The sequence below is a fragment of the Kitasatospora sp. NPDC056076 genome (assembly GCF_042266305.1).
Lineage (GTDB): Bacteria > Actinomycetota > Actinomycetes > Streptomycetales > Streptomycetaceae > Kitasatospora.
In genome coordinates, this window is the sequence record NZ_JBHJWG010000010.1 from 113,121 (window position 1) to 170,389 (window position 57,269).

50 protein-coding genes (2 of these 50 cut by a window edge) are annotated in these 57,269 nt (G+C 74.1%); 33 read left to right on the forward strand and 17 right to left on the reverse strand.

Features of this window, described 5'->3' with window-relative positions; genetic code table 11:
• From ACFC1T_RS11150 to ACFC1T_RS11170, 5 genes are all read left to right on the forward strand, one after another.
• Window positions 1–1,267: the 3' portion of a lanthionine synthetase C family protein gene (locus ACFC1T_RS11150; protein WP_375886487.1), read on the forward strand. It extends 62 nt beyond the left edge of the window; only the last 1,267 of its 1,329 coding nucleotides appear in the window; its start codon lies off the left edge, out of view; its stop codon occupies window positions 1,265–1,267.
• 5 nt (window positions 1,268–1,272) lie between these two features.
• The gene (locus ACFC1T_RS11155; protein ID WP_375886490.1) at window positions 1,273–4,389 is read left to right on the forward strand and encodes a lantibiotic dehydratase; all 3,117 of its coding nucleotides are present in this window, start codon (window positions 1,273–1,275) and stop codon (window positions 4,387–4,389) included.
• Window positions 4,386–6,170 (forward strand): ABC transporter ATP-binding protein, encoded by a 1,785-nt coding sequence (locus ACFC1T_RS11160; protein WP_375886492.1) that lies wholly within the window; start codon window positions 4,386–4,388, stop codon window positions 6,168–6,170. The genes ACFC1T_RS11155 and ACFC1T_RS11160 overlap by 4 nt, the downstream gene beginning before the upstream one ends.
• Window positions 6,171–6,296: 126 nt before the next feature.
• Window positions 6,297–7,211, forward strand: a complete 915-nt coding sequence (locus ACFC1T_RS11165) for an LLM class flavin-dependent oxidoreductase (RefSeq protein WP_375886494.1) — start codon at window positions 6,297–6,299, stop codon at window positions 7,209–7,211.
• A gap of 88 nt (window positions 7,212–7,299) precedes the next feature.
• The gene (locus ACFC1T_RS11170; protein WP_375886496.1) at window positions 7,300–8,571 is read left to right on the forward strand and encodes an erythromycin esterase family protein; all 1,272 of its coding nucleotides are present in this window, start codon (window positions 7,300–7,302) and stop codon (window positions 8,569–8,571) included.
• A 39-nt stretch (window positions 8,572–8,610) separates the two neighbouring features.
• Here ACFC1T_RS11170 and ACFC1T_RS11175 read toward each other — a convergent pair whose 3' ends face one another.
• Complete coding sequence (locus ACFC1T_RS11175; protein WP_375886497.1) at window positions 8,611–9,114, reverse strand: hypothetical protein; 504 nt, start codon at window positions 9,112–9,114, stop codon at window positions 8,611–8,613.
• A gap of 258 nt (window positions 9,115–9,372) precedes the next feature.
• On the opposite strand from ACFC1T_RS11175, the gene ACFC1T_RS11180 reads away from it, so the two are divergent.
• A complete protein-coding gene (locus tag ACFC1T_RS11180) occupies window positions 9,373–10,689 on the forward strand; it encodes a sensor histidine kinase (protein ID WP_375886498.1) in 1,317 nt (438 codons plus the stop codon).
• Window positions 10,677–11,357, forward strand: coding sequence for a LuxR C-terminal-related transcriptional regulator (locus ACFC1T_RS11185; RefSeq protein ID WP_375886500.1), 681 nt, complete (start codon window positions 10,677–10,679; stop codon window positions 11,355–11,357). Before ACFC1T_RS11180 ends, ACFC1T_RS11185 begins: the two co-directional genes overlap by 13 nt.
• On the opposite strand, the gene ACFC1T_RS11190 is transcribed toward ACFC1T_RS11185, so the two are convergent.
• Entirely contained in the window at window positions 11,335–12,495 is a 1,161-nt protein-coding gene (locus ACFC1T_RS11190) for a glycosyltransferase family 4 protein (RefSeq protein ID WP_375886503.1), read from the reverse strand. The two genes, ACFC1T_RS11185 and ACFC1T_RS11190, sit on opposite strands and share 23 nt — an antisense overlap.
• Before the next feature lie 36 nt (window positions 12,496–12,531).
• A complete protein-coding gene (locus ACFC1T_RS11195) occupies window positions 12,532–13,812 on the reverse strand; it encodes a hypothetical protein (protein WP_375886505.1) in 1,281 nt (426 codons plus the stop codon).
• A gap of 307 nt (window positions 13,813–14,119) precedes the next feature.
• Here ACFC1T_RS11195 and ACFC1T_RS11200 point away from each other — a divergent pair, with 307 nt between their 5' ends.
• The 8 genes from ACFC1T_RS11200 to ACFC1T_RS11235 all read left to right on the forward strand — a co-directional run bounded on the left by ACFC1T_RS11200 (window position 14,120) and on the right by ACFC1T_RS11235 (window position 21,078).
• Window positions 14,120–14,389 (forward strand): hypothetical protein, encoded by a 270-nt coding sequence (locus ACFC1T_RS11200; RefSeq protein ID WP_375886507.1) that lies wholly within the window; start codon window positions 14,120–14,122, stop codon window positions 14,387–14,389.
• The gene (locus ACFC1T_RS11205; RefSeq protein WP_375886509.1) at window positions 14,370–14,888 is read left to right on the forward strand and encodes a DUF6879 family protein; all 519 of its coding nucleotides are present in this window, start codon (window positions 14,370–14,372) and stop codon (window positions 14,886–14,888) included. Before ACFC1T_RS11200 ends, ACFC1T_RS11205 begins: the two co-directional genes overlap by 20 nt.
• Before the next feature lie 14 nt (window positions 14,889–14,902).
• Window positions 14,903–15,751 carry a helix-turn-helix domain-containing protein gene (locus ACFC1T_RS11210; protein WP_375886512.1) on the forward strand — a complete coding sequence of 283 codons (849 nt, stop codon included), beginning with the start codon at window positions 14,903–14,905 and terminating at the stop codon, window positions 15,749–15,751.
• Between the two features lie 194 nt (window positions 15,752–15,945).
• Entirely contained in the window at window positions 15,946–16,089 is a 144-nt protein-coding gene (locus tag ACFC1T_RS11215; protein ID WP_375886513.1) for a hypothetical protein, read from the forward strand.
• Window positions 16,090–16,092: 3 nt separating this feature from the next.
• The gene (locus ACFC1T_RS11220; protein WP_375886515.1) at window positions 16,093–17,268 is read left to right on the forward strand and encodes a methyltransferase domain-containing protein; all 1,176 of its coding nucleotides are present in this window, start codon (window positions 16,093–16,095) and stop codon (window positions 17,266–17,268) included.
• A gap of 173 nt (window positions 17,269–17,441) precedes the next feature.
• Window positions 17,442–18,368 carry a Gfo/Idh/MocA family protein gene (locus ACFC1T_RS11225; protein ID WP_375886517.1) on the forward strand — a complete coding sequence of 309 codons (927 nt, stop codon included), beginning with the start codon at window positions 17,442–17,444 and terminating at the stop codon, window positions 18,366–18,368.
• Window positions 18,369–18,661: 293 nt separating this feature from the next.
• Window positions 18,662–20,497: an endonuclease/exonuclease/phosphatase family protein gene (locus tag ACFC1T_RS11230; RefSeq protein WP_375886635.1), complete on the forward strand. Its 1,836-nt coding sequence runs from the start codon at window positions 18,662–18,664 to the stop codon at window positions 20,495–20,497.
• 74 nt (window positions 20,498–20,571) lie between these two features.
• Window positions 20,572–21,078: a GNAT family N-acetyltransferase gene (locus tag ACFC1T_RS11235; protein WP_375886519.1), complete on the forward strand. Its 507-nt coding sequence runs from the start codon at window positions 20,572–20,574 to the stop codon at window positions 21,076–21,078.
• Between the two features lie 48 nt (window positions 21,079–21,126).
• Here the strand turns inward: ACFC1T_RS11235 and ACFC1T_RS11240 are convergent, their stop codons facing one another.
• The 6 genes from ACFC1T_RS11240 to ACFC1T_RS11265 all read right to left on the reverse strand — a co-directional run bounded on the left by ACFC1T_RS11240 (window position 21,127) and on the right by ACFC1T_RS11265 (window position 26,827).
• Window positions 21,127–23,487 carry an ATP-binding cassette domain-containing protein gene (locus ACFC1T_RS11240; RefSeq protein ID WP_375886521.1) on the reverse strand — a complete coding sequence of 787 codons (2,361 nt, stop codon included), beginning with the start codon at window positions 23,485–23,487 and terminating at the stop codon, window positions 21,127–21,129.
• Between the two features lie 74 nt (window positions 23,488–23,561).
• Entirely contained in the window at window positions 23,562–23,975 is a 414-nt protein-coding gene (locus ACFC1T_RS11245; protein WP_350503315.1) for a VOC family protein, read from the reverse strand.
• A 152-nt stretch (window positions 23,976–24,127) separates the two neighbouring features.
• Entirely contained in the window at window positions 24,128–24,871 is a 744-nt protein-coding gene (locus ACFC1T_RS11250; RefSeq protein WP_375886522.1) for a class I SAM-dependent methyltransferase, read from the reverse strand.
• Between the two features lie 88 nt (window positions 24,872–24,959).
• Entirely contained in the window at window positions 24,960–25,730 is a 771-nt protein-coding gene (locus tag ACFC1T_RS11255) for a class I SAM-dependent methyltransferase (protein ID WP_375886524.1), read from the reverse strand.
• On the reverse strand, window positions 25,723–26,226 hold the full coding sequence (locus tag ACFC1T_RS11260; RefSeq protein ID WP_375886526.1) for an N-acetyltransferase: 504 nt from the start codon (window positions 26,224–26,226) through the stop codon (window positions 25,723–25,725). The genes ACFC1T_RS11255 and ACFC1T_RS11260 overlap by 8 nt, the downstream gene beginning before the upstream one ends.
• A 94-nt stretch (window positions 26,227–26,320) precedes the next feature.
• On the reverse strand, window positions 26,321–26,827 hold the full coding sequence (locus ACFC1T_RS11265) for a nuclear transport factor 2 family protein (RefSeq protein WP_375886528.1): 507 nt from the start codon (window positions 26,825–26,827) through the stop codon (window positions 26,321–26,323).
• A 136-nt stretch (window positions 26,828–26,963) separates the two neighbouring features.
• On the opposite strand from ACFC1T_RS11265, the gene ACFC1T_RS11270 reads away from it, so the two are divergent.
• The 8 genes from ACFC1T_RS11270 (at window position 26,964) to ACFC1T_RS11305 (ending at window position 39,744) form a co-directional block, all read left to right on the forward strand.
• Window positions 26,964–27,860: a LysR family transcriptional regulator gene (locus ACFC1T_RS11270; protein ID WP_375886531.1), complete on the forward strand. Its 897-nt coding sequence runs from the start codon at window positions 26,964–26,966 to the stop codon at window positions 27,858–27,860.
• A 223-nt stretch (window positions 27,861–28,083) separates the two neighbouring features.
• On the forward strand, window positions 28,084–29,733 hold the full coding sequence (locus ACFC1T_RS11275) for an acyclic terpene utilization AtuA family protein (protein ID WP_375886638.1): 1,650 nt from the start codon (window positions 28,084–28,086) through the stop codon (window positions 29,731–29,733).
• On the forward strand, window positions 29,730–31,328 hold the full coding sequence (locus tag ACFC1T_RS11280; protein ID WP_375886534.1) for an acyl-CoA carboxylase subunit beta: 1,599 nt from the start codon (window positions 29,730–29,732) through the stop codon (window positions 31,326–31,328). Before ACFC1T_RS11275 ends, ACFC1T_RS11280 begins: the two co-directional genes overlap by 4 nt.
• Window positions 31,329–31,336: 8 nt before the next feature.
• On the forward strand, window positions 31,337–33,283 hold the full coding sequence (locus ACFC1T_RS11285; protein ID WP_375886537.1) for a biotin carboxylase N-terminal domain-containing protein: 1,947 nt from the start codon (window positions 31,337–31,339) through the stop codon (window positions 33,281–33,283).
• Window positions 33,284–33,338: 55 nt separating this feature from the next.
• Complete coding sequence (locus ACFC1T_RS11290) at window positions 33,339–34,511, forward strand: acyl-CoA dehydrogenase family protein (RefSeq protein WP_375886539.1); 1,173 nt, start codon at window positions 33,339–33,341, stop codon at window positions 34,509–34,511.
• Between the two features lie 229 nt (window positions 34,512–34,740).
• A complete protein-coding gene (locus ACFC1T_RS11295) occupies window positions 34,741–36,327 on the forward strand; it encodes a 4-coumarate--CoA ligase family protein (protein ID WP_375886542.1) in 1,587 nt (528 codons plus the stop codon).
• Between the two features lie 185 nt (window positions 36,328–36,512).
• Window positions 36,513–37,133, forward strand: a complete 621-nt coding sequence (locus ACFC1T_RS11300) for a TetR/AcrR family transcriptional regulator (protein WP_375886544.1) — start codon at window positions 36,513–36,515, stop codon at window positions 37,131–37,133.
• A 145-nt stretch (window positions 37,134–37,278) separates the two neighbouring features.
• The gene (locus ACFC1T_RS11305; protein ID WP_375886546.1) at window positions 37,279–39,744 is read left to right on the forward strand and encodes a SpoIIE family protein phosphatase; all 2,466 of its coding nucleotides are present in this window, start codon (window positions 37,279–37,281) and stop codon (window positions 39,742–39,744) included.
• Window positions 39,745–39,806: 62 nt separating this feature from the next.
• Here ACFC1T_RS11305 and ACFC1T_RS11310 read toward each other — a convergent pair whose 3' ends face one another.
• The 4 genes from ACFC1T_RS11310 to ACFC1T_RS11325 all read right to left on the reverse strand — a co-directional run bounded on the left by ACFC1T_RS11310 (window position 39,807) and on the right by ACFC1T_RS11325 (window position 43,454).
• Window positions 39,807–41,402: an MFS transporter gene (locus tag ACFC1T_RS11310; protein WP_375886548.1), complete on the reverse strand. Its 1,596-nt coding sequence runs from the start codon at window positions 41,400–41,402 to the stop codon at window positions 39,807–39,809.
• 73 nt (window positions 41,403–41,475) lie between these two features.
• Complete coding sequence (locus ACFC1T_RS11315; RefSeq protein ID WP_375886550.1) at window positions 41,476–42,117, reverse strand: TetR/AcrR family transcriptional regulator; 642 nt, start codon at window positions 42,115–42,117, stop codon at window positions 41,476–41,478.
• A gap of 159 nt (window positions 42,118–42,276) precedes the next feature.
• On the reverse strand, window positions 42,277–42,669 hold the full coding sequence (locus ACFC1T_RS11320) for a cell division protein SepF (RefSeq protein WP_375886552.1): 393 nt from the start codon (window positions 42,667–42,669) through the stop codon (window positions 42,277–42,279).
• Window positions 42,670–42,938: 269 nt separating this feature from the next.
• Window positions 42,939–43,454, reverse strand: coding sequence for a DinB family protein (locus ACFC1T_RS11325; protein WP_375886553.1), 516 nt, complete (start codon window positions 43,452–43,454; stop codon window positions 42,939–42,941).
• A gap of 253 nt (window positions 43,455–43,707) precedes the next feature.
• Between ACFC1T_RS11325 and ACFC1T_RS11330 the strand changes: the two genes are divergently transcribed.
• Entirely contained in the window at window positions 43,708–45,258 is a 1,551-nt protein-coding gene (locus tag ACFC1T_RS11330) for a TolB family protein (RefSeq protein ID WP_375886555.1), read from the forward strand.
• Between the two features lie 118 nt (window positions 45,259–45,376).
• Here the strand turns inward: ACFC1T_RS11330 and ACFC1T_RS11335 are convergent, their stop codons facing one another.
• The 4 genes from ACFC1T_RS11335 to ACFC1T_RS11350 all read right to left on the reverse strand — a co-directional run bounded on the left by ACFC1T_RS11335 (window position 45,377) and on the right by ACFC1T_RS11350 (window position 48,528).
• Window positions 45,377–45,628: a hypothetical protein gene (locus tag ACFC1T_RS11335; protein ID WP_375886557.1), complete on the reverse strand. Its 252-nt coding sequence runs from the start codon at window positions 45,626–45,628 to the stop codon at window positions 45,377–45,379.
• A 221-nt stretch (window positions 45,629–45,849) separates the two neighbouring features.
• Window positions 45,850–46,608 (reverse strand): TVP38/TMEM64 family protein, encoded by a 759-nt coding sequence (locus ACFC1T_RS11340; RefSeq protein WP_375886559.1) that lies wholly within the window; start codon window positions 46,606–46,608, stop codon window positions 45,850–45,852.
• Window positions 46,609–46,617: 9 nt separating this feature from the next.
• Window positions 46,618–47,181, reverse strand: coding sequence for a HEAT repeat domain-containing protein (locus ACFC1T_RS11345; RefSeq protein WP_375886562.1), 564 nt, complete (start codon window positions 47,179–47,181; stop codon window positions 46,618–46,620).
• A gap of 114 nt (window positions 47,182–47,295) precedes the next feature.
• Window positions 47,296–48,528, reverse strand: a complete 1,233-nt coding sequence (locus ACFC1T_RS11350; RefSeq protein WP_375886564.1) for an MFS transporter — start codon at window positions 48,526–48,528, stop codon at window positions 47,296–47,298.
• Between the two features lie 83 nt (window positions 48,529–48,611).
• On the opposite strand from ACFC1T_RS11350, the gene ACFC1T_RS11355 reads away from it, so the two are divergent.
• The 9 genes from ACFC1T_RS11355 to ACFC1T_RS11395 all read left to right on the forward strand — a co-directional run.
• On the forward strand, window positions 48,612–49,796 hold the full coding sequence (locus ACFC1T_RS11355) for an ROK family transcriptional regulator (protein ID WP_375886567.1): 1,185 nt from the start codon (window positions 48,612–48,614) through the stop codon (window positions 49,794–49,796).
• 161 nt (window positions 49,797–49,957) lie between these two features.
• Entirely contained in the window at window positions 49,958–50,374 is a 417-nt protein-coding gene (locus ACFC1T_RS11360; protein ID WP_375886570.1) for a molybdopterin-binding protein, read from the forward strand.
• A gap of 27 nt (window positions 50,375–50,401) precedes the next feature.
• Window positions 50,402–50,839: a hypothetical protein gene (locus ACFC1T_RS11365; RefSeq protein ID WP_375886571.1), complete on the forward strand. Its 438-nt coding sequence runs from the start codon at window positions 50,402–50,404 to the stop codon at window positions 50,837–50,839.
• On the forward strand, window positions 50,836–51,579 hold the full coding sequence (locus tag ACFC1T_RS11370) for a glycerophosphodiester phosphodiesterase (protein WP_375886572.1): 744 nt from the start codon (window positions 50,836–50,838) through the stop codon (window positions 51,577–51,579). Before ACFC1T_RS11365 ends, ACFC1T_RS11370 begins: the two co-directional genes overlap by 4 nt.
• On the forward strand, window positions 51,576–52,709 hold the full coding sequence (locus tag ACFC1T_RS11375) for a winged helix DNA-binding domain-containing protein (RefSeq protein WP_375886575.1): 1,134 nt from the start codon (window positions 51,576–51,578) through the stop codon (window positions 52,707–52,709). Before ACFC1T_RS11370 ends, ACFC1T_RS11375 begins: the two co-directional genes overlap by 4 nt.
• Before the next feature lie 179 nt (window positions 52,710–52,888).
• Complete coding sequence (locus ACFC1T_RS11380; RefSeq protein ID WP_375886578.1) at window positions 52,889–53,917, forward strand: AI-2E family transporter; 1,029 nt, start codon at window positions 52,889–52,891, stop codon at window positions 53,915–53,917.
• A 78-nt stretch (window positions 53,918–53,995) separates the two neighbouring features.
• Window positions 53,996–54,868, forward strand: a complete 873-nt coding sequence (locus tag ACFC1T_RS11385) for a virginiamycin B lyase (protein WP_375886580.1) — start codon at window positions 53,996–53,998, stop codon at window positions 54,866–54,868.
• A 362-nt stretch (window positions 54,869–55,230) separates the two neighbouring features.
• Window positions 55,231–56,880, forward strand: coding sequence for a cytochrome c oxidase subunit I (ctaD, locus tag ACFC1T_RS11390; protein ID WP_375886641.1), 1,650 nt, complete (start codon window positions 55,231–55,233; stop codon window positions 56,878–56,880).
• Window positions 56,881–57,008: 128 nt separating this feature from the next.
• A protein-coding gene (locus ACFC1T_RS11395) for a hypothetical protein (protein WP_375886582.1) crosses the window boundary here: on the forward strand, window positions 57,009–57,269 show its 5' end (the start). It continues 273 nt past the right edge of the window; only the first 261 of its 534 coding nucleotides appear in the window; the start codon lies at window positions 57,009–57,011; its stop codon lies off the right edge, out of view.

Here is a 57,269-nt window from a genome sequence, read left to right on the forward strand (position 1 = left end):
ACGGGTCCGCGACACGGTGCGCCTCGTGGTGTCCCGGACCGCGACGACCGAGCAGTGGACCGAACTCGCGCTCCGCGCCGCCGACCAGGCCGCCGTGCCGATGGGCTGGTACCCGCCGAGCCTGAGCCACGGCCAGGCCGGCCTCGCCCTGCTCCACCTGTACGCCGCCCGGGCCGGCCTCGGCGACCGCGAGCACGCCCACGGCCACATCCGCGAGGCGGTGCTCGCCACCCAGGTCGAACCGCTCTCCGGCCCCGGCCTGTTCGGCGGCACCGCCGGCCTGGCCCTGGCCCTGGCCGACTGCGCCGAGGACGAACCCCGGTTCCGGCCCAGCCTGCTGCGCCTGTACGACCAGCTCGCCGAGCAGGCGATCGCCACCCCGTGGCCGGAGGACGGGCAGCCGATCAGTGACACCGACTACGACCTGGTCAACGGCGCGGCCGGCGTGCTCACCTGCCTCAGCGCCCTGCCCGAGCCGGGCCCGCGGGTCCGGGAGGCCGCCGCCGTGCTGCTCGACCGGCTGATCCGGCAGGCCGGGCCGGCCGGAACCGCGCGGGGCTGGCTGCTCCGTCCCGAGGCCTACCCGCCGGTCGGCGACCAGCACCGGCAGTACCCGCACGGCTACCTCAACCTCGGCGTCTCCCACGGCGTGCCCGGGGTGGCCGTCGCCCTCGCCGCCGCCTGGGCCGCCGGCCACCGCCGCCCCGGCCAGCGCGAGGCCCTCACGGCGCTCACCGGCTGGCTGCTGGGCCACCGGCTGACCGACGACCAGGGCCCGCTGTGGGCCAACGGCGTCCCGGTCGACGAGTCCGGCGCCGAGCGGCCCGTCGCCCACTGCCACGACCAACTCGCCTGGTGCTACGGCACCGCCGGGATCGCCGCGGCCCTGCTCGCCGTCGCCGACTGCACCGGGGACGACGGGCTGCGCGCCAGTGCCGTCGAGGCCTTCGAGGCCGCGCTGCGCCGGGCCGCCGGCGCCGAGCCGCGCACCCCCACGCTCTGCCACGGCCTGGCCGGACTCGTCATGCTGGCCGAGGAGTTCGGCCCGCACAGCGCGGCGGCCGCGCAGGCGCTGCCCGGACTGCTGGAACGGCTGCTGGCGTACGCCGACCCCCGGCACCCGGTGGTGTTCGCCGACGAGGACCTGCCCGGCAACACCGTCGACGATCCGGGGCTGCTCTCCGGCGCCGCGGGCGTCGCCCTGGCGCTGCTGGCCGCCCTCGCGGACGAGCGGCCCGTCTGGTTCCGCGTCTTCCTGGGGCGGTGAGCCGGGTGTCCCGGTACGTCCCCGCCGACTTCTTCCTGCTGCGCGCGCCCGCGCTGCCGGTCGACGCCTACCACCGGATCACCGCCGACCCGGCCCGCACCCGGGCCGAACTGCTCGCCCTCGCCGAGGACCCGGAGGTCCGCCGGGCGCTGCTGGTGGCCAGCGAGGACCTGGTGGCCGCCCTGGAGCGGCCCGACCGGGCGGACGGGCGCCGCACCCGGCGCCTGCACTCCACGCTGCTGCGCTACCTCACCCGGATGTCCACCCGCCCCACCCCGTTCGGGGCGTTCGCCGGGGTCGCGATGGGTGAGTTCGGCGACCGCACGACCGCCCGGCTGGGCAGCCCGGCGGTCCGCGCCACCCGGGTCCGCAGCGACCTGGAGTGGCTGTTCGCGCTCGTCCACCGGCTGGAGGGCGACCAGGCCCTGCTGCCCCACCTCGACGTGGTCGCGAACTCCACCGCGCACCTCGCCGGGGACCGGATGGTGCTGCCCTTCACCGAGGTGCACGGCGAGGAGGACAAGCGGGCCGTCCGGATCCGGGCCACCGGTCCGGTCCGGCTCGCGCTGGGGACCGCGGCGGCGCCCGTCCCGTACCGGCGGCTGGTCGCGGAACTGGCCGAGGCCTTCCCGGAGGCCGGTGAGGACGCCGTCACCGGTCTGGTCCGCCAGTTGTGGGAGCTCGGCTTCCTCGGCAGCGACCTGCGCCCGCCGCAGACCGAGGCCCGGCCCGACGAGTACCTGCTGAAGAAGGTCGCCGGGCTGCCCGGGGCCGAGGACGTGGCCGAGGGCCTGCGCGCGGTCGTCGACCTGACCCGGACCGCCCACGACGTCGCGGGCCTGCGCGCGCTGGCCGCCGCCCAGACCGCGCTGGTCCCCGAACACCGCGGCCGCACCTACCAGTTGGACGCGGCCCTCGACCTGCGCACACCTACCCTGAACCGTGCCGTCGGCGAAGCCGCCGCCGACGCGGTCGACGTACTGCTGCGGCTGGCCGCCGCCTCCGGCACCGACCACCAGCACCTGGCGCGCTACCGCGAGGAGTTCGTCGAACGCTACGGCGCCGGCGCCCGGGTGCCCGTCCTGGAGGTGCTCGGCGCCGACACCGGCCTGGACGCGCCGCCGCTCTACACCCAGCCCGGCCGCGCCTTCGACCTGCCGCCCACCACCACCCCGCCGGACACCGCCCGGTTCGACGCCGCCCTGCTCGACCTCGCCCAGGAGGCCTGGTGGGAGCGGGCGTTCGAGGTCGAGCTGACCGACGCCAGACTGGACCGGCTCGCCCCGCCCGGCAAGCCCGGCACCGCACCCGTCCTGCCGGTGGTCGACGCCTACCTGAGCATCGAGGCCGCCGACCGGGAGGCGATCGACCGCGGCGAGTGGCGGGCCGTGCTGCGCTCCGACGGGATGGCCCAGGGCGGGCGCACCTTCGGCCGCTTCTTCGACCTGCTTGGGGACGGCGCCGTCGAGCGGCTGCGCGAGTACGCCCGGCGCGAGGAGGCGCTGTTCCCCGACGCCGTGCACGCCGAACTCGCCTTCCAGCCGACCTGGGGCCGCGCCGCCAACGTCGCCGTCCGGCCGCGGATCCGGCCGTACGAGATCCCGGTCAACAGCACCCCGTCGGTGCCGCCGGACCGGGTCGTCCCGCTCGACGACCTGCTGCTCGGCGCCACCGAGGGCCGGCTCTACCTGTGGTCCCGGCGGCTCGGCCGGGAGGTGGTCGTCGCCCAGCACCACATGCTCAGCCCGCTGGTCGCCCCCGACACGGCCCGGTTCCTGCTGGAGGTGTCCTACGACGGGTACGTGCTGCCGGTCGCCTTCGGCTGGGGGCGGCTCGCCCGGGCGCCGTTCCTCCCCCGGGTGGTCCGCGGCCGGGTCGTGCTCCGCCCCGCCCAGTGGCGGCTCACCGCGCCCGACCTCGCCGACCTCGCGGCCTGGCGGGCCCGCTGGAACGTCCCCCGGCACGTCTACCTGGTCGAGGACGACAACCGGCTGCTGCTCGACCTCGACCACCCGCAGACCCTGCCCGAACTGCGCGAGGCGCTCGGACCGGGCGCGGCGCTGACCTTCCAGGAGCTGCTGCCCGTCCACGACCGGCTCTGGCTGACGGACGGGCACGGGCGGCGCCACCACGAGGAGGTCGTCGTCCCGCTGATCGTCCGGGACGCCGCCTCGGCCGCCCGCCACCCGGCCGGCGGCCGGACCACCGCCCCGGTGCCGCGGCACCTGCCCGGCGGCGAGTGGTCGTTCCTCCAGGTCTACGCCGGCCCGGAGCGCCAGGACGAGATCCTCACCGGCCCGCTGCCCGACCTGCTCGCCGAGCTGCGCGCCGAGGGCCTGCTGGACCGCTGGTTCTACCTCCGCTACGCCGACCCCCACCCGCACCTGCGGCTGCGGGTGCGCAGCACCGACGCGCCGCGCACGCTGGCCCGGCTGCTCGCCTGGGGGCGTGACCTGGCGGGCCGGGGCCTCGCCCGGGACCTCGCGGTGGCCTCCTACGCGCCCGAGGTCGCCCGCTACGGCGGCGCCGACTGCTACGACGCCGTCGAGCGGCTCTTCGAGGCCAGCAGCGAGGCCTCGGTCGGGCTGCTCGCCGCCCGCCCCGACCTGCGGCCCGAGCCGCTGCTGGTCGCCGCCGTCGACCTGCTGTACGCCCAGTGGGGCGTCCCGCTGCCGGACCGCGCGGACCTCGCCCCCGGCGGCCGGGCCGACGACGAGGCCGTCCGCCGGTCCTTCCGCGCCGACCGCGACTACCTCTGCGAGCTGCTGCGGCCCTGGCCGCGCCGCCCGCACGAGGAGGGCGCCCGGCACCGGCTGCTGCTCGCCGAGGCCTTCGCCGCCCAGCGGCCCGCCGCCGGTGCGGCCGCGGCGGCGGTCCGCCGGGCCGCCGGGGCCGGGCGGCTGGTCGGCAGCGAGCGGCAGGTGCTCGCCAGCCTCGCGCACCTCCAGGTCAACCGGCTGCTGCCGATCGACCTGGCCCGCGAGGAGCGCGCCTACGGCCTGTGGCGGCACACCCTGCGCGCCGTCCGCGGCCGGCTCGCCGCCGAGGCCGCTGCCGAGCCCGCCGCCGAGCCCCCCGCCGGGAACGGCGGCCGCGGCACCGGACGGGAGGGCGGACGATGACCTGGCTGCGCGTCATCGCGCTGTTCTGGCGGCTCAGCCCCGGCAAGGTCACCGGCTACGCGCTCTGCACCGTGCTGAACGCCGCCGTCCCCGGCCTGCAGATCGCGCTCACCGCGCAGGTCGTGCAGAGCGTCGCGGACGCCGTCGGCGGCGTGGCCGGGGCCCGCGACGACGCCCTGCGGGCCGGCTACCAACTGCTCGCCCTCGCCGTGGCGGGCCACCTGCTCGGGGTCGCCGTCCAGTACCTGGACTCGCTGCTGCGCCTGGAGCTCACCACCAGCATCGGTGAGCAGGTGATGCGCAAGGGCATCACCCTGGACCTCCAGCAGTACGAGGACGCCGACGCGTACGACAAGCTCCAGCGGGCCTTCCAGGAGAGCAACGGCGGCCGCGTCTACCAGCTGTTCGCCGAGATGCTGGAGGCCGCCCGCGAACTGGTCACCCTGCTGTCCGTCAGCGCGGTGCTGTTCGCCTGGAGCCCCTGGGTGGCGCTGGTCATCCTGGCGGCCCCGGTCCCCTCGGTGATCGCCCACATGGCGTTCGGCCACAAGGTCTTCGAGATCGAGTACGCCCGTACGGCCGACCGTCGGCGGCTGTACTACTACCAGTACCTGACCACCACCGACCACTCCTTCAAGGAGGTCCGGCTCTTCCAGCTCGGCCCCTACCTGCTGGACCGCTACCGGGAGCTGGTCCACCGCTTCTTCCGGATCGACCGCGGCGTGGCCCGCCGCCAGTCCGTCACCGTCGGCGGCTTCGGTCTGCTGAGCGTGCTCGCCTCCTCCGGCGCCCTGCTGTGGGCGATCCGGGACGCCGCCGACGGCAGCCGGGTGGGCGAGCTGGCCGGCTACCTCCAGGCCATCGGCACGGTGCAGGTGGCCGCGCACGGACTGCTGCTCGGCGCCGCCGCCCTCTACAAGGACACCCTCTTCCTGGGCAACCTGTTCGGCTTCCTCGACCTCCCGGAACGCCGGATCGCCGGCGGCGACCGGCCCTTCCCGGCCACCCTGCGCGAGGGCATCGAGTTCCGTGACGTCAGCTTCCGCTACCCCGGCACCGACCGGCCCGTTCTGGACCGGCTGAGCTTCCGCATCCCGGCCGGCGCCTGCGTCGCCCTGGTGGGCCAGAACGGCGCCGGCAAGACCACCGTCGTCAAGCTGCTGACCCGGATGTACGAGCCGACCGGCGGCCAGATCCTGATCGACGGCGTCCCGATCGAGGAGTACGACATCGACGGGCTGCAACGGAACATGGGCGTGATCTTCCAGGACTTCATCCGCTACGAGATGAGCGTGCGGCACAACATCGGCTTCGGCCGGGTCGAGTCGCTGGACGACCTCGACCGGGTCCGGCAGGCCGCCGGGTCGGCCGGCGCGGCCCCCGTCGTGGACGCCCTGCCCGGCGGCTACGACACCATGCTCGGCCGGCACTTCGAGGAGGGCCACCAGCTCTCCGGCGGCCAGTGGCAGAAGATCGCACTGTCCCGGGCGTTCATGCGCCGGGCCCCGATCGTCGTCCTCGACGAACCGACCGCCGCGATCGACGCCGAGGCCGAGGCCGAGATCTTCGGACGGCTGCGCGAGATCGCGGGCGAGTCCACCTCCCTGGTCATCGCCCACCGGTTCTCCACCGTCCGGATCGCCGACCGGATCGTCGTCGTCGCGAACGGCCGGCTGGCGGAGGAGGGCACCCACGACGAACTGCTCCGGGCCGAGGGCGTCTACGCCCGGCTCTTCCGCCTCCAGGCGGCCGGCTACCTCGCCGACAGCGCCCCGCACTGACCGTCCCTGTACTGCCCGTCCCCGTACTGCCCGCGACGCACCGACTGCCGCCGTGCTGCCCGTCCCGGTTCCGACCGTCCCCGCACCGAAAGCCGACCCGTGCCCATCTCCGTCGTCCTCCCGGTCATGCCCAGCGACCCGGCCCAGCTCGTCCCGTACGCCGAACTCGTGCGGGAGGGCCGGGCGGCGCGGCTGTGGCAGGGCCAGTCACTGCGCCTGGAGACCCACCAGGCCTTCGCCTACCTGGCCGGGCTCGGCCACCGGGTGCCGGTGGGCACCGCCGTCGCGCTGATGCCCCTGCGGCACGAGCTCGACGCCGCCCTCCAGGCCCGCTCGCTGGCCCGGCTGACCGGCCACCGGACCGTCCTCGGCCTCGGGCCGGGCGCCGCTGACTTCGTGGCCGAACTGCGCGGCGCGCCCTACCCGCGCCCCGGCGAGGCGGCCGCCGGGTACCTGCGCACCGTCCGGGCGCTGCTCGCCGGGGCCGCCCGCGGCGGACTGCCGGACGAACTCGACCACCCCGGTGTGGAGCTGGGCCTCGGAGTGCTCCGCCCGGCGCTGGCCCGGGTGGCCGGGCGGGAGGCCGACGCGGCCATCACCTGGATGACCCCGCCCGGGTACCTGCGGGACGTCCTCACCCCGGCGCTGGCCCGGGGCGCGGCCGAGGCGGGCCGGCCGGTGCCCAGGCTGGTCACCGTCGTCCACGCGGCCCTGGACCGCCCGGGGCGCAACCCGTACCGGCTCGCCTACGACGCCGCCCACGCGCACCTGGCCTCGCCGCACTACACCGACATGCTCCGCCGGGCCGGGTTGCGGGTGCACCCGTCCAGCCCCTCGCTGGGCGCCCGGGCCCTGGTCGACTCCGGCACCTTCGTCCACGGCGACGCCGACGCGGTGGCGGCCGGCCTGGCCGCCTACGGCCGGGCCGGGGTCGACGAGGTGGTGGTCAACGTCGCGGGCGTGGCCGTCGCCGAAGGGGCCGAATCGGCGCTGGCGGACCTCCGGGAGATCCTCGACGCCGTTCGGCGGAACGATTGTTGACCAGGCGTCAGATCCTGGGCAACCGTGGTCGGACCCGCCCACTCGTTCGCGTAGGATCGGATGCCGGGGCGGCGCGGAAGGGGCGGACGTGGGCGATGACGTGACGGACTGGCTGGCGGCGAACGCCGTCCCGCTCGACAGTCTGGACGCCGGGGCCCCGGCCGGCGACCTGGCTCCGCTGCGCCGGGTGCTGGGGGAGGCCCGGGTCGTCGGGCTCGGCGAATCCACCCACGGGACGGCCGAGTTCTTCCGGCTCAAGCACCGGCTGCTCGAATTCCTGGTCCGCGAACTCGACTTCGGGGCCCTGGCCATGGAGGCCAGCGCGGCCTCCGCCGGGGCGGTGGACGCCTACGTCCGGTACGGCACCGGCGACCCGGTCACCGCCCTGGACCGGCTGGGCTTCTGGACCTGGAAGACCTACGAAGTGCTCGCCCTGGTCGAATGGTTGCGCGAGCACAACCGGGCGCTGCCCGAGGCCCGGCGGGTGCGCTTCGTCGGCGTCGATCCGCAGCGCAGCGCCGGATCGGCCGAGGAGGTCCACGCCTTCCTCCGGCAGGTGGCGCCCGGGCGGGCCGCCGCCGTGCACCGCACCCTGCGGGCGATCGGCGACAGCACCCCGGCCGGGGACCTCGAAGGCGGCGGTGAACTGCACGCCGGTGCCCGGCAGTTGCTCGACGAACTGGTGGACCGCCGGGAGGACCATGCGGCCCTGGCCGGTGCCGCCGCCACCGACCGGGCGATCGCCCACGCCCGCAACCTGGTCCGGGCCGCCGACCTGGCCCGCCGCCCACCGCTGGGCACCGACGGCAGGACCGAGGAGGGATCGCTCGCCGCCCGGGACCGCCACATGGCCGAGGCCGTCGCCGAACTCCACGACGGCACCGGGGTGCGGACGGCCGTGTGGGCCCACAACAGCCATGTGATGACCGGCCGTTACGCGGCAGGCGTCCCCGCCATGGGCCGCCACCTCCGGGAGCGCTACGGCGACGGCTACTACGCCCTCGGCCTGCTCCTCGGCAAGGGCGCCTTCCGGGCCCGCACCGGCTCCACCCGGGCCCGCCCGCCGCGCCGGCACGGCATCGGCGGCGGCGGACCGAAGTCCGTCGAGGGCCGGCTCGCCGCCGCCCACCGCGACGACCACCTGATCGACCTGCGCGCCGCCCGCGGCGAGCCCGCCGTCGAGGCCTGGTTGGCCGAACGCCACTACCTGCGCAGCTTCGGCGCGGGCGTGCCCCGGTTCAGCTACCGCTTCGAACTGGCGCCGACGGTGCTGGCCGAGGAGTACGACGGCCTCGCCTACGTCCGCCGCTCCACCTGCACGCGGCCCCTGCCACTGCCCCCGGAGCCCGGCAGCCGCTGACCGGTAGCCGCGCGGCACGGAGGGGGTGCGCCCGGCGGATCAGCGCTGGATCTCGACCCGGGCCCGCTCGTCCGGCGTGCCGATGTCCCAGAAGCGGACCGTGCCGCGCGCGCCGCCGTAGGCGCCCGTGCCGCCGGTGACGGCCATGTCGAGCGGGGCGCCCGAGCCGTTCGTCCAGAGCGACTGCATCGTCAGCGAGCCGCCCTCGACCTCGATGGTGAGCAGGCAGTGCTTGGTGACCTCCGCGCCGTGGACCTGGACGACCTGGCAGCTTCCGCCCCCGCGGCCGACGGTGCGGCCGTCCTGGACGGTGCCGCCGGAGTAGACGTCCTGGTCGCCCAGGCTCGGCCCGGCCGGGCCGACGTCCACGGTCTCGTACTGGTCGTTCTGGAGCTTGAGTTCGAGCACCTCGACGCGGCCCGGCCGTGGGGCGTCGGCGTCCGCGCTGCCCACGGCGGCGAGGCCGATCGCAGCGGTGGCCAAGGAGGCGGCGACGACCCTCCTGGCCGTCAGGTGCCTGCTGATGCGTGCGGTGGTGGCCATGGTGGACCCTTTCGTCGAGAACCCTGGTGTGCACTCCCTCGACGCTATGACCTGCGGGCCCGTCCCTTCCAAGACCGATTCCGCTATCACGCCATGCCCTCGCGGGCATGATCGGCAGGGGCGGACCGCGGCCGCACCCGTCCCGGAGGCCCCCGAGCCGCCCCGGACCGCCCCCGGACCGCCCCCGAACCGCCGTCGGCCCGTCGCCCGGTAGGGTCGGGCCGCAGGGTTCGTACGCGTCCGGGGAGGGGGAGTGCCATGAGCGCCGTGCCGGTCACCGTCCGGTCGGTCACCGTCCGGACAGTCACCGTTTGGGCGGAGTTGCGACGGCGGCCGCTGGGCTTCCTGTGGTCGGCGTGGCCGCTGCGCGTCTGGGCGTTCCTGCTGACCGGCACCCTCCAGGGCACCGCCGTGCTGGTGCTGCTCGCGGTGCTGCTGTTCGTCGGCCTCGGGCTGTCCGTGGTCGGGATCGGCCTGCTGGTGCTGGCCGGGACGGCCGTGCTCGGGGTGCCGCTCGGCGCGCTGGAGCGGCGGCGGCTGCTGCTGGTCGAGCCCGTGCCGCTGGCCGACCCGCACGGTGCGCTGCCCGGCGCGGGGGCGGCCGTCCGGCTGCGGAGCAGGCTCAGGGAGCGGGCCACCTGGCGCGAACTGGCGTACCTGCTGGTCCAGGCCGTGCTGTTCACGGCGAGCGGCCTCGGCTTCGTCGCGCTGTTCGGGTTCTCGCTGCTGCTGTCGGCGGCGCCGGTGTTCGTGTGGGCGGTCAGCCCGGACACCGTGATGCTGATCCCCGGTCAGCCGATCTCGCAGCCGCTCGCGGCCCTGCCCGGCACCGCCGCCGGGCTGCTCGGCCTGGTGGTCTGCGCCTACACCGGGGCCCTGCTGGCCGGGGCGCAGGTGTGGACGGCGCAGCTGCTGCTCGCGGCGCGGGACGAGGACCTGAGCGGCCGGGTCACCGAACTCACCCGCTCCCGAGCCCGGTTGGTGGACGCCTTCGAGGCGGAGCGGCGCCGGATCGAGCGCGACCTGCACGACGGCGCCCAGCAGCAGCTGGTGGCCCTGAGCATGACCCTGGGCCTGGCCGAACTGGAGCTGCGCGGCCGGGAGCCGGCCGCCGCCGAACTCGTCACCCGGGCCCGCGGCGAGGCCCGGCGGGCGCTGGAGCAGCTGCGCACCCTGGTGCGCGGGATCCACCCCCAGGTGCTGACCGATCACGGACTGCCCGCCGCCGTCGCCGAGTTGGCGCTGCGCCACCCCGTCCCGGTCACCGTCGACATCGACCTGCCGCACCGGCTGCCCGGCCCGGTGGAGACCGCCGCGTACTTCACCGTCACCGAGGCGCTGACCAACGCCGCCAAGCACAGCGGCGCCGACGAGGTCGACGTCGCGGCGCGCCTGGAGGACGGGAAGCTCGTGCTGCTCGTCACCGACAACGGCCGTGGCGGGGCCGATCCCGCCGCCGGCGCCGGCCTCCAGGGGCTGGCCGACCGGGTGGCCATCCTGAGAGGACGACTCATCGTGACCAGCCCCGTCGGCGGACCGACCCGACTGCGCGTGGAGGTCCCGTGCTCCGGGTAGTGCTCGCCGAGGACGCCGTACTGCTGCGGGCCGGCCTGGTGGAGCTGCTCGGCCGGGTCGGGCACCGGGTGGTCGCCGCCGTCGGCGAGGCCGGGGAGCTGGCCCGGGCCGTCGACGCCGAACGGCCCGACGTCGTCATCACCGACGTCCGGATGCCGCCGGACTTCCGCGACGAGGGGCTCCGGGCCGCCGTCGAACTGCGGGCCCGGCACCGGGGGTTGCCCGTCCTGGTGCTCTCCCAGTACGTGGCGACAGCCTACGCGACCCGGCTGTTCGGCGAGGACTCCGCCACCGGGGGCGGCCTCGGCTACCTGCTCAAGGACCGGGTCGGCGAGGTCACCGACTTCATCGACGCGCTGGAGCGGGTGGCGGCCGGGCAGACCGTGCTGGACCCGGAGGTGGTCCGGGTGCTGCTCGGGCAGCGCACCGCCGACGAGCCGTTGAAGCGGCTCACCCCGCGTGAGCGGGAGGTGCTGGGGCTGATGGCGGAGGGGCTCAACAACCAGTCGATCGCCCAGCGGCTGACCGTCACCGAGGCCTCGGTGGTCAAGCACGCCGGCAACATCTTCATGAAGCTGGACGTCGACCCGGTGGAGGGCAACCGGCGGGTGCTGGCGGTGCTGGCGTACCTGCGGGGGCGGCCGGTCATCCCGCCGGCGGGGCGGTGACGGGGCGCAGCTCCGCGCCGGGGGTGAGCAGGTGGGTGAGCCGCTCGGCCGAGGCCTCCCAGGACCACTGGTCGGCCACCCAGCGGCGGCCCCGCCGCCCGAACTCCCGGGCCCGGTCCCGGTCCAGCAGGGCCGCCGTGACGGCGTCGGCCACGGCCGGCACGGACCGGCCGTCCACCACGCTCCCGGTCCGGCCGTCCAGGACGGCGTCGGGCGCGCCGCCGGAGCGGCCGGCCACCACGGGCAGGCCGCCGGCCGCGGCCTCCAGCAGGACGATGCCGAGGCCCTCCGCCTCCAGGCCGGCCCGCCTGGTCCGGCACGGCATGGCGAAGACGTCCGCCGCCGCGTAGTACCGGGCGGTCGCGTCGTGCTCCAGCCCGCCGGCGAACACCACGGCGCCCGGCGCGAGCCGGTCCGCCAGCCCGCGCAGCCGCCGCTCGTCGGGGCCCTGCCCGACCAGCAGCAGGACGGCGTCCGGGACACTCCGGCGGATCAGCGGCAGCGCCCGGATCAGGGCGTCCTGGCCCTTGCGGGGCACCAGCCGGGACACGCAGAGGACCACCGGGGCGTCGCTGAGGCCGTACTCGGCGCGGACCGCCCGGCGGTGCTCCGCCGAGGGCCGGAACGTCCCCGCGTCCACACCGGGGACGAGCCGTTCCAGCCGGGCCCGCGGCCCCAGCGCGGGGGCGATCCGGCGGCGGGTGTACTCGCCGAGGTAGGTGACCACGTCCACGTGGTCGCCTATCCGGCGCAGCAGCCGACGGGCCAGCGGGGCGCGGGCCCACCAGATCTCGTGGCCGTGGGTGGTGGCGACGCTCCGTTCGATCCCGCCGCGCCGCAGCGCGGGCGCCATCGCGGCCAGCGGCGCGGCGGCGCCGAACCAGACCCGGTCGCAGCCGTGGGCGCGGGCGATCTCCAGCGTCCGGCGGGTGACCCGGGCGGTGGGCAGCAGGGTGCGGGCCGGGTCGCGGACCACCGGGAAGGGCAGGGTGGCGTCGTACCGGGCGGCGCCCGGCTCGGCGGAGGTGTGGACGACCACGTCGTGGTCGGGTACGCGGACGGCCATCGCGTGCACGAAGGTCTCTATGCCGCCCTGCCGGGGCGGGAAGTCGTTGGTGACGATCAGGGTGGTGCCCATGGGTGTCGGTGCCTCGTATCCGGGAGGGGTGGTCGGTCAGACGAAGAGGGGGTTCGGGCGGTCGGCGCCGGTCCGCGGGGCCGGGGTGGAGGCGGCGGCGGGAACCGGGCGAGCCCCGGGCACGACGCGGGCCCAGAGCGCCAGCACGACGGGCAGCGCCAGGTAGCCGAAGCGGCCGGCCGGGGCCAGCAGGAAGGCGGCGCCCAGGCCGAGGGCCAGCCGGTCGGCGGCGGCGACCAGAGAGCGGGGCGGCCGGCGCACCAGGGAGACGGCGACGGCCAGGCCGGCGGCCAGCAGCAGGGCGAGCGCCGCGTACCAGCCGGCCGGGCCGAGGTCGGCGAGCAGCTTGCCCGGCAGCGGGCTGGCGGCCTCGGTGCGCAGCTCGCCGCGGCCGAGCGGGAAGGCCAGCACCTGGGAGACCATCGGTCCGGGGGCGAGCAGGGCGGCGGGCAGCACCAGGGCGGCGGTGCCGAGCAGCGCCGTGCCGCAGCCGCGGGCGGCGGCCCGCCGGCCGGCCGTGGCGGCCAGCAGGGCGACGGCGACGGCCACCGCGGGCCAGGCCGTCCACTTGAGCGCGCAGGCCGCGGCCAGCGCCAGCCCGGTGGCGGTCGGGCGGCCCGCCGAGGCCAGCGCGAGGGCCAGGCAGAGCAGGCCGGTCATCGGGAGGTCGACACCACTGACCGTGAGCGGCAGCGCCACGACCGGCGAGGCGACCAGGGCCGCGAGGGCCGCCCCGGACGGTACCGGGCCCCGGTTCCGTCCGGGGCCCGTTCCGTCCTCCGGCGCGGCGGCGCGCAGCACCCGGTGGGCGAGCCACAGGCCGCCGAGGAACACGGCGGCGCACCACAGCCGGGGATCGCCGGCCGGCCGGGCCGGCAGGCCGTCGGCGCCGAGCACCGCGCGCGGCACGCCCAGCAGGGCCATCGCCGGCAGGTAGGGCGTCACCTCGGCCACCGTGCGCGGCTCGTCGAGGTACGGGGAGCCCTGGTGCAGCAGCAGCGAGCCGGACCGTTCGATCACCCCGACCTCGCTCTGCCCGGCCCCGGAGAGCACCAGCAGCAGCAGCGGCAGGACGACCGCCCCGGCCAGGGCGAGCGCGGTCGAGCGGGCCGGGGCGTCCCGCCGCGCGGGCAGCAGGACGGCGACCGCCGCGACGAGGTAGCCGACCGCGGCGACGGCGCCCCAGGTCCGGTGCGGCCCGAGCGGCGAGACGAGGGGGAACACGGCGGCCCAGGCGGCACAGGCGAGCCAACCGGCGCACCAGTACCACCTGCGCCCGTCCGCTCCCGGAGCCCGGCGGGGCTGGTGAGTGAGCACCTCACCATTGCAGCCGCGGCGGGCGGGTGACGTCATGACAGCCAGGTCGAGGAACGGTGGTCGGGTTTCCCCTACCGTCCCGGCCCCACCGACCGGCCCCACCGAGCCCCACCCCACCCTCCCGACCCCGGCCGGGGATCGTGCCCGAACCGCCGTACGACGGACCGCGCAGGGTGGCGGAACCATGACCCCTCGGATACCTACCTGGATTCCCCGAGTGTTGATCAGGATCTGATTCGCCTGACAGGGGCACGGCTGATCAGCATCCTTGGAACCACGGAGAACCTGATCGACGGTGGAGGGCGGCATGGCTCTGGAGTTCCTCGGGATCTACCCGAACACCCCGGATGACGGCTCCCCGACCATTTGGCGGGAGACGGAGACGGGGGACCTGCTCATCCAGTCCTACAAGGCCAGCGCCGAGGACATCGCGGCTGCGCAGGAGGTCGGTTCGATCCCCGGCCACACCACGGACATCCCGGACCACGAGTTCATGATCCGGCTGCCTGCCAACATGATCCAGTTCATCCCCCGACCCGAGGACGAGGACAACAGCGGTGGCAACAGCGGTTCGTGAGCAGTTGGCGAAGGCCGAGCACTCTGCGGTGCACCTGGAGATGCGGGACAGCTACATGCTGGACGATCCCGAGTTCATCGCCTGGCAGCAGGGCAAGCGGCTCGACCCGGCCGACCAGGAGTCGTGGTGGCGGTCGTGGCTGGACGTGGTGACCGAGGTGACGGGAAGGGGTGTCTCCATGCGCCGCCTGCGGGTGGTCTCGGAGCCCGTCACCGACTACATCCGGTACGAGTACGACGTGACGTTCCCCAACGTCGCTGCGGGCGAAGAGGTTCGGTGGCTGCCCCGCTCCCGTACGGGTGACCTCCTGCTCCCCGGCCTGGACGGGTGGGTCATGGACGGCCGGGTGGTGGTCCTGCACCACTTCACCGGCGAAGGTCAGTGGGCCCCGGCCAAGATGGAGGTCCGCGAGGACGCCGAGCTGGCCGCCCGGTACCTGGCGGCCTACGAAGCAGCTTGGGAGAGGGCCATCCCGCACGCGGAGTTCCACCCCGCCTGATCGGTACCGAGCACATGGCTGATTCGGCATCCTCGAGTGTCCAGCGTGCCCGCCAAGGTCTTGCGGACCAGCTCCGCGAGATACAGCGGGACGCCGGGCTCAGCGGGCGCGACCTGGCCGCCGCCTGCGGCTGGTACCCGTCCAAGGTCAGCCGCTTGTTGAACGCCCGCACCCCGCCGTCCGAGGACGACATCCGGGCCTGGTGCGAGGCGTGCGGTGTGCCCGAGCGAGCGGCTGACCTGGTTGCCAAGCTTCGAGCCGTGGCGGGCATGTTCGTGGAGTGGCGTCGGATGGAGCGGGCCGGGCTCAAGCAAGCCCAGGAGGCCCGCCGTCCGCTGTACGAGCGCACGCACCGGTTCCGGTCGTACTCGTCGTGGCTGATCCCCGGGCTGATCCAGACACCTGGGTACACGGAGGCAGCTCTCCGAGCCATCCAGCAGCGCCGCGGTCTGGTGGACGACGTAGCCGCTGCCGTGGCCTCCCGCATGGAGCGCCAGCGGGTCGTCCGCGAGGGAGGCCGCCGGTTCGCGTTCCTGGTGGAGGAGTCGGTGCTCCGGTCCGGCATCGGCGGTGCCGCCGTGATGCGCGGCCAGCTCCACCACCTGGCGACCGTGGGGTCACTTCCCAATGTCAGCATGGGAATCGTGCCGATGCGACCGGATCGGGTGCGGTGGCCGGCTGAGGGGTTCTGGATCTTCGATACCGCCCAGGTGAACGTGGAGCTCATCTCCGGCTACCTGACGATCACACAGCCCTCGGAGGTCGCGATGTACGCCGAGACCTTCGCCGAGTTGTCCGACCTGGCCGTCTACGGCCCAGCTGCGCAGGAGCTGATCGGCGCGGCGGCTGGGCTGCTCGGTTGACCTGCACCAACTCGCGTGGAATCCCGTAGAACTTCATGGCGACGGGCTCCGGTCACTCCGTACCTTCCTGCTGACGGACCAGCAGATCCGAGGAGCCGGAGGCGAACCCCCAGGGCGGAAGGAACTCAGGAACGGCGCATCACCCGCCCCGGGGCAAGCAGGCCGGGCTCAACCAGCATGACGGAGGTACTGACATGGGCAAGCGCGGAAGCGGCTCGGGCGACGGCAAGGGCGGCAAGCAGCAGGACGACAGCAACAAGGGCTCCGGCCACGGCGGGGGCGGCTCGGACGAGGGGGGCAACACCTCCGACGGCCAGAACCCGGCGGGCGGTAAGTAGTCAGTGAGCGAGACGCACAAGGAGGCGGGCCCTCAGGGGCTCGCCTCCGCGCTGGTGGCCAGCGGCGCACTTTCATCGGACTGGCTTCCCTCCTTCACCGCCGTAAAGCGCGAGTTGTTCGTCCCGGACCGCATCTGGCCGGGCATCTCCGACGGCACGAAGCAGAACGCCCTCGTGGACCGCTCCAAGGACCCGGAGGTGTGGGAGCGGGCGGTCTACTCGGACATCCCGCTCACTACCCAGTGGGACGACGGCGAGCACGAGGGTGACGGGCTCGGGACGACCCCGAGTTCGTCCAACTCCATGCCCACGATGGTGGTCTCGATGCTCCGGGACCTGGACGTGCAGCCGGGGGACAGGGTGCTGGAGATCGGCACCGGCACCGGCTGGAACGCCGGGCTTCTCGCGGACCGCCTGGGGAGTTCCCATGTGGTCACGGTGGAGGTCGACCCCGAGGTGGCGAAGGGGGCCCAGGAGAACCTGCACCGGGCCGGGCTCTCGCCGACCGTGATCGTCGGCGATGGCCGGGACGGGTGGGCAGGGGGCGGGCACTACACCCGGATCATCGCCACCTGCTCCGTGGTGGAGATCCCTCCGGCGTGGCTGGAGCAGTCGGCCCCGGGCGGGGTGATCGTCGCCCCCTTCGGCACCGAGTACGGCGGCGAGCAGATCGTCCGCCTGGTCGTGAACGAGGACAGGACGGAGGCCCGCGGGAACTTCGTCGGAGGGTCGGCCTTCATGAGGCTTCGCCAACAGCGCACCGAAAGGCCGTTGTTCGAGGAGTACCTTCACGGGGTCGAGTGGCCGGCGGACGGCGTGAAGAGCATGACCACGCTGTCCCCGAGGGACACCGGCGACTGGTTCCAACTGTTCGTCATCGGGCTCGGGGTCCCGCGCGCGTTCTGGCGGGCCGAGCGCATGGAGAACGGCGCGTACACGCTGTGGCAGTACAGCCGGGACAAGCAGTCGTGGGCGTCCGCCGACTACGAGAAGGGCCGCACCGAGTACGAGGTGTACCAGTCCGGTCCGCGCAAGCTGTGGGACGAGGTGGAAGCCGCGTACCGCTGGTGGGACGGGCGGGGCCGTCCCGGCTTCGAGCGCTTCGGCCTGACGGTCACCGCCGAGGGCCACACGGCGTGGCTCGACTCCCCGGCCAACCCGGTGCCGCGGCAGGGCTGACGGGCCGACACCCCGCCCGTGCGTCGATCCCCCAGGGCGCACGGGCGGGGCTTCGCCGTTCCTGCGGTAGGACCTCGGTCCCCGGGGGGCGGAGGGGGCGATGGTCCTGTCGATCGGAGCTCGGCACGTAGGGTGGGTGTGCCGATGATCGTCCACACACCACGGGAGATCCCATGAGTCAGACACCGGCCTCCGCCGCCCTGCTACCGGTCGGGGTGATCGGCCTCGGCGACATCGCGCAGAAGGCATATCTGCCGGTCCTCGGAGCTCTGCCCGGTCTTGACCTTCGGCTGATGACCCGTAACCGTGCGAAGCTCGACGGTCTCGGAGACGCCTACCGGATCGACCCGGCGGCTCGCTTCACCGATCTTGGCGAACTCATCGGCAGCGGCATCCGAGCCGCCTTCGTGCACGCCGCCACGGACCAGCATGTCCCCATCGTGGAGCAACTGCTCACAGCGGGTGTCGACGTCTACGTGGACAAGCCGCTCGACTATCACGTGGACGGAGCCCGTCGCCTGACCGACCTGGCCGAGAGGCTGGGCCGCTCGCTGATGGTCGGCTTCAACCGCCGGTACGCCCCCGCGTACGTGCAGGCCAGGGAGCGTCCCCGCGACCTCATCGTGTTCCAGAAGAACCGAGAGGGTCTTGCCGAAGAGGCTCGCTCGCTGGTTTTCGACGATTTCATTCACCTTGTCGATCTTCTCCGCTTCCTGGTCCCCGGCGAGATCGAGCAGGTGGACGTCCGGGCCCGCAAGGACCGCGAGGGCCTGGTGGAGCACGTGGTGCTGACGCTCGGCGGGGAGGGCTTCACCGCACTCGGCATCATGAACCGGGTCTCCGGCTCGACCGAGGAGGTGCTGGAGGTCTCCGGCGGCGACTCCAAGCGCGAGGTGCGCAACCTCGCCGAGGTCATCGACCACCGGGGCCAGCCCACCGTCCGGCGGCGCGGCGACTGGGTGCCGGTGGCCCGTCAGCGCGGGATCGAGCAGTGCGTGCTGGGCTTCCTGGACGCCGTCCGGGCCGGGAAGACCCTGGACGCCCACGACGCGCTGCGCACCCACGAGTTGTGCGAGCTGATCGTGGAACGGATCGGGTAAAGCCGGGCAAAGGCACGGTCAAGCTGGGGAATTGCTGGGCGGCTGCTGGAAGGAGCCTGGGAAAGAGCCGGATCGACGCTTCCGCACGTCACCGGGCCGGAACCGACAGTTCATTGACGAGGTCTTGTCGGGGCATTTTCTACGCGCGTATCTTGAGGGCGCCGCGGGGGAACGGGAGCCGTCCCCCGCTCTCTCCCGACCTTCCTTCTACGCGAGTAGCGTCCGCTGCCCGAGCTAGGAGCCATGCCCCGGTGACCACCGCCTCCGCCCCCCGCCCCCGCAGAGCCGCCCTGTTGCGCGCCGCCGTCGCCCCGGCCGCACTCGCCGTCTCGCTGGTGCTCGTCCCGCTGCCGTCCGCCGTCGCCGCCGGTGCGGCCGCCGCCCCGCCCGCGCCCACCGAGGCCGGGCCGCTGCGGATCCACGACATCCAGGGCACCACCCGGGTCTCCCCGCAGGCCGGAAAGCCGGTCACCGGCGTGCCCGGGATCGTCACCGGTGTGCGCGCGTACGGCAGTTCCAAGGGATTCTGGCTGCAGGACCCGAACCCGGACGCCGACCCGGCCACCAGCGAGGGCATCTTCGTCTTCACCGGCGGAAACCCGACCGTGAAGGTCGGCGACTCGGTGCTGGTCAGCGGAAAGGTCACCGAGTACTACCCGAACTCCTCGGGCGGCTCGCAGTCCGTCACCGAGCTCACCGGCCCCGCCGTCACGGTGCTCTCGGCCGGCAACCCGCTGCCCGCCCCCGTGGTGGTGGACACCCGCAACATCCCCGGCACCTACGCCCCGCCGGCCGGGCCCGACGGCAGCATCGACGCCGGGCGGCTCGACCCGGAGAAGTACGCCCTGGACTTCTACGAGTCGCTGGAGGGCATGCTCGTCCAGGTCAAGGACGTCCGGGTGATACAGGCGACCGACAAGTACAACGAGCTCTGGGTCGCCGCCGACCGCCAGGACCAGCGCAGCAAGCGCGGCGGCGTGCTCTACGAGTCCTACCGCGAGCCCAACGTCGGCCGCCTGATGGTGCAGCAGCAGGCCGCCGTCACCCAGCAGCCCTTCCCGGTCGCCAACGTCGGCGACGAGCTGACCGGCACCACCACCGGCCCGCTGGACTACAACTCCTTCGGCGGCTACACCCTGGTGGCCGGCACCCTCGGCACCCTCAAGGACAACCACCTCCAGCGCGAGGTCACCCCGCAGGCGAGCGAGCGCGAACTCACCGTCGCCACCTACAACGTGGAGAACCTGGCCGCCACCAACCCGGACGCCAAGTTCGCCGAGCTGGCCCAGGGCGTCGTCACCAACCTGCGCTCGCCCGACATCGTCGCCCTGGAGGAGATCCAGGACAACAACGGCGCCAAGAGCGACGGCACCGTCGACGCGAGCCAGACCGTCGCCAAGTTCCTCGCCGCGATCAAGGCGGCCGGCGGCCCCGCCTACGACTGGCGCTCGGTCGACCCCCAGGACGGCAAGGACGGCGGCGAGCCCGGCGGCAACATCCGCCAGGTCTTCCTGTTCAACCCCCAGCGGGTCTCCTTCACCGACATCCCCGGCGGCAGCGCCACCACCGCCGTCGGCGTCACCGGCAGCGGCGCCGCCACCGCGCTCACCGCCTCGCCCGGCCGGATCGCGCCCACCGACGACGCCTGGACCAACAGCCGCAAGCCGCTGGTCGGCCAGTTCGCGTTCCGCGGCCAGAAGGTCTTCGTGATCGCCAACCACTTCAACAGCAAGGGCGGCGACCAGGGCATCGACAGCCGCTTCCAGGCCCCGACCCGCAGCTCCGAGGTGCAGCGGGTCAAGCAGGCCACCGTCGAGCAGGCCTTCGTCGCCGGGCTGCTGGCCGCCGACAAGCAGGCCAGGATCGTCTCGCTCGGCGACTTCAACGACTACCAGTTCTCGCCCGCGCTGGCCGCGCTCACCAAGGGCGGCGTGCTGCGCGACCTGGTGAACGAGCTGCCGGAGACCGAGCAGTACTCCTACGTCTACCAGGGCAACTCCCAGGTGCTCGACCACGTCCTGGTCAGCCCCGAGCTCGGCTACGCCAAGTACGACGTGGTGCACATCAACGCCGAGTTCGCCCAGCAGGCCAGCGACCACGACCCGCAGGTGGTCCGCCTCAAGCCGTGACCTGAGCTGCGGTTATCCTGCCTCCGTCGTCGGCGACCGCCGACGGCGGAGGCTTTTCGCCGACAGGGGACGACGTGCAGTACCGGATCGAACGGATCGGCCGCGACGACTGGGAGCGGCTGCGCACCATCCGGCTGGCCCAGCTCCTCGACACCCCGCTGGCGTTCGGCGAGACCCACGCGTACGCGCAGCTCCAGGGCGAGGGCAACTGGCGGGCCCGTACGGACTGGCTGAACGAGCCAGGCCGGATCGGCCTGGTCGCCGTGGACGGCGACGACCGGTGGGTCGCCACCATGCTCTCGATCCCCAGCCGCAAGACCGCGACCGTCGACCTGATCGGCGTCTGGGTCGACCCGGCGCACCGCGGCCGCGAGCGCGGCGTCGCCGACGCCCTGCTGGACGCGGTGATCGCCTGGGCGCGGGAGGGCGGCGCCGAGTGGATGCTGCTCGGCGTCCACGAGGCGAACGACCGCGCCGCCGCCTTCTACCGGCGGCGCGGCTTCACCTGCACGGGCGGCGAGACGCCGTACGTGCTGGACGAGCGGGCCCGGATCCTGGAGATGGTCCTCCCGCTCGGGTAGCGGGCGCCCCGGCGGTTCACCTCATGGGCGTCTCACTTCATGGACGTCTCACTTCACGTACTCCGCGAGGTGCTCGCCGGTCAGCGTCGAGCGGGCCGCGACCAGCTCGGCCGGGGTGCCCTCGAAGACCACCCGGCCGCCGTCGTGCCCGGCGCCCGGCCCGAGGTCGATGATCCAGTCGGCGTGCGCCATCACCGCCAGGTGGTGCTCGATCACGATCACCGACTTGCCGGAGTCCACCAGCCGGTCCAGCAGGCCGAGGAGCTGCTCGACGTCCGCCAGGTGCAGCCCGGTGGTCGGCTCGTCCAGGACGTAGACCCCGCCCTTGTCCGCCATGTGGGTGGCCAGCTTCAACCGCTGCCGCTCACCGCCGGACAGCGTGGTCAGCGGCTGCCCGAGGCTGAGGTAGCCCAGGCCGACGTCGGCGAGCCGCTCCAGGATCCGGTGCGCGGCCGGCAGCTTCGCCTCGCCGTCGCCGAAGAACGCCTCCGCCTCGCCCACCGACATCGCCAGCACCTCGCTGATGTCCCGGCCGCCCAGCCGGTACTCCAGCACCGAGGCCTGGTAGCGCTTGCCCTCGCAGTCCTCGCAGGTGGTGGCCACCCCGGCCATCATCGCCAGGTCGGTGTAGACCACGCCGGCGCCGTTGCAGGTCGGGCAGGCGCCCTCCGAGTTGGCGCTGAACAGGGCCGGCTTCACCCCGTTCGCCTTGGCGAAGGCCTTGCGGATCGGCTCCAGCAGCCCGGTGTACGTCGCCGGGTTGCTGCGCCGGGAGCCCTTGATCGCCCCCTGGTCGACCGAGACCACGCCCTCGCTCGGCGGGATCGAGCCGTGGATCAGCGAACTCTTCCCGGAGCCCGCCACCCCGGTGACCACGGTCAGCACCCCGAGCGGGACGTCCACGTCCACGTCCCGCAGGTTGTGGCTGTCCGCGCCGCGGATCGCCAGTGAGCCGGTGGGCTTGCGCACCTCCGCCCGCAGCGCCGTCCGGTCCGCCAGGTGCCGGCCGGTGACGGTGCCGCTCTTCCGCAGCCCGGCCACGCTGCCCTCGAAGCACACCGTGCCGCCTGCCGCGCCCGCCCCGGGACCGAGGTCCACCACGTGGTCGGCGATCGCGATGGTCTGCGGCTTGTGCTCCACCACCAGCACCGTGTTGCCCTTGTCCCGCAGCCGCAGCAGCAGGTCGTTCATCCGGCTGATGTCGTGCGGGTGCAGCCCGGTGGTGGGCTCGTCGAAGACGTACGTGGTGTCGGTGAGCGAGGAGCCCAGGTGGCGGATCATCTTCACCCGCTGCGCCTCGCCGCCCGACAGGGTGCCGGAGGGGCGGTCCAGCGAGAGGTAGCCGAGGCCGATCTCCACGAAGGCGTCCAGCGCCTGCCGCAGCGCGTCGAGCAGCGGCGCCACCGAGGGCTCGTCCAGTGCCCGGGCCCAGTCCGCGAGGTCGCTGATCTGCATCGCGCAGGCGTCGGCGATGCTGACACCGCCGATCTTCGAGGACCGGGCGGCCTCGCTCAGCCGGGTGCCCCCGCACTCCGGGCAGGAGGTGAAGGTGACGGCGCGCTCCACGAAGGCCCGGATGTGCGGCTGCAGCGCCTCCTTGTCCTTGGACAGCATGGACTTCTGGAGCTTGGGGATCAGGCCCTCGTAGGTCAGGTTGACCCCGTTGACCTTGACCTTGGTGGGTTCCCGGTGGAGGAAGTCCTGGAGCTCCTTCTTGGTGTACCTGCGGATCGGCTTGTCCGCGTCCAGGAAGCCCGAGTTGGCGTACACCCCGACCGTCCACCAGCTGTCCGGCTTCCAGCCGGGGATCAGGATCGCGCCCTCGGCGAGCGACTTGGTGTCGTCGTACAGCTGGGTGAGGTCGATGTCGGTGACGCTGCCCCGGCCCTCGCAGCGCGGGCACATGCCGCCGGTGATGCTGAAACTGCGCCGCTCCTTGACCGTCCTGCCGCCGCGCTCCACCGTCACCGCGCCGGCGCCGCTGATCGACGGGACGTTGAAGGAGAAGGCCTTGGGGGAGCCGATGTGCGGGGTGCCCAGCCGGCTGAACAGGATCCGCAGCATCGCGTTGGCGTCGGTCGCGGTGCCGACGGTGGAGCGCGGGTCGGCGCCCATCCGCTGCTGGTCGACCAGGATCGCGGTGGTCAGGCCCTCCAGGACGTCCACCTCGGGGCGGGCCAGGGTCGGCATGAAGCCCTGGACGAAGGCGCTGTAGGTCTCGTTGATCAGCCGCTGCGACTCGGCGGCGATGGTGTCGAAGACCAGCGAGCTCTTGCCGGAGCCGGACACCCCGGTGAACACCGTCAGGCGGCGCTTGGGGATGTCGACGCTGACGTCCTTGAGGTTGTTCTCGCGTGCCCCGTGCACGCGGATCAGGTCGTGGCTGTCGGCGGCGTGCGGCTCGGCCATCGTGGTCTTCGCTCCGTGTCTCGGTGGCTTCTCGGCGGTACTTCGGTGGCTCTTCGGTGGGGCGTCGGGCGGGGTCAGCGCACTTCGTTGAAGCGGACCATGTTGCCCGCCGGGTCGCGGAAGGCGCAGTCGCGGACGCCGTACGGCTGCAGGGTCGGCTCCTGGACGAGCTCGGCGCCGCCGGACTTCAACCGGTCGAACACGCCGTCCAGGTCGGCGGTGGCGAGCACCACCCGGGCGTACGTCCCCTTGGCCATCATCTCGGTGATGGTACGCCGCTCGTCCTCGGTGATGCCCGGGTCCGCGAACGGCGGCTCCAGCACCAGCGACACGCCGGGCTGGCCGGCGGGCCCGACGGTGATCCACCGCATCGGGCCGCCGCCGACGTCCTGGCGGACCTCGAAGCCGAGCAGGTCGCGGTAGAAGGCGAGCGAGGCCTCGGGGTCGGTGTGGGGGAGGAAGGTCCAGTGAATGCTGATGTCGTTCATGACTGCAACGCTAGGCGCGGCCCCCGGGCGGGCGCTTCTCGAAAACTGATCGCCTCCCCGGGAAACCGATCGACCCCGGGGAGCGGCGGGTGTGGTCGCCGTCCCCCGGGGTCGATGGTCACGCGCAGCGTGCGGTGCTCAGCGCTTGCCGCTCAGGCGCGGCAGCGCAGCATCTCCAGCGGCGGGTGGGCGAGGACGTCCGCCCAGAACTCCTCGCCGTACTCGCGCAGGCCCTCCTCGGAGATCCCCAGCGGCACCCACTCGAGATCGGAGAACCCGGCCCCGCGCAGCGCCTCCTCGTAGACCTCGCGGCGCGGGACGGTCCCGAGGATGCTGATCGGCCGGGGGTCGAGCAGCGCGGTGACCCGTACCCGCGGGCCGGTCTCGACGTGCTCCCCGGTCGGCTCGCAGCGGAACCCGTACTGCTCCAGGGTGAGACAGTCGAAGGCGTAGTCCGGCTTCTGGGCGAAGACGAAGAGCTCCCCGCCCGGCACCAGGCTGCGGTGGACGGTGCGACACATCCGGTCCAGCGACGCGCGGTCCTCCGCGTAGTTGAGGCACTGCACCGCCAGGACCACGTCGAACTGCCGCTCCAGTTCGCGCAGTTCGGCCACATCGCCGACCTCGTAGCGCACCCCCAGCGGGTCGCGCTGCTCGAACGACTCGGCGGCGGCGATCATCTCGGTGGAGATGTCGACCCCGAGCACCTCCGCGGCGCCGCGCCGACGGACCTCGCGACTGTAGAAGCCCGTTCCGCACGCCAGGTCGAGGACGGCCTTGCCGCGGACGTCCCCGACCATCGCGAGGAAGCTCGGCACCTCCCCGAACCGCGTCAGCGGCAGGGCCTTGAAGCCCTCGAACGCCTCGCCGATCCCGTCGTACTGCTGCACGCTCATCGTGTCGTCCTCCCGTGTGCGCAGCCCAGTGCTGTGCTGGGAAGTCTGGCGCAGCCCGACGCGCCGTCGTACTGGCAGAAGCCACGAATCAGCGGCGCCGAGCGAGGTGGACGGTGATGTCCGCGTCCAGTCCGACGCGCTCCGGCAGCACCGCCAGGATCCGGCGGAACACCTCCGCCCGGGCGTCCTCCGGCAGCAGCAGATAGGCCGAGACCGTCGACAGGTGGCCGAGGTACTCCTCCGGACCGATCGTCAACCGCCTTGGCAGCAGGAGCTGTTGCACCTGGTCGAACCGCTCGGAGTGCTGCAGATCGGTGCCCGGCCACTGCAGCTCCTGCTCCGGCGGCGTGCCGTCCGGGGACGGCACGTCATCGCTCGCCAGGAACGGCGCCCGCACCACCCTTACGGCTTCCGCCAGTTCGGGGTCGGCCAACTGGACGGGCCCGCCGAAACAGGCGAACACGCCGCCCGGGCACAGCAGTTCGGCCACCCGCTGCCAGCGGCCCGCCGGGCTGGTCCAGTGCAGTGCTGCCGCCGCGTACACCAGGTCGTACGGCCCGTCCGGCGGCCGCTCCTCGAACGCGGCGCGCACCGTCCGGACGCTGCCCGGGGTGTGCCGGCGCAGCTCGGCGAGCATGGCGGCGTCCGGCTCGGTCGCGGTCACGGCGACGCCGTGCCCGGCGAACAGCCGGGTGGCCTTGCCCGTTCCGGCCCCGATCTCCAGCGCCGTCCGCACCGGTCCGCCCGCGTGCTCCGCGGCGTACCCCGCGACCAGCTCGAAGAGCTCCGCCGGATACCCGGGCCGGTACCGCTCGTAGGCCTCCGCGACCGTCCCGAAGCTCAGTGCGCGCTCAGGCACCCGGAGCCTCCGGCAGGGTCAGCCACTCCTCCCAGCTGAGGTCGCGCCCCAGGAACCGCGGCTGCCGGAACGGCCACTCGGCGGCGATCCACCGCGGCACCAGCGCGTCGAAGGCCCGCTCCACCTCGCTGCCGACCAGGCCGTCCACCACCCACCAGGAGACCTCGCCGTCCGCCCCGGCCCGCTCCGGCGGGTCGATGTACACGCACCCGTGCACGGCCGTCTCCGCGGCGTCCAGCAGTACGTAGTTGAACGACTGGTGGGCGGCGATCTCCCGCTCGTGCCGGGCGAGGTCGATCCGGTTCGCCTCGGCCGTGATCGTCGCCGCCGGCCACCCCCAGGCCGGCCCGAAGATCCCGAACAGCCGCTCCCGGGAGCCCATCACCGCCGGATAGTCCATCGGCGCGTCCGCCTCCCGGATCGGCCGCAGGTGGTACGCGCCGTCGAGCAGCGGCACGTGGACGGGATGGACGAAATCAGCAGGAAGCCAGGTCATACCCCCGAGGCTATCCACCGCCACCCCGCAGCCCCACCCAATATCCCGCGCCACCGGAGAGCCGCCCGTTGCGAGTGCGCCGGTGCCGCTCGGTTCAGCCGAAGATCGCCTCGGGCTCACCGGTGAGCCACACGTTGTCGATCCGCACCCGGTGCATCAGCCAGCGCCCGCCGTCCCGGTGCAGCTCGACGTCGTAGCGGTTCTTCAACAGCGCGTGCGTCGCCGGGGCGGCCGTCAGCAGGTGCTGGGCCTCGACGAGGGCGGTGAGCCCGGCGCGGTCGCCGTCCACGGTGATCCGGGGGTTGGTGACCTGGTGGGTGGTGGTCACCCGCCCGGCGAACATGCCGAGGACGGTCGTGACGATGTGGTCCCGGCCGGTCATCAGGGGCGGCTCGGCGCCCCACGCGGCGGCCGCGGGGCGGAAGTCCAGTTCGGCGTCCGGGGTGAAGGAGGAGGCGAAGAGCTCGCGGTCGTGGAGGTCCTGGCCGAGGCCGAAGCGGAGCAGGGCGTCCAGGATCTCGGTCCGGTCACGCAGCTCGGCGGCGACGGCGGCCGGGTCGTCGGCGGGTGCGGTGAGGGCGCGGTCGGTGGTGATGTACACGGTGGAACTCCCGGTCGGGTGGCTGGTGTTCGGTGACGGGTCCACCCTCCCGCCGGAACGGCCGGACGATCAACGGGTGACTGTGCAACGATCGTGAACCGAGGCTTAACGAAGTGGTGGGGGAGAGGCGGCAAGGGTGCTGGAGCGGCACGAGATCGAGGCGTTCCTGGCGCTCTCCGAGGAACTGCACTTCGGGCGGACGGCCGAACGGCTGCACGTCTCCACCGCACGGATCAGCCAGACCGTACGGAAGCTGGAACGCCGCGTCGGCGCACCGCTGTTCGCCCGGACGAGCCGCCGGGTGGAGCCGACCGCGCTCGGCGCCCAGCTGGCGCAGGAGCTGCGGCCCGCGTGGGAGGCGGTGGGCGCCGCCGTCCGGCGGGTCGCCGACGCCGGGCACGGCCGCACCGGAACGCTGCGGGTGGCGTTCGCGGGCCCCGCGGCGGGGCAGCTGCTCATCGGCGTCGCGGAGCGCTTCCGGGAGCGGCTGCCGGGCTGGGAGGCGACCCTCCGGGAGGCCGAACTCGTCGACCGGATCCGCCTGTTGCGGGCGGGCGAGGTGGACCTGGTGTTCGCGGAGTACCCGCTGCGCGAGCCCGACCTGGTGCCGGGCCCGGTCCTGGTGAGCGAGCCCCGGATGATCGCCCTGCCCGCCGGCCACCCGCTCGCGCAGCAGGACGCCGTCACACCGGAGGAGCTGGCCGGGATCCCGCTCGTCCGACTGCCCGCCGCCGTGCCGGAGTCCTTCCGGGCCGACCGCACCCCGGCCCGGACGCCGGCCGGGCGGCCGATCCCGTCCGGCCCGGAGGGCGGCACCCTGAACGAGATCCTCACCCTCGTCGGCGCGGGCCGGGCCGCCTTCCCGCTCGGCGCCCAGGCCCGCCGCTACCACCCCCGCCCCGACGTCACCTACCGCCCGCTGACCGGCGCACCCCCGGTCCGGTGGGGCCTGCTCCACCACCGCGACCGCGCCACCCACGCCACGGAGGCCTTCCACCACGCGGCCCAGGACCTCCTCGGCACCGCGGACTGACCCCGGGGCCCCGGCGACCGGTCGGAGGTGAAGCCGATGGCGGGAAAACAAGCAGGCATGATTGCTTTTTTCTGCGGCCGGTGCCACGCTGCTGCGCGGCGCCGCTCGTGCGGGGCGGCGCCAACAGGCCGGTAGGGGAGGCGCTTTGGTGCGCGGAGGATCGGTGCTGCGGGTCGGCAATGCCTCGGGGTTCTACGGGGACCGGTTCGCGGCGGTGCGGGAGATGCTCACGGGTGGGCCGTTGGACGTGCTCACCGGGGACTACCTCGCCGAGTTGACCATGCTGATCCTGGCGCGGGACCGGCTGCGGGATCCCTCGCTCGGGTACGCCCGGACCTTCCTGCGGCAGATGGAGGAGTGCCTCGGCCTGGCCCGGGACCGCGGTGTGCGGATCGTGGTGAACGCGGGCGGCCTCAACCCGGCCCGGCTCGCGGAGCGGTTGCGGGAGCTGGCGCAGCGCCTGGGCGTCCCGACCGCCGTCGCCCACGTCGAGGGCGACGACCTGCTCCCGCGCTGGGAGGAACTCGGCCTGCCCGAGCACCTGTTGGCCGCCAACGCCTACCTCGGCGGGTTCGGCGTCGCCGCCTGCCTGGCGGAGGGGGCGGACGTGGTGGTGACCGGGCGGGTGACGGACGCCGCACTGGTGGCCGGGCCGGCGATCGCCCACTTCGGCTGGGGCCCGGACGAACTGGACGCCCTCGCCGGGGCGGTGCTGGCCGGGCACGTGCTGGAGTGCGGAGCACAGGCGACCGGCGGCAACTACGCCTTCTTCGGCGAGCACGACGTGGACCGCCCGGGCTTCCCGTTGGCAGAACTGCACGCCGACGGCTCCAGCGTGATCACCAAGCACCCCGGGACGGGCGGGGCCGTCACGATCGGCACGGTCACCGCCCAACTCCTTTACGAGACCGGCGGAGCGCACTACCTCGGCCCCGACGTGACCGCCCGGCTGGACTCCGTGCGGCTCACCGAGGACGGCCCGGACCGGGTGCGGATCGACGGCGTGCGCGGCGAGGCCCCGCCGCCGACCCTCAAGGTCGGCCTGAACCGGCTCGGCGGCCACCGCAACGAAGTGGTCTTCGTCCTGACCGGCCTGGACATCGAGGCCAAGGCCGCCCTGGTGCAACGCCAGTTGGCCGCCGCCCTGCCGCCCGAGGTCCGCCCGGCCGAGCTGCGCTGGACCCTCGCCCGCACCGACCACCCGGACGCCGACACCGAGGAGGCCGCGTCCGCCCTGCTCCGACTGACCGCCCGGGACCGGGATCCGGCCAAGGTCGGTCGCGAACTCGGCAAGTCCGCCGTGGAGTTGGGCCTCGCCGGCTACCCGGGCTTCCACCTCACCGCCCCACCCGGCCCGGGCGCCCCGTACGGGGTGTTCACCGCCGCGTACCTGGACGCGAAGCTGGTCGAGCACACCGCGGTGCTGCCGGACGGCCGCCGGATCACCGTCCCGCCCGCCGCAGGCACCGGCCACGTCGCCGCCGTCACCGGCCACGTCGCCTCCGTCGACGCCGAGTTGCCCGAGCCCCTGCCGCCGGGCCCGACCCGTCGCGCCCCGCTCGGCCTGGTGCTCGGCGCCCGCAGCGGCGACAAGGGCGGCGACGCCAACCTGGGCGTCTGGGCCCGCACCGAGGACGCCTGGCGCTGGCTGGCGCACACCCTCACCGTCGACCGGCTGCGCGCACTGCTCCCCGAGACCGCCGACCTGCCCGTCACCCGGCACCTGCTGCCGAACCTCAAGGCCGTCAACTTCACCCTCACCGGCCTGCTCGGCGAGGGCGTCGCCGCCCAGCACCGCTTCGACCCGCAGGCGAAGGCCCTGGGCGAGTGGCTGCGCTCGCGCCACCTCGACATCCCGGAGGCCCTGCTGTGACCGTCCTGCCCACCCGCGTCGACCCGGCCGAGCCCGAGTACGCGGAGCACCGTGCCGCGATGGCCGCCAAGTTGGCCGAGCTGGACGCCGAGCACGCCAAGGCGCTGGCCGGCGGCGGCCCCAAGTACGTGGAGCGCCACCGCAAGCGGGGCAAGCTGCTGGCCCGGGAGCGGATCGAGCTGCTGGTGGACCAGGACTCGCCGTTCCTGGAGCTGTCCCCGCTGGCGGCCTGGGGCAGCGACCACCCGGTGGGCGCCGCGCTGGTCACCGGCATCGGGGTGGTCGAGGGCGTGGAGTGCGTGATCACCGCCAACGACCCGACGGTGCGCGGCGGCGCCAGCAACCCGTGGACGCTGCGCAAGGCCCTGCGGGCCAACGAGATCGCGCTGCAGAACCGGCTCCCGGTGGTGAACCTGGTCGAGTCGGGCGGGGCGGACCTGCCCAGCCAGAAGGAGATCTTCATCCCGGGCGGCGCCCTGTTCCGCGACCTGACCCGGCTCTCGGCGGCCGGGATCCCCACCGTGGCCGTGGTGTTCGGCAATTCGACGGCCGGCGGCGCCTACGTGCCGGGGATGTCGGACCACACCGTGCTGGTCAAGGAGCGCGCCAAGGTGTTCCTCGGCGGCCCGCCGCTGGTGAAGATGGCGACCGGCGAGGAGGCCGACGACGAGTCGCTGGGCGGCGCCGAGATGCACGCCCGCAGCTCCGGCCTGGCCGACCACTTCGCGGTGGACGAGGCGGACGCGCTGCGGATCGCCCGCCGGATCGTCGCCCGGCTGGAGCACCGCAAGCCGGGCCCCGGCCCGGACCGCTGCGCCGCGCCTCCGGCGTACGACGAGGAGGAGCTGCTGGGCATCGTCCCGGGGGACCTCAAGGTGCCCTTCGACCCGCGCGAGGTGATCGCCCGGATCGTCGACGGCTCCGACTTCGACGAGTTCAAGCCGCTGTACGGCGCCAGCCTGGCCACCGGCTGGGCCCGGCTGCACGGCTACCCGGTCGGCATCCTGGCCAACGCCCAGGGCGTGCTGTTCAGCGCGGAGTCCCAGAAGGCCGCCCAGTTCATCCAGTTGGCGAACCAGCGGAACACCCCGCTGCTGTTCCTGCACAACACCACCGGCTACATGGTCGGCCGGGACTACGAGCAGGGCGGCATCATCAAGCACGGCGCGATGATGATCAACGCCGTCTCGAACTCCAAGGTCCCGCACCTGTCGGTGCTGCTCGGCGCCTCCTACGGGGCGGGCCACTACGGCATGTGCGGCCGGGCGTACGAGCCGCGCTTCCTGTTCTCCTGGCCGAGCGCCAAGTCCGCGGTGATGGGCCCGCAGCAGCTCGCCGGGGTGCTCTCGATCGTGGCCCGCCAGTCGGCGGCGGCGAAGGGGCAGCCGTACGACGAGGACGCGGACGCGGCGATCCGGGCGATGGTCGAGCAGCAGATCGAGGCGGAGTCGCTGCCGGTCTTCCTGTCCGGCCGGCTGTACGACGACGGCGTGATCGACCCGCGTGACACCCGTACGGTGCTGGGCCTGTGTCTGTCCGCGATCCACAACGCGCCGGTCGAGGGCGCGCGTGGCTACGGCGTCTTCCGGATGTGAGAGGTCAGATGATCACCAACCTGCTGGTCGCCAACCGCGGCGAGATCGCCCGCCGGGTGTTCCGCACCTGCCGGGAGCTCGGCATCGCGACCACCGCCGTCCACTCGGACCCGGACACCGGCGCCCCGCACGTCCGGGAGGCCGACGCGGCGGTACGGCTGCCCGGCGCCGCGCCCGCCGACACCTACCTGCGCGGAGAGCTGATCGTCCGGGCCGCTCTGCGGGCGGGGGCGGACGCCGTCCACCCGGGGTACGGATTCCTCTCCGAGAACGCGGAGTTCGCCCGGGCCGTGCTGGACGCCGGCCTGCTCTGGGTCGGTCCGCCGCCGGCCGCGATCGCCGCGATGGGCTCCAAGACGGCCGCCAAGCGGCTGATGGCCGAGGCCGGGGTGCCGGTGCTGGGCGCGCTCGCCGAGCCGACCGAGGCCGACCTGCCGCTGCTGGTGAAGGCCGCGGCGGGCGGCGGCGGCCGCGGCATGCGGGTGGTCGAACGGCTGGCGGACCTGCCCGGCGCACTGGCGGCGGCCCGGGCCGAGGCGGCCAAGGCCTTCGGCTCCGACGAGGTGTTCTGCGAGCGCTACCTGCCCAGCGGCCGGCACGTGGAGGTGCAGCTGCTCGCCGACGCCCACGGCACGGTGTGGGCGGTGGGCGACCGCGACTGCTCCTTGCAGCGGCGGCACCAGAAGGTGATCGAGGAGGCCCCGGCCCCCGGCCTGGCGCCGCAGGTGCGGGCCGCGTTGCACGCCGCGGCCGCGGACGCCGCCCGGGCGATCGGCTACGTCGGCGCCGGGACCGCCGAGTTCCTGCTCACCGGGGACGGCCGGTTCTACTTCCTGGAGATGAACACCCGGCTCCAGGTCGAGCACCCGGTCACCGAGGCGGTCACCGGCCTGGACCTGGTCGCGCACCAACTCGCCGTCGCGGAGGGCGAGGAGCTGCCCGCGGGCGGGCCGCCGCCGAGCACCGGCCACGCGATCGAGGCCCGGCTGTACGCCGAGGACCCGGCGAAGGACTGGCAGCCCGCGACCGGCACCCTGCACCGCCTCGAACTGACCTCGGAGCACCAGGAGTTCGGCGGGCCCGGGGTGGGAACGGACTCCTGGCTGCGGCTGGACTCCGGGGTGGCGGCCGGCAGCGAGATCAGCCCGCACTACGACGCGATGCTCGCCAAGGTGATCGTCCGGGCGCCGACCCGCGCCGCCGCCGCCCGGAAGCTGGCCGACGCGCTGGCCCGCGCCCGGATCCACGGGCCCTCCACCAACCGGGAGTTGCTGGTCCGCGCACTGCGGCACCCGGCCTTCCTGGCCGGGCGGCTGCACACCGGCTTCCTGGCCGAGCATGCGGCCGAACTGCTCGCCCCCGACACCAGGAGCGCCGGGCGGGCCGCCCTGGCCGCCGCCCTCGCCGACGCGGCCGCGCGCGGCACCGCGCTGCCGTCCGGCTGGCGCAACCTGCCCTCCCAGCCCCAGTCCAAGCGCTACCGGGCCCCCGACGGCGTCGAGTGGGAGGTCCGCTACCGCCGGACCAGGGGCGGCCTGGAGGCCGTCGACCACCCGGACGTCGAACTCGTCGAGGCCGAGGCCGGGTTCGTCCTGCTGCGCGAGGGCGAGGTGCAGCGGCGCTACGACGTGGCCCGCTACGGCGATCGGGTCTACGTCGACTCCCCGACCGGCAGCACCGCGCTCACCGCGCTGCCGCGCTTCCCCGACCCCACCGCCCAGCGCGACCCGGGCGCCCTGCTCGCCCCGATGCCCGGCACCGTCCTGCGCACCACCGCCGCCGTCGGCGACACCGTCACCGCCGGGCAGCCGCTGCTGGTGCTGGAGGCGATGAAGATGGAGCACCGGGTCACCGCCCCGGCCGACGGCACCCTGGTGGACCTGCGCGTCACCCCGGGGCAGCAGGTCCGGCTCGGCGCCCTGCTCGCCGTCGTCAAGTCGCCCGAAGAGTCCTGATCCCCCGAAGAGTCCTGAGCACCGCCCGATCACCCGCCCAGCGGAAGGACCGCGCATGTCGCCCGTCGGCAGTCAGCTCCTCGAAACCCCCGAACGCACCGCCCTGCGCCAGGCCGTCGGCGACCTCGGCCGCCGCTACGGCTCCGCCTACTACCTGGCCAAGGCCCGGGCCGGCGAGCCCGCCGAGGAGCTGTGGGCGGACGCGGGCAAGGCCGGCTACCTGGGCGTCAACCTGCCCGCCGAGTACGGCGGCGGGGGCGGCGGCATCAGCGACCTCGCCATCGTCCTGGAGGAACTCGGCACCGCGGGCTGCCCGTTGCTGCTGCTGATCGTCTCCCCGGCGATCTGCGGCACGGTGATAGCCCGGTACGGCACCGAGGAGCAGAAGCGCCGCTGGCTGCCCGGACTGGCCGACGGCAGCCGCAGGATGGCCTTCGGCATCACCGAGCCGGACGCGGGCAGCAACTCGCACCGGATCTCCACCGTCGCCCGCCGGGACGGCGAGGACTGGCTGCTGACCGGCCGCAAGGTCTTCGTCTCCGGCATCGACCACTCCGACGCCGTGCTGTTCGTGGCCCGCACCGAGGACGCCCGCACCGGCAAGCTCAAGCCCTGCCTGTTCGTCGTCCCCCGGGACACCCCCGGCTTCGAGTACCGGGCGATCCCGATGGAGCTGGTCGCCCCCGAGAAGCAGTTCCAGGTCTTCCTGGACGACGTCCGGCTGCCCGCCGACGCCCTGGTGGGCGACGAGAACGCCGGCCTGCTCCAACTGTTCGCGGGCCTCAACCCGGAGCGCATCCTGACCGCCGCCTTCTCCCTCGGGCTGGCCCGGCAGGCGCTCGGCAAGGCCGTGGAGTACGCGAAGACCCGCACGGTCTGGTCCACCCCGATCGGCGCCCACCAGGGCCTGGCGCACCCGCTGGCCCAGTGCGCGGTGGAGGTCGAGCTGGCCCGGCTGATGACCCAGAAGGCCGGGCTGCTCTACGACGCGGGCGAGGACCTGGCCGCCGGGGAGGCCGCCAACATGGCCAAGTACGCCGCCGGGGAGGCCGCCGCCCGGACGGTCGACCAGGCGGTGCAGACCCTGGGCGGCAACGGCCTCACCCAGGAGTACGGCCTGGGCGCCCTGCTCGCCGCCACCCGGGTCGGCCGGGTCGCCCCGGTCAGCCGGGAGATGATCCTCAACTTCGTCGCCCAGCACACCCTGGGCCTGCCCAAGTCCTACTGAGCCCCCGGCACCGAGGGGCGCGCGGCCGCCACCGCAGCGCGCAGGTCGTCACCGCACGCCGGTCGGGTCGTCCGAGCGCCCTTCGGAGCAGCTGCGCCACGCCTGCCCCGCCCCCGGTTTCCCACAATGGCCCAGCCCCGCCCGGACTGTCCGTATGCTCCTGAACACGCCCCGTGCCATCCGCTCACCGATTTGGTTGCTGCGTCAACTTCCTTACTGGAGGCATGCCTTGGTGTTCCGTAGCGAGTTCCCGGACGTCCCCGTCATCGACCTGCCGATCCATGACGCGGTGCTCGCCGCCGCCGCCGGGTACGGCGAGCGGCCGGCCCTGATCGACGGCCTCACCGGGGAGGAGGTCAGCTACGCGCGGCTGGCCGCCTCCGTCGAGCGGGTCGCCACCGGACTGGCGGAGAGCGGGGTGGGCAAGGGCGACGTGGTGGCCCTGTTCAGCCCCAACTCGGTCACCTATCCGATGGCCTACTACGGCGCCAGCCGGGCCGGTGCCACCGTGACCACGGTGTCCTCCCTCAGCACCGCCCGCGAGCTGGCCGGCCAGCTCGCGGACAGCGCCGCCCGCTGCCTGATCACCGTCTCCCCGTTCCTGGCGACCGCCCGCGCCGCCGCCGCGCTGCTGGCCGCCGACGGCCGCCCGCCGGTCGAGGTGATCGTGCTGGACGGCGCCGAGGGCCACCGCTCGCTCGCCGACCTGCTGGCCGCCACCGGCCCCGCCCCGGAGCCCGCGATCGACCCGGGCGAGGACGTCGCCGTGCTGCCGTACTCCAGCGGCACCACCGGACTGCCCAAGGGGGTGATGCTCACCCACCGCTCGATCGCCACCAACCTGGCCCAGACCGACGCCCTCTACCGCCCCTCCGTCGGCGAACGGGTGCTCGCGGTGCTCCCCTTCTTCCACATCTACGGCCTGACGGCGCTGCTCAACCAGCCGCTGCGGTGCGGCGCCACCGTGGTGGTGCTGCCCCGCTTCGACCTGGAGCAGTTCTGCGGTGCGGTCGAGCGGCACCGGGTGCAGGGCCTGGTGGTCGCCCCGCCGATCGTGCTCGCGCTGGCCAAGCACCCGGTCGTGGCCGACTTCGACCTCTCCTCGGTCGAGTACCTGCTGTGCGCGGCCGCCCCGCTGGACCAGGAGCTCGCCGAGGCCTGCGCCCGCCGGCTGGGCCTGCCGCACCTGCTCCAGGGCTACGGGATGACCGAGCTGTCCCCGGTCACCCACGTCGTCTCCCCGACGGAGAGCGACCCGGTGCCCGGCTCGGTCGGCCGGATGGTCCCCTCCACCGAGCTGCGGGTCATCGCCCTGGACGGCTCCGGCCGGGACCTCGGGCCGGGGGAGCCGGGCGAGCTGCTGATCCGCGGCCCCCAGGTGATGAAGGGCTACTTCGGCCGCCCCTCCGACACCGCCGCCATGGTCGACGCCGAGGGCTGGCTGCACACCGGCGACATCGGCCACGTGGACGGGCGCGGCTACCTGTTCGTCGTCGACCGGGTCAAGGAGCTGATCAAGTACAAGGGGTACCAGGTCGCCCCCGCCGAACTGGAGGCCGTCCTGCTCGGCCACCCGCAGATCGCCGACGCCGCCGTCATCGGCGTCCGGGACGCCGACGGGACGGAGTGCCCCAAGGCCTTCGTGGTCCGCGCCCCCGGCAGCGGGCTCACCGCGGAGGAGGTCACCGGGTACGTCGCCGGGCAGGTCGCCCCCTACAAGAAGGTGCGCGCGGTGGAGTTCGTGGACGCCGTCCCCAAGTCGGCGGCCGGCAAGATCCTCCGCCGCGAACTGCGCGCCCGCGAGGCCGCCCGCTGAGACCCGTCGGCCGGGACCCCGTCGGCCGGCGCCAGGGCGGCCAGGTCCAGGGCGCCCGGGACCCCGCAGCCCGGGACCCGGGCGGCCGGAGGGCGCGGCCCGTCTGTGAGGATCGACCCGCGGCGCCCCGACCCGCCGCGCCCCGACCGGAGCAGACCCCATCGACACAGGAACCGCCACCCGCCATGACCAGCCAACCCGCCGTCCGCACCCCCCAGCAGGACCGCAGCCGAGCGACCCGGGCCCGGTTGCTCGCGGCCGCCGTGGACTGCCTGGCCGAGCTCGGCTGGCAGGGCTCCACCGTCACCGTGGTCGCGGAACGGGCCGGCGTCTCCCGGGGCGCCGCCCAGCACCACTTCCCGACCCGCGAGGACCTCTTCACCGCGGCCGTCGAGCACGTCACCGCCGAGCGGCTGGCAGCCGTCCGCGCCCACGCGGACGAGCTGCCGGCCGCCGGCCCCGACCGGACCCGGGCCGTGGTCGACATGATCGTCCGCCTCTACACCGGCCCGCTGTTCCGGGCCGCCCTGCACCTGTGGACCGCCGCCGCCACCGAGGACGGCCTGCGCGAGCGGATCGTCGCCCTGGAGGGCCACGTCGGCCGGGAGGCCCACCGGGCCGCCGTGGAGTTCCTGGACGCCGACGAGACCCGCCCGGGCGTGCGCGAATCGGTGCAGGCCACCCTGGACCTCGCCCGCGGACTCGGCCTGGCCAACCTGCTCACCGACGACAGCCTTCGACGTTCCGGAGTGATCCGGCAGTGGGCGGGCGTTCTGGAGAGTACGCTGCGGCCGGTACGCCCATGACGCCCGTACAACCGAGCGACCGGACGGCCCCTGACCAAGGGGTCGCCGGGCGGCCGATGTCCGTGCAGTCTGGAGAAGAACCCCGGCCGGCACCGACCGCGAGGCCCACCCGGCCGGGCACGAGCCGAACCGGGGTGCTGCCTGAATGCACGGACACGAGTGGGACGCGACCGCCGCCGCCGGCCCCGCGCCGAGCGGCGATCCCGTACGTCCGGACGGCCACCGCCTCGTCCCGCTCGCCACGGCCCTGCTGCAGAGCGACGGTCTAATCCTGCACTGGAGCGAGGACGCCGAGGCGCTGCTCGGCTACTCCGCCGAGGAGGCCGTCGGCAGCTACGCCGCCCGGCTGCTCACCGACGAGACCGACCGGCCCGCCGTGCTCGGCCTGTTCCAGCGGATCATGTCCGGCAGCGGCGCCTCCTTCGTCTTCCCGGTCCGTCACCGCGACGGCCACCGGGTCGAGCTGGAGTTCCGCACCTATCCGATCGCCGGACCGGCCGGCACCCTGCTGCTGCTCGCCACCGCCTCCGACACCCGGGCCCTGCACGCCGTCGAGGCCGACCTCGCGGTGCTGGACGGCGTCTTCGGCCGCTCCCCGATCGGCATGGCCGTCTACGACAGCGACCTGCGCTACGTCCGGATCAACGAGGCGCTGGCCCGGATGAACGGCGTGCCGGTCTCCGCCCACCTCGGCCGCCGGATATCCGCCGTCCTGCCCGGCATCAACAGCGGCGAGATCGAACAGACCATGCGACAGGTCCTCAAGACCGGCAAGCCCGTGGTGGACGCCCGCTCGCACGGCCGCGTCCCGGGCGACCCCAAGCGGGACCGCGCGTGGTCCGCCTCCTACTTCCGGCTGGAGGACTCCACCGGCCGGGTCTTCGGCGTCTGCTCCTCGATCATCGACGTCACCGAACGCTTCCAGGCCGAGGCCCGGGCCGCCCGGGCCCAGGAACGGCTGGCCACCATCGCCGAGGCCACCGCCCGGATCGGCACCACCCTCGACCTCCAGCGCACCGCCGAGGAACTCATCGAGGCCGTCGTGCCCCGGTTCGCCGACTTCGCCACCGTCGACCTGCTGGAACCGGTGCTGCGCGGGTCCGAGCCCACCCCGATCCCCTCCGACCGCTCCGTCACCCTGCGCGCCGTCGCGGTCGGCGAGAACTACGACACCGGCCTGGCGCACGCCGTGGACGTCGTCGGCGAGACCTCCGAGTACGCCCCCGACCGCAGCTACACCCAGTGCCTGCGCAGCGGGCGGCCGCTGCTGCGCGCCCACGTGGACGAGGAGGTGCTGCGCGGCCTGGTGTCCAGCGAGGACCGGGTCGCCCCCGGGATGGCCGCCGGCATCCACTCGTACCTGATGGTGCCGATCACCGCCCGGGGCATGGTCCTCGGCGGCTCCGAGTTCATCCGGATGCGCAACCCCGAGCCGTTCAACGACGCCGACGTCGCGCTCGCCGAGGAACTCGTCGCCCGCACCGCCCTGGCCCTGGACAACGCCCGGCTCTACCGCCGGGAGCGGGAGACCGCCCTCACCCTCCAGCGCAGCCTGCTGCCGCAGGAGATCCACCGCACCCTCGGGCTGGAGATCGCCTACCGCTACCTGCCCAGCAGCGTGGTGAGCGAGGTCGGCGGCGACTGGTTCGACGTGGTGCCGCTGTCCTGCGGGCGGGTCGCCCTGGTGGTCGGCGACGTGATGGGCCACGGCATCCGGGCCGCCGCCACCATGGGACAACTGCGCACCGTCGCCCGCACCCTGGCCACCCTGGACATGCCGCCCGAGCAGGTGCTCACCCGACTGGACGAGACCGCCTCGGGGATCGGCGAGGGCCAGTTCGCCACCTGCATCTGCGCCGTCTACGACCCGCTGGAGCGCACCGTCCAGGTCGCCTCGGCCGGGCACCTGCCGCCGGTCTGGGTCGGCACCGACGGCACCGCCCGCAGGATCGAGGTGCCGCCCGGCGTCCCGCTCGGCGTCGGCGGGGTCGCCTTCGAGTCCATCGGCTTCACCCTCCCCGAGGGCGCGCTGCTCGCCCTCTACACCGACGGACTGGTGGAGCGGCGCGGCCAGGACCTGGACCACGGCATCGACCGGCTGGCCCGCACCCTGTCCGGGCCCGGCCGGACGCTGGAGGAGAGCTGCGACGCGGTGATCGGCGCCCTGGTCACCGACGGCACCGAGGACGACATCGCGATGATCATGGCCCGGGCGCTGCCGGTGCCGGCCGACCGGGTCGCCACCCTCCCGCTCACCGGCGGCGGCAAGCTCCCCGGCAAGGCCCGCCGCTTCACCCGGGCCGCCCTGGACGCCTGGGGCCTGAACGCGCTCTCCGACTACGCCGAACTGCTGGTCAGCGAACTGGTCACGAACGCCCTGCTGCACGCCGAGGCGCCGCGCCGGCTGCGGCTGTTCCGCGACCGGGTGCTCACCGTCGAGGTCTCCGACGCCGGCGGCGCGGCCCCGCAGCTGCGCCCCTTCGCGGAGCAGGACGAGGGCGGGCGCGGGATGTTCCTGGTCAGCGAACTCGCCCAGCGCTGGGGCAGCCGGCTGACCCGGGACGGCAAGGTGGTCTGGGCCGAGCTGGAACTGCCCTTCGGGGTCTCCTAGCCGCCGCCCGACATGCGAGAACGGTCGTTCCCGTCATCGGGAACGACCGTTCTCGCGTCTCCTTACGCGCGCACCTGGGGCTGCTCCGCCTGCTCCGGCTGTCCCGGCCCGGCGGCGACCGGCCCGGCGGTGACCGGCTCGGCCGCCGTCGGCGCGGACAGCCCGCGCAGCAGCAGCCAGGCCAGCACGCCCGCGCCGAGCAGCAGCACCCCGGCCAGCAGCCCGGCGCTGTTCATGCCGTGCACGAAGGCGTCCCGGGCGCTCGCCAGCAGCGGCTGGGCGAGGTCCGGCGACAGCCCCTCCGCCGTCTCCACGGCCGCGCCCAGCGACTCCCCGGCCCGGGCGGCGACCTCCGGGGAGGCCCCGGCCGGTACGGACAGCCCGTTCGCGTAGATCGAGCCGACCACCGAGCCGACCAGCGCGATGCCGAGCGCGGTGCCCAGCTCGTACGCGGTCTCGGAGACCGCCGAGGCGGCCCCGGCCTTGTCGGCGGGCGCGGCGCTCAGCACCAGGTCGGCGCCGAGGGTGTAGACCACGCCCTCCGCGGTGCCGGTGATCAGGAAGGAGACCGCCAGCAGCAGGTAGGTGGTGTCCTGCTGGAGCCAGCCCAGCGCGCCCGCCGCCAGGCCCATCGCCAGCAGGCTGACGGTCAGCGCCCTGCGCGCGCCGAAGCGCCGGGCGATCCGGGCGGTCAGCAGACCTCCCGCCACCGAGCCGGCGAAGGCCGGTAGCTCCGCCAGGCCCGCCTGGAGCGGCTCGTAGCCGCGCACCAGCTGGAGGTACTGCGAGACCACGAAGATCACGCCGGACAGGCCGACCAGGGAGATCAGCGAGGCCGTGACGGCGGCGGTGAACCGCCGGTCGCGGAACAGCCGGACGTCCAGCAGCGGGGTCTCCAGCCGCAGCTGGCGGCGGACGAACAGGGTGAGCGCGGCGGCACCGAGCAGGAAGGTGACCGGGACGTCCCAGCGGGCCACGCCGTGCGCGGCGGCCTCCTTGATCGCGTAGACCACGCCGATCACCCCGGCCATCGACAGCCCGACGCTCAGCACGTCCCAGCGGCCCGGCTTCGGGTCCTTGGACTCCGGCAGCAGCCAGGCGCCGAGGACCAGCAGCAGGAGCAGCACCGGGATGTTCAGCAGGAACACCGAGCCCCACCAGAAGTGCTCCAGCAGCAGCCCGCCGACCACCGGCCCGAGCGCGGCACCGGCCGTGGCGGCCGCGCCCCAGATGCCGATCGCGGTGGCCCGCTCCCGGTCGTCCGGGAAGAGGCTGCGGATCAGCGACAGGGTGGAGGGCATGATCGTCGCCCCGGCGACGCCGAGCAGCGCGCGGGCCAGGATCAGCCAGCCCGGCCCCGGCGCGTACGCGGCCAGCAGGGAGGCCGCGCCGAAGGCGGCGGCACCGGTCAGCAGCAGCTTCTTGCGGCCGATCCGGTCGCTCAGGGCGCCCATGCTGACCAGCAGGCCGGCCAGCACGAAGGAGTAGGAGTCGCCGATCCACAGGAGCTGGGTGCCGCTGGGGCGCAGCGTCTCGCTGATGGACGGAATGGCGAGGGAGAGCACGGTCGCGTCGAGGGCGACCACGGTGACGGCCAGCACCAGGACGGCGAGGCCGGTCCAGCGCTGGCGGACGGTCAGGGCGGGGGTACTGCTCATGCGCCCACCTCGCTGCGCTCGGCAGACGCTTCGCTCAATGCGCTGCCCTTGATGATTCGCTCGCTTCGCTCGCTCATGGTGTATCGGTTTCCGGTTTCCGGTCCGAGGTGCTGTGGGTCGTGGCGACAGGGATGGTGACAGGTGCGGGGGAGGGGGCGGGTGCAGCGGCCTCCGGCCGGCGCAGCGCGCCGCCGAGGAACAGCTCGGCGAGCGAGAAGGCGGCGTCGCGCGGGGCGAGCCGGCCGTCCTGGATGGCCCAGCCGATCCCGGCCACCAGGTCGAAGAAGGCCTCGCTCAGCCAGGCGGCGCTCAGCTCGATCCGGAAGACGCCCTCGCGCTGCCCGCGCAGGAAGAGCGCGTGCAGCCGGTCGATCTGGACCTCCCAGAGGTCGTTGATGTCCGCGTGGTCGTAGAGCTGGTTCTCGCCGGCCAGGAAGGCGCAGAGCATGGCGTCCGGGACGGCGGCGTCCACCAGGCGGCGCAGTGCGGCCTGGGCGTCGCCCTCCTCGGTGGCGGCGGTGTCCAGGGCGGCGGCGAAGCGCTGCAGGCCCAGCAGGCCGACCTCGCGGATCAGCGCGTCGCGGCCGGGGAACAGCCGGTGCAGGGTGGCCCGGCTGATGCCCGCGCTGCGGGCGATCTCGTCCAGGTGGGCGGTGGGGCGGCGGGACAGCACGCCGACGGCGGCTTCCAGAACGGTGTCGCGGTCGGTGGCCATGCAACGAGTGTAGGCCAGGTGAGACACCGGTGTCTCACTTTTACGGTGCGGATCTCATTTGCGAGGCCGGTGACCGGTCGGCGGGCAGCAAAAAACCGGGGACGGCTGGTGCCGTCCCCGGTCGGGGTGGAGCGGGCCGTACGGCCCGCGCCGCTGCGCTCAGCTCTGGTTGTAGAACCCGGTGTCGTCGATCGGCCGGTCGATCACCATCACCTCGACGTCCGCCGGGGTGAGCAGGAAGACCCGGCGGGCGATCCGCTCGATGCCGCCCTGGGTGCCGAAGATCAGCCCCGAGGCGAAGTCGACCATGCGCTTGGCCTCGGCCTCGTTCATCTCGGTGAGGTCCATCACCACCGGGATGGACGCCCGGATGTGCTCACCGACCGTGCGGGCCGCCTCGAAGCCCGTCGGCCGCAGGGAGACGATCTTCGCGGGCGCGGGGACGGCCGGCACCGTCTCCTGATCCACCCACTCGTCGTCGTACACCGCGGCCGGGTAGTTCCCGGAGGGCATCAGCCACCCGTTGTGGTGCTCGTCGCGAAGTGCTCCCATGCCGCGCCTCCCTGCCTCGTCCCGTCTGGTCCCCCGGGGGTGAGTGTCCTTCTTGACACGTCATCCACTCGACGGAACTGTCCGAGTATCGCACTGTTCACCGGTCCCGTGCCCGCTCGCGGCCCCCGTAAGAGTCGTGCCGTGCCGGAAACCCGGGCGGACCCGGGCAAAGAGAGCGACGCGGCGCAGCTCCGTACGGTTGCGCGCGTAGACCATATCGGTAGCGGTCACCGCGCAATTGACCTTCTGTCAACAATGCGGAAACGATTTCACTCGCCGGTCGAACCGTCCACCAGTTCGCGCAACAAATCCGCGTGACCGTTGTGTCGCGCGTACTCCTCGATCATGTGGACCAGGATCCAGCGGAGCGTCACCTCCTGGTCGTGGCGCGGCCGCTTGCCGACGGTGTCCAGCGGCAGACCGGCCGACGCCCGGCGGGCGGCCTCGATCTCGGCGCGCCAGGTGGCGAAGTCCGCCGCGACGTCGGCGGTGGCCACGTTGTCGAAGTCGCCGTCCGGATCCGCCTCGGTCCAGTAGTGACCGGTGGCGACCTCCGCGCCCAGCAGCACGCCCTGGAACCAGTGCCGTTCCACCTCGGCCATGTGCCGGACCAGGCCGAGCAGCGAGAGCGTGGACGGCGGGACGGAGCGCAGCCGCAGCTGGTCGTCGGTCAGGCCCGCGCATTTCAGGGCGAGCGTGCTGCGGTGGTAGTCGAGCCAGGAGGTGAGCATGGCGGCCTCGTCGGCGGCCATCGGCGGGTCGACCCGCGGGGTGAGTTCGGTCATGCCGGACATCCTGGCCGCCGACGGCCCGCCGGTGCGACCGAATTGTCGCCCGGCGGGTGGGTCGGTGGGTGGGGGAGGGCGACGGCGGCGGCCGGCGGGTGTTGGCCTTCTGTCCTGCGGCACGGGCTCGTTGGTGGATTTTCCGCCGAGATCACCCTGGGCCGTTGACCGCCGGGCCTCCCGACCGATTGGCTCGGTCGAGAGCCCGCCGCCGGGAGGGAGCCCGGCCGGGCGAGCAGAGGGGACTGAGCTCATGACACGTACCACCCGGACCACGCGTACCACCCGGGGCACCCGCGACCGCCGGCTGCTGGGCGCCGGCAGCGTGCTGGCCGCCGCCGTCGCACTCGCCGTCACCGCCGCGCCCGCCCAGGCCGACCCGGTGCTGCGCGGCACCGTCCGGATCAGCACCGGGGTGAACGGCGCCGCCCCCGACGACCAGTCCTGGAGCCAGGGGGTCAGCGCGGACGGCCGCTACGCCCTGTTCACCTCCTGGGCCAAGAACCTGGTGCCCCAGCCCACCGTGGGCGGGCGCGACGCCTATCTGCGGGACCTGCGCACCGGCCGCACCGAGCGGGTCAACCTCTCCGACTCGGGCGAGGCGCTGAACGGCTGGACCGACCAGGCCGCGATCAACGCCGACGGCCGCTACGTCGCCTTCGAGAGCAACGCCGACAACGTGGTGCCCGGCATGCAGGTCAAGGGCCGCACCGAGGTGTACCTCCGGGACCGCAGGACCGGCCGCACCGAGCTGGTCAGCGGCGGGCTCACGGCCACCGACACCGACCAGTTCCACGCCTCCTACGCGCCGCAGATCAGCGCCGACGGCCGGTACGTGGTCTACGTGTCCTCCCGGACGGACCTCGACCCGACCGTGGTGGACCCCGCGCCCGGAGCCGGTGCCGGTGCCGGGGCCGCACCCGGGGCCGCGCCCTCGCTGGCCAGGCCGTACACCTGGAAGATCAACGTCTACCTCACCGACCGCCGGACCCACACCACCCGGCTGATCTCCCGGGACACGGCCGGCAAGCCGGGCGAGAGCACCTCCTTCCGCCCCACCATCAGCGCGAACGGGCGCACCATCGGCTTCGGCTCGCTCTCCGAGCTGCTGCCGACCGGGCCGACCCCCGCCCCGGCGGCCCCCACCGCCCCCAGCGCCCGCGCCGCGGCGCCGGAGCTGGCCCTGGCCCGGCCGACCAGCGCTGTCTACTACACCTGGAACGCGGCCTCCGGGAAGCTCACGCCCGCCAGCTACGACGTCGACGGCAAGGTCGCCGACGCGGACTTCGACGCCACCGTCAGCCCGGACGGCCGGTACGCCGTCTACTCCCTGCCCGAGCCGGGCGGCTCCACCGGCGGCCACCGCTACCACACCGTGCTGCACGTCCGGGACCTGCGGACGGGCGCGGTACGGAAGGTGAGCGGCGGCCTGCCGGGGACCACCTCGGTCGGCTCCTCCGGGCACGGCTCGATCACCGCCGACAACCGCTGGCTCTACTTCGACTCCGCCGCCGACAACCTGGTGCCGGGCCCCCAGCACCCGGGCTGGGACGTCTACCGCCAGGACCTGCGCACCGGCCGCACCGAGCGGGTCACCACCGCGCCGGACGGCTCGGCCGGCAACGGCTCCTCCAACGCCCCGTTCGTGTCCGCGGCCGGGAATACCCTGGTGTTCGAATCGACCAGTGGCAACCTGGTCGCCGGCACCGACGCCCCGGCGGCCGAGGGCTCCCAGGCCTTCGCCCGGCCGACCGGCAGCCGGTCGGACGACGGCGACGACCAGGGCGAGGACCAGGACGACTGACCGGGACGACCGACCGGGCACCGCGGGCGGGGGCGCTCCCCGCCCGCGGCTCACCGGGCGCCCGGTCGCATTCCGGAATTCGTGCACGGAACGATGATCCGCGCGCCGGGATCGGCTCCTAGCAGTTGCCGACCTTCACGGCTCGCCACGGCATTCCGCACGGGTCCTGGGTCGGTCCCTGCGGGCGGACGAATCCCCAGAGGGTGCCGTTCTCGCACTTCTGGACCTGGGAGAGGTCCAGGCAGGCGTTGGGGTCGAAGGTCATCGCGCTCGCCTGCGGGGCGTTGACGGTGTTGACGCCCAGCAGCGGGATGGCCATGGCGGCCCCGCCGATGAGCAGGGAGACGGCCTTCGACTTCTTCGACTTCATGAATTGCTGCCTTTCCGTTCGTGCATGAACAGCCGAAAGGCATCGCCCCCCGGCCGGTCGAGAATGGCACGGGCAATTCGGCGAGATCAACAGGGTGCACAGCGGGGCAAGGGTGAACAAAATGGACGTGTGTCCGTGCACTAACTACGGAGCGAAGCGGGCTCGCCGTGGGTAGTGACGCTCCGTCATGTTGTAAATCTCATGGTTTACCGGAGAAGGGGTCAGTCGGTACGCGGACGACGGCGGGCCGCGTAGGCCCGCCAGGCGCCGACCAGGCTGCCGAGCACCAGCAGGGCGATCACCCCGGCCGAGACCAGGAAGGCCGCCGAGCCGGGCTGGTCCGCGCTGGCGGCGGCCGTCACGTAGACGGCGGTGGTCGGGACCACGCCGATCGCGGTGGCGAGCAGGAAGGGGAGGAAGCGGACCCCGGAGAAGGCGGCGCCGTAGTTCCCGGCCTGGAAGGGCAGGCCGGGGAGCAGCCGCAGCACCAGGACGCTGCGGAAGCCCTGGTCGGTGAAGCGCTGGTCGAGGGCGCCCAGCACCTTGCCGCGCAGGTACGGCCTGAGCGCCTCCCGGCCCAGGCCCCGGCCGAGGCCGAAGGCCAGGGCCGCGCCCAGGGTGGTGCCGAGGACGGCGAGCAGCACGCCCTGCTGGATGCCCAGCAGCACGCCGGCCGCGGCGTTCAGTGCGGGGCGCGGGACGAAGGCGAGCGTGCCGACGGCGTAGACCAGGGCGAACAGCGGGGCGAACCAGTAGCCGGGCAGCCGGTCCGCCAGGCCGCCGGAGAGCAGGTCCGTCGGGCTCCACAGCAGCAGCGACCCGGCGCACGCCCCCAGCAGGACCACCAGCAGGCCGAACCGCCACCAGGGCGAGCGGCCCGGGGCCCGCTCGGTGGTCTCCGCGGCCTCGGCGGGTTCGACCGCTTCGGCGGGAGCGGCCGGAGCGGCGGAGTCGGCGGGCGTGGTCAGGGCTGCGGGCACGGGCCGAGCCTAGCCGGTCCCCGCCACGGGCCGGTCCGGGGTGCGCGGGGCGGTCCGCCGGTGGATCGGCCCGCCCGGGGCGTACCACCCCGCCTTCTTCCGGACGGCCGGGCTGCGGTCCCCGGTGCGGGCGGCCGTCAGGGCGTCGGCGGCGCGGGCGTCGGTGTGGACGAACTTGCCGACCAGCTCGGCGGCCCGCGACCGGACCCGGGGGTCCGGGTCGTCGGCGAGGTGGCGGAGGGCGGGTTCGAGGACCAGGCCCGCGCCCGGCGCGCAGGCGTCGTCCTTGCAGCGGTCGCAGGCCAGGGCGTGGAAGGCGGCGATCCTGACCTCGGGGTCCGGGTCGTCGGCCATGGTGATCAGCCGGCCCATGGAGTCGGTGTCGACGAGGTGGTCCAGGAGCTGGCAGCAGCCCTCCCGGACGGCCGCGCGGTCGTCGGCCAGGCCGGCCCGGATGGCTTCGAGCGCGTCCGCCCCGCGCCGGAGCAGCTCCCGGTACGCGGCCACGGTGCGTTGTGGGTCGCCCAGGCAGGCGACCAGGGCTTCGTTGTCAGTTCTGACGAATCCGAGCACGGCCCCAGTGTCGGCCCGCAACGCCCGCCCGGGCAAAGGGATTTCGCCCCGGGGAGCGGTCGGTGGGGTGGCGGCGCGGCGTCCGGGCCGTCGCGCCCGGCGCGGGAATCCCCGTCAGATCGTCGAGAGGTCCTTGCCGGAGGCGTTCTCCGGCGGCAGCCCGGTCACGTTCTCCCCGGCGGAGTTCGGTTCGGCCCGGCGCAGGGCGCCGGCGCTCAGCAGGAGGGCGAGGGCGAGCAGGGTGACCAGGCCGAAGGAGACGGTCAGGGAGGTGGCCTGGGCGAGGGCGCCGATGACGGCGGGGGCGATCAGGCCGGAGGTGTAGGTGACGGTGGCGACGCCCGCGATGGCCTGGCTGGGGTTGTTGCCGATCCGGCCGGCGGCCGCGAAGGCCAGCGGGACGATCACCGCGACGCCGATGCCGATCAGGGCGAAGCCCGGGACGGCCAGCGCCGGGGTGTCGGCGGCCACCACCAGGACGCCGCCCAGGGTGGCGACGGCCCCGCTCAGGCGGCTGGTGCGGACGGCGCCGAGGCGGCGGACCACCGCGTCGCCGGCCAGGCGGCTGACCGCCATGGTGAACGCGAAGGCGGTGTACGAGGCGGCGGCCACGGTGGCCGAGGCGCCGGTGACGTCCTTGAGGTAGACGCCGCTCCAGTCCATCGAGGCGCCCTCGCCGAACACCGCGCAGAAGCCGACCAGGCCGATCACCAGCGAGCTGCGCGGGGGCAGGGCGAAGCGCGGCGGGGCCTCGGACTCCTCGGGGGAGCGGAGGTCGGGCAGTCCGCGGCAGACCGGCTGGGCGAGGGCGAGCAGCACGAGGGCGGTGACGGCCAGCTGGAGCCGGGCGTCCAGGGCGAGGTGGGCGGCCAGGATGCCGAAGCCGGAGGCCACCAGGCCGCCCGCGCTCCACATCCCGTGCAGTCCGGACATGACCGAACGGCCGAGGCGCTGCTCGATCTCCACGCCCTGGGCGTTCATCGCGACGTCCGCCGTGCCGGCCGTGGCGCCGTACACCAGCAGTACCGCGCACAGGGCGGGCAGCGAGGGGGCGAGCGCGGGCAGGGTGAGGGCCAGGCACCAGAGCGAGAGCAGTCCGCGGACCGCCGCCCGGCCGCCGTAGCGGTGGACGACGCGCCCGGCCAGCGGCATCGCCAGGGAGGAGCCGATGGCGGGCATCACCAGGGCGAGGCCGAGCTGCCCGGGGGAGAGGTCCAGGCGGTCCTGGATCCACGGGATGCGGGTGACGAAGGTGCCGCCGACGGCGCCGTGCACGCCGAAGACCAGCGCGATGCTCCGGCGGGCGCGGCGTGGTTCGGAGAGCGGTTCGAGACTGGTGGCGGTCATGCTGCGGTTCCCTCCCGGTCCTGGTGGTCGATAAACTATCAGGAAGGGACCCTGATAGAAACACTCTGGAAGGATGATCCGCCATGACCACCGTGCGTACGGCCACGCCGAGCACCGCCCGGGCCATCAACGACCGGCTGGCGCTCAACCTCCTGCTCGAACAGGGCCCCCTGACCGCGACCGAGCTGCGCGACCTCACCGGCCTCTCCCGGCCGACCGTCGCCGACCTGCTCGACCGCCTCCAGCGCACCGGCCTGGTCGCCGTCGTCGGCGAGCGCGGCGAACAGCGGCGCGGCCCCAATGCGAGGCTCTACGCGCTGGTCGCCTCCCGCGCCCACATCGCCGCCTTCGACGTCCGCGAGGGCGGCGTCAGCCTGGTCGTCGCCGACCTCGCCGGGCGCACCCTCGGCACCGCCGAGATCCCCGTCGAGGCCGACGGGCCCCAGGACACCGCCGCGGCGATCGTCCGCACCCTGCGGGAGACCGCGCGCGGCGCCGGCGTCGAGCGGCTGCACACCGTCGCCGTCGGCGCCCCCGGCCTGGTCGACCCCGCCACCGGCCGGCTGCACAGCACCGGCCAGCTCCCCCGCTGGCATGCCGAACTCCTCGCCGCGCTGCGGGAGTTGCCCGACACCGAGGTGATCCTGGAGAACGAGGTCAACCTGGCCGGCCGGGCCGAGTACCGGGTCGGCGCCGCCCGCGACCGCGACACCTTCGTGCTGATGTGGCTCGGCCACAGCGTCGGCGCCGCCGTCATCCTCGACGGGCGGCTGCGCCGCGGCTTCTCCGGCGGCACCGGCGAGATCTGCTTCCTGCCCGTCCCCGGCGCCACCGGACTGCCCAGCGCCGACAGCTGCGAGGGCGGCTTCCACGGCCTGGTCGGCAGCGCCGCCCTGTGCGCGCTGGCCCGCGCCCACGGGCTGCCCGTCGGCCCGGCCGACGACGCGGCCACCGCCGAAGCCGTCGTGCGCGCCGCCCTGGCCGGCGGGGACGCGGGTGCGGCCTTCCTGGACGAGCTGGCCGAACGGATCGCGCTCGGTGCGGCCAGCGTCTGCGTGGTGCTCGACCCCGGCTGCGTGGTGCTCGGCGGCGAGATCGGCCGGGCCGGCGGCGCCGAACTGGCCCGCCGGGTGGAGCGCTGCCTCGCCCGGCTCTCCCCGCTGCGCACCGAGGTGCGGGCCGGCACGGCGGGCGGCGGCGCCGTCCTCGCCGGGGCGGTGCTCACCGCCGGGGACGCCGTACGGCGGGACCTCTTCGGCGAGCTGTAGGGGGTGTCCTGTGGATCAGGCCGGGACCGCGCTGATCCACAAGACACTTCCTGGGCCTGTTTTCCGTCCGCGTCCCCGGTACGGCAGGATGGCCGCCGGGGGGCGCGAAACCCGCCGGGGGGCGCGTACCCCGTAGCTCGAACCACCGTCAGGAGTCGTACATGGGCCAGCCCGAGGTGCCGGTCAACCCGTACCGGATCGGCGAGGCGGCCGCGCTGCTCGGTGTCAGCGCGGACACCATGCGGCGCTGGGTGGACGCCGGGAGGGTCGCCGCGGTGCGGGACGAGCACGGGCACCGGATCATCCCCGGCGCCGAACTCGCCGCCTTCGCGCGGGAGCTGGCCCGGCCGGAGAACGCCGAGGCCGAGGGGCGCCCCTCCTCGGCGCGCAACCGCTTCCCCGGGATCGTCACCGAGGTGCGGCTCGGCGACGTGGCCGCCCAGGTGGAGGTGCAGGCCGGGCCGTTCCGGGTGGTGTCGCTGATCAGCCGGGACGCGGCGGAGGAGCTGAACCTGGTCCCGGGCGCACCCGCGACTGCCGTCATCAAGTCGACCAATGTGATGATCGAACGGCGCTAGTGCCGGTCTGCTGAACGAGAGGCCCGGATGAACCCCCCGAACCTGCCGACCACCCAGGCCGCCGTCCTGGCGATCGAGGCGGTCGCCGCCCGCCACGGCCGCACCGTCCGCGCCCAGCACGACATCGGCAGCGACCGGACCTTCGCCGGGCTGGTCGGCCAGGACGACGAACCGGGTGCCATCCCGCACGAGGCCCTGCTGGAGTTCGACGGCAGCCCGCACACCGCCGTCCGGCTGTTCACCCACGACGAGGCCGCCGTCACCGTGGAGGGCATCGCCTTCGACGTCCCGCGCGACAGCGTCCCGGCCTTCCTGAACTCGGTCTGGTCCGGCCTGGTGCACGTCAAGGTCCGCACCTTCCCGCCGTCCAGCACGCTGATCGTCACCGTCCCCGGGGAGTCCGGCTACCGCGAGGCCCTCGGCGTCCACGACCTCACCCCCTGGCTTTCTGGAAAGATCCGATGAGCATCCCCGCCGCCTCCGCCGCCGCCGTTCCCGCCCCCGCCGACCGCCGCCCGGTCCTCGCCGTCGCCCACCGCGGCGACCCGTACCGCCACCGCGAGAACACCCTGCCCTCGGTGGAGTCCGCGCTCGCCGCCGGCGCCGACGCCGTCGAGGTGGACGTCCAGCTCACCCGGGACCGGGTGCCCGTGCTGCTGCACGACACCACCCTCGAACGCCTCTGGGGCGACCCGCGCTCGATCGGCCGGGTCACCACCGAGCAGCTCGCCGAGCTGCGCCAGGGCGACCTGGCCGTCCCCACCCTCGCCGAGGCGATCAAGGCCGTCGCCGCGGCCGACGGCCCCCGGCTGCTCATCGACCTCGACGAGCCCGGCCCGGCCGCCGCCACCTGGTCCGTCGTCACCGGACAGGGCGCCGAGGACCTGGTCGCCTTCTGCGGGCCCGCCACCGCGATGCTCGCCGTCCGCGCACTCAGCCCCGACGCCGAGATCGCGCTCACCTGGAAGCAGCCGCGGATGCCCGCCCCCGCGCTGCTGCGCGACCTGCGCCCGCGCTTCCTCAACCCGCCGTTCGGCCTGGTCACCCCCGACTTCGTCCGGGCCGCCGCCGACGAGGGGCTCGCCGTCTCCACCTGGACCGCCGACCTGCGCCGCACCATGCGCCGACTGCGCGACACCGGGGCCGCCTCCATCACCACCAACCGGATCTCCGTACTGCGCTCGGTCCTGGACGGCCGCCGGTGACGGTGCTCGGCCCCCGGGCCCTGGGCCGCGCCCTGCTGGCCCGCCAGCACCTGCTCGCCCGCACCGACCGGACACCCGCCGAGGTCGTCCACCACCTCGTCGGACTCCAGGCCCAGGCCGTACCGCAGCCGCCCTACCTCGGGCTGCTCTCCCGGCTCGACGACTTCACCCCGGACGGGCTGAGCGACCTGCTCGACCGGCGGGCCGCCGTCCGGATCGCGCTCCAGCGCGGCACCATCCACCTGGTCACCGCCCAGGACTGCCTGACCCTGCGCCCGCTGCTCCAGCCCGTCCTCGACCAGGCGCTGCAGACCACCTACGGCCGACGGCTCGCCGGGCTCGACCGGGCCGCGCTCGCCGCCGAGGCCCGCACGCTGGTCGAGCGGGAGCCGCGCACCTTCCAGCAGCTCGGCACGCTGCTGGCCGCCACCCGCCCGGACCGCGACCCGGCCGCGCTGGCCCAGGCGGCGCGCTGCCTGCTGCCGCTGGTCCAGGTGCCGCCGCGCGGGCTGTGGGGGCGCAACGGCCCGGCCGCCCACACCACTGCCGAGGCCTGGCTCGGCCGCCCGCTGGACCCGGTGCCGTCGCGGGATGAGCCGGACCGGCTGGACGGGCTGGACGGGCTGGTGCTGCGCTACCTGGCCGCCTTCGGCCCGGCGAGCGCGGCGGACCTGCGGAAGTGGTCCGGCCTCGGCGGCCTCGGCCCGGTGCTGCGGCGGCTCGCGCCGCAGCTGCTCACCTTCCGGGACGAGCGGGACCGGGTGCTGTACGACCTGCCCGGGGCGCCCCGGCCGGACCCGGACGTCCCGGCGCCGGTGCGGCTGGTCGCGCCCTTCGACAACCTGCTGCTCTCGCACGCCGACCGGAGCCGGGTGCTGCCGGAGCGGTACAAGGACCGGGTGATGACCCGGAACGGCCTGGTGCTCGGCACCCTGCTGGTGGACGGGCTGGTCGCCGGGACGTGGCGGTACGCGGGGCCGGCGGAGGGCGTGGTCGTCGAGCCGTTCGTCCGGCTGGCGCGGGCGGACCGCGCGGCGGCGGAGGCCGAGGCGGAGCGGGTGCTGGCCTTCGCGGGCGCGGACGGTGGCCCGCGCGGACCGGTGCGGATCGAGGCGGCCGGCGGGGCGTAGAACGGGCGGATCGTCAGATTCTCTGCTGAGCTGGGTCGGGTCCGGACTCGTCGCCGCCGGACCCGATGACGACCCCGGCGGAGGTGGCCGTGTCCGTGGAGCGCCCGTCCGGTGGCCCGCCCGCTGGTCCGTCCGCTGGGCCGTCCGGTGGCCCGCCCGACCACCGCAGGCCGTACCTGATGCTGCCGCCCGCCGTGCGGCAGGCGGCCGCCTGGTCGGTGGCGGTGATCCTGCTGATCACCGTGGGCTCGCTGGTGGTGTTCGCACTGGTCGAGCTGCGGGCCGCGACCGTGCCGTTCGTCCTGGCGCTGCTGGGGGCCTCGCTGCTGTACCCGGTGGTGCCCTGGATGGTCCGGCGGGGCGTCAGCCGGGGCCTGGCGGCCGGGCTGACCTGCGTGCTGCTGGTCGCGGCGGTGGCCGGGGTGATCGTCCTGCTGGTCAACTCCCTGGTGCACAGCGCTCCGCAGATCGCCGGCTCGCTCCCGGCGGCGGGCCGCCGACTGGCCGAGTGGCTGGGGCCGTTCGGGGCGAAGGTCGAGCACGCGCTGGCCAATGCCAAGGGTGAGACCAACTCGCTGGTCTCGACGCTGACCAACGGCGTGCTGTCCGGCCTCGGCCTGCTCACCCAGTTGATCACCGGCGCGGTGCTGGCCCTGGCCCTGGTGTTCTTCTTCCTGCGGGACGGCCACCGCACCGGCGACAGCATCCGCGCCCACCTGCCAGGCCGCGGCGCCGAGACGGTGGTGGCCTGCGCCGAGCGGGCCTTCGAGGCGATGGCCGGCTTCATGCGCGGCACCACCCTGATCGCCCTGATCGACGCGGGCTTCATCACGGTCGGCTTGCTCGCCCTGGGCGTCCCCGGCGCCCCGGGCCTGGGCGCGCTGGTCTTCATGGGGGCGTACATCCCCTTCGTGGGCGCCTTCCTGTCCGGCACCGTCGCGGTGCTGGTGGCCCTCGCCGACGGCGGCCTGGGTACGGCGCTGTGGGCGCTCGGGGTGGTGCTGACGGTGCAGATGATCGAGGGCAACATCCTCCAGCCGATCATCCAGAGCCGGACGGTCGAGCTGCACCCGGCGACCATCATGGTCGCCGTGGTGGCCGGCTCCGGCATCGCGGGCATCCTCGGCGCCCTGCTGGCGGTGCCGGTCTGCGCGGCGGGGATGGGCGTGATCTCGGTGCTGCGGGGGCTGGGCAGCGATCCGGGGTGAAATCGGTTGCCCGGGGCGGGACGGGCGTGCGAGCATCACTAACGCGACAACGGTCGCGATAGTTTGAGAGGGGCGCGGGTGGAACTGATCGATGTGGCCGAGGCGGGGGACGGGCCGTACGGGATCACGGTGGGGCCCGACGGCGGGGTGTGGTTCACGCTCATCCGCGCCGGGGAGATCGGGCGGCTGGCGCCGGACGGCTCGGTGCGGCGGTTCGGGCTCGGCACGCCGCGCTGCGCGCCGTCGGTGATCACCGCCGGCCCGGACGGCGCGCTCTGGTTCGCCGAGATGAACACCGGCCGGATCGGCCGGATCACGGTGGACGGTGAGGTCTCCTCCTTCGCGCTGTCGGCGATCGGCGTCGGGCCGGGCGGGATCGTCACCGGGCCGGACGGGGCGCTCTGGTTCACTGAGGTGAACGCCGACGTGGTCGGACGGATCACCGTGGACGGGGAGGTGACGGAGTACCCGCTGCCCGTCGAGGGGGCGATGCCGGCGCACATCACCGCCGGGCCGGACGGCGCGCTGTGGTGCGCGCTCAACCAGGCCGACGCGCTCGCCCGGGTGAGCACCGACGGCGACGTGACCGTCCACCGGCTGCCCACCGCGGGCACCGCGCCGGTCGGGATCACCGCCGGCGCGGACGGCGCGCTCTGGTACGTCGGGATCGGCGGCGGACTGGTCGGGCGGATGACCGTGGACGGGGAGGTGACGGAGTACCCGCTGGCCGACCGGGGCGCCAGGCCGCACGCGATCACCGCCGGCCCGGACGGGCGGCTCTGGTTCACCGAGTGGGCCGCCGGCCGGATCGGCGTGCTCACCCCCGACGGGCGGCTGGACGGCCACGCCATCCCCGGCCGGGGCGCCGAGCCGCACGGGATCGTCGTCGACCCGGACGGCACGGTGTACGCGGCGCTGGAGCGCGGACAGCTCGCCCGGCTGAGGGGCTGAGGGGCTGAGGGGCTGAGGGGCTGAGGGGCTGAGGGGCTGAGGGGCTGAATCCGCCCGGGTCCCGCCCGGGTCACGGCCCGGGTCCCGGTCGGGAGGTCCCGGCCACGGCCGGGAACTCGGGCCCAGCGGCCCCGGGCGGGCGGGCCCAACGGCCCTGGGGTGCACGGGGCGTGCGTTCGGATCATGGATCGCCATCCATTCGCACGACGTTCCGAAGGAGCGCGTCCTTGAGCGCCACCCAGGCACAGGGCGACCCGACCCCACCGCCAACGCCCCTGTCGGCAGGGCCGGTTCGGCCCCGCCGACCCGGCTCGGCCGTGGTCAGGCTGCTGACCACCACCGACCACAAGACGATCGGCACCATGTACCTGGTGTCCTCGTTCGCGTTCTTCCTGATCGGCGGCATCCTCGCGCTGGTCATGCGCGCCGAACTCGCCCGGCCCGGAACGCAGATCCTCTCCAACGAGCAGTTCAACCAGGCCTTCACCATGCACGGCTCGGTGATGCTGCTGCTGTTCGCGATGCCGCTGTTCACCGGCTTCGCGAACTGGATCATGCCGCTGCAACTCGGCGCCCCCGACGTGGCGTTCCCGCGCCTGAACATGCTCTCCTACTGGCTGTTCATGTTCGGCTCGCTGATCGCCGCCGCGGGCTTCGCCACCCCGCAGGGGGCCGCCGACTTCGGCTGGTTCCTCTACGCGCCGCTCTCCGACGCCGTCCACTCGCCGGGCGTCGGCTCGGACATGTGGATCATGGGCGTGACGCTGTCCGGCTTCGGCAGCATCTTCGGCGCCGTCAACTTCATCACCACGATCATCTGCATGCGCGCGCCCGGCCTGACCATGTTCCGGATGTCGATCTTCTGCTGGAACGTGCTGCTGACCTCGGTGCTGGTGCTGCTGGTCTTCCCGGTGCTGGCCGCCGCACTGCTCGCGCTGGAGTGCGACCGCAAGTTCGGCTCGCACGTCTTCGACCCGGCGAACGGCGGGGCGATGCTGTGGCAGCACCTGTTCTGGTTCTTCGGGCATCCCGAGGTGTACATCCTGGCGCTGCCCTTCTTCGGGATCGTCTCCGAGGTCATCCCGGTGTTCAGCCGCAAGCCGATGTTCGGCTACTCCGGCCTGATCGCGGCCACCATCGCGATCGCCGGGCTCTCGGTCACGGTGTGGGCGCACCACATGTACGTCACCGGGCAGGTGCTGCTGCCGTTCTTCTCCTTCATGACCTTCCTGATCGCGGTCCCGACCGGTGTGAAGTTCTTCAACTGGGTCGGCACCATGTGGAAGGGCTCGCTGAGCTTCGAGACGCCGATGCTCTGGACGGTCGGCTTCCTGGTCACCTTCCTGTTCGGCGGGCTGACGGGCGTGCTGCTCGCCGCCCCGCCGATCGACTTCCACGTCTCCGACTCGTACTTCGTCGTCGCCCACTTCCACTACACGCTGTTCGGCACGGTGGTGTACGCGATGTTCGCCGGCTTCCACTTCTGGTGGCCGAAGATGACGGGCAAGAAGCTCGACGAGCGGCTCGGCCGGATCACCTTCTGGACGCTCACCGTCGGCTTCCACGCGACCTTCCTGGTCCAGCACTGGCTCGGCGCCGAGGGTATGCCGCGCCGCTACGCCGACTACCTGGCCTCGGACGGGTTCACCACCCTGAACACCGTCTCGACCATCGGGTCGTTCCTGCTCGGCCTGTCGATCCTGCCGTTCCTCTACAACGTCTGGAAGACCGCCAAGTACGGCGAGAAGGTCACCTCGGACGACCCGTGGGGCTGGGGCCGCTCGCTGGAGTGGGCCACCTCCTGCCCGCCGCCCCGGCACAACTTCGTCAAGCTGCCCCGGATCCGCTCCGAATCCCCGGCCTTCGACCTCCACCACCCGGACATCGCGGCCCGGGACGTCCTGGTGCACAGCGGGAAGCCGGCGACGCACCTGGGCGACGTCGAGCCGGTGAAGTACGACCGGCCGCTGAGCCGGGCGGAACGGGCCCGGGCCTCGTCCCTCGACGGCTGAGGCCCGATCCACACGGCACTCCCAGCCCCCCGAACGCCGTCCCCGCCCGCGTCGCTGCCCCCGGGCGGGCGGGGACGGCTCCTCCTCCCACCCTCCGTCACTCCCCTTGCGACACCGGAAGGCCGGCCATGACCCACACCGTCCTCGCCATCGGCACCGCCGCGCTCACCGCGAGCGGCTGCGTCTGGTACCTGCCCGCCATCGCCGACCTCCAGGCCGGCGCCGACCGGCCCCGCTCCACCCGCACCGCGGCGGCCGCCTGCGTGCTCTGGTGGGCCGCGCTCGCGCTGGCCGGCGGACTGCTGCTCGCCTGGCCCGACTGGCGCCCCGCCGCCCAGGTCGCCCTGGCCGGGCTGGTCGGCGGCACGGTCCTACGGGTGCGGGCGCTG

Excerpts from the sequence above, each read along its gene's own strand:
- ACFC1T_RS11320 (WP_375886552.1), bottom strand. The coding sequence starts at position 42,669 with ATGGGAGCACTTCGCGACGAGCACCACAACGGGTGGCTGATGCCCTCC.
- ACFC1T_RS11370 (WP_375886572.1), top strand. The coding sequence starts at position 50,836 with ATGAGCATCCCCGCCGCCTCCGCCGCCGCCGTTCCCGCCCCCGCCGAC.
- ACFC1T_RS11335 (WP_375886557.1), bottom strand. The coding sequence starts at position 45,628 with ATGAAGTCGAAGAAGTCGAAGGCCGTCTCCCTGCTCATCGGCGGGGCC.
- ACFC1T_RS11190 (WP_375886503.1), bottom strand. The coding sequence starts at position 12,495 with ATGGGCACCACCCTGATCGTCACCAACGACTTCCCGCCCCGGCAGGGC.
- ACFC1T_RS11350 (WP_375886564.1), bottom strand. The coding sequence starts at position 48,528 with ATGACCGCCACCAGTCTCGAACCGCTCTCCGAACCACGCCGCGCCCGC.
- ACFC1T_RS11200 (WP_375886507.1), top strand. The coding sequence starts at position 14,120 with ATGGCTCTGGAGTTCCTCGGGATCTACCCGAACACCCCGGATGACGGC.
- ACFC1T_RS11245 (WP_350503315.1), bottom strand. The coding sequence starts at position 23,975 with ATGAACGACATCAGCATTCACTGGACCTTCCTCCCCCACACCGACCCC.
- ACFC1T_RS11310 (WP_375886548.1), bottom strand. The coding sequence starts at position 41,402 with ATGAGCAGTACCCCCGCCCTGACCGTCCGCCAGCGCTGGACCGGCCTC.
- ACFC1T_RS11165 (WP_375886494.1), top strand. The coding sequence starts at position 6,297 with ATGCCCAGCGACCCGGCCCAGCTCGTCCCGTACGCCGAACTCGTGCGG.
- ACFC1T_RS11210 (WP_375886512.1), top strand. The coding sequence starts at position 14,903 with ATGGCTGATTCGGCATCCTCGAGTGTCCAGCGTGCCCGCCAAGGTCTT.
- ACFC1T_RS11365 (WP_375886571.1), top strand. The coding sequence starts at position 50,402 with ATGAACCCCCCGAACCTGCCGACCACCCAGGCCGCCGTCCTGGCGATC.
- ctaD (WP_375886641.1), top strand. The coding sequence starts at position 55,231 with ATGTACCTGGTGTCCTCGTTCGCGTTCTTCCTGATCGGCGGCATCCTC.
- ACFC1T_RS11305 (WP_375886546.1), top strand. The coding sequence starts at position 37,279 with ATGCACGGACACGAGTGGGACGCGACCGCCGCCGCCGGCCCCGCGCCG.
- ACFC1T_RS11300 (WP_375886544.1), top strand. The coding sequence starts at position 36,513 with ATGACCAGCCAACCCGCCGTCCGCACCCCCCAGCAGGACCGCAGCCGA.
- ACFC1T_RS11330 (WP_375886555.1), top strand. The coding sequence starts at position 43,708 with ATGACACGTACCACCCGGACCACGCGTACCACCCGGGGCACCCGCGAC.
- ACFC1T_RS11260 (WP_375886526.1), bottom strand. The coding sequence starts at position 26,226 with ATGACCTGGCTTCCTGCTGATTTCGTCCATCCCGTCCACGTGCCGCTG.
- ACFC1T_RS11275 (WP_375886638.1), top strand. The coding sequence starts at position 28,084 with ATGCTCACGGGTGGGCCGTTGGACGTGCTCACCGGGGACTACCTCGCC.
- ACFC1T_RS11315 (WP_375886550.1), bottom strand. The coding sequence starts at position 42,117 with ATGGCCACCGACCGCGACACCGTTCTGGAAGCCGCCGTCGGCGTGCTG.
- ACFC1T_RS11250 (WP_375886522.1), bottom strand. The coding sequence starts at position 24,871 with ATGAGCGTGCAGCAGTACGACGGGATCGGCGAGGCGTTCGAGGGCTTC.
- ACFC1T_RS11380 (WP_375886578.1), top strand. The coding sequence starts at position 52,889 with ATGCTGCCGCCCGCCGTGCGGCAGGCGGCCGCCTGGTCGGTGGCGGTG.
- ACFC1T_RS11160 (WP_375886492.1), top strand. The coding sequence starts at position 4,386 with ATGACCTGGCTGCGCGTCATCGCGCTGTTCTGGCGGCTCAGCCCCGGC.
- ACFC1T_RS11360 (WP_375886570.1), top strand. The coding sequence starts at position 49,958 with ATGGGCCAGCCCGAGGTGCCGGTCAACCCGTACCGGATCGGCGAGGCG.
- ACFC1T_RS11175 (WP_375886497.1), bottom strand. The coding sequence starts at position 9,114 with ATGGCCACCACCGCACGCATCAGCAGGCACCTGACGGCCAGGAGGGTC.
- ACFC1T_RS11225 (WP_375886517.1), top strand. The coding sequence starts at position 17,442 with ATGAGTCAGACACCGGCCTCCGCCGCCCTGCTACCGGTCGGGGTGATC.
- ACFC1T_RS11215 (WP_375886513.1), top strand. The coding sequence starts at position 15,946 with ATGGGCAAGCGCGGAAGCGGCTCGGGCGACGGCAAGGGCGGCAAGCAG.
- ACFC1T_RS11180 (WP_375886498.1), top strand. The coding sequence starts at position 9,373 with ATGAGCGCCGTGCCGGTCACCGTCCGGTCGGTCACCGTCCGGACAGTC.
- ACFC1T_RS11355 (WP_375886567.1), top strand. The coding sequence starts at position 48,612 with ATGACCACCGTGCGTACGGCCACGCCGAGCACCGCCCGGGCCATCAAC.
- ACFC1T_RS11240 (WP_375886521.1), bottom strand. The coding sequence starts at position 23,487 with ATGGCCGAGCCGCACGCCGCCGACAGCCACGACCTGATCCGCGTGCAC.
- ACFC1T_RS11325 (WP_375886553.1), bottom strand. The coding sequence starts at position 43,454 with ATGACCGAACTCACCCCGCGGGTCGACCCGCCGATGGCCGCCGACGAG.
- ACFC1T_RS11290 (WP_375886539.1), top strand. The coding sequence starts at position 33,339 with ATGTCGCCCGTCGGCAGTCAGCTCCTCGAAACCCCCGAACGCACCGCC.
- ACFC1T_RS11285 (WP_375886537.1), top strand. The coding sequence starts at position 31,337 with ATGATCACCAACCTGCTGGTCGCCAACCGCGGCGAGATCGCCCGCCGG.